Annotated in this window: 47 protein-coding genes and 1 pseudogene; 25 read left to right on the top strand and 23 right to left on the bottom strand. The window is 63.6% G+C overall.

What is annotated here, in order from left to right; all coding sequences use genetic code 11:
* Window positions 1–17: 17 nt before the first annotated feature.
* The 4 genes from ACZYOF_RS12810 to ACZYOF_RS12825 form a co-directional block, all read right to left on the bottom strand.
* Complete coding sequence (locus tag ACZYOF_RS12810; protein WP_463715963.1) at window positions 18–1,724, bottom strand: acetyl-CoA carboxylase biotin carboxylase subunit; 1,707 nt, start codon at window positions 1,722–1,724, stop codon at window positions 18–20.
* The gene (locus ACZYOF_RS12815) at window positions 1,721–3,337 is read right to left on the bottom strand and encodes an acyl-CoA carboxylase subunit beta (RefSeq protein ID WP_463715964.1); all 1,617 of its coding nucleotides are present in this window, start codon (window positions 3,335–3,337) and stop codon (window positions 1,721–1,723) included. Before ACZYOF_RS12815 ends, ACZYOF_RS12810 begins: the two co-directional genes overlap by 4 nt.
* Window positions 3,338–3,477: 140 nt before the next feature.
* Entirely contained in the window at window positions 3,478–5,082 is a 1,605-nt protein-coding gene (locus tag ACZYOF_RS12820) for an AMP-binding protein (RefSeq protein WP_463715965.1), read from the bottom strand.
* Window positions 5,083–5,223: 141 nt separating this feature from the next.
* Complete coding sequence (locus ACZYOF_RS12825; protein ID WP_463715966.1) at window positions 5,224–6,090, bottom strand: beta-keto acid cleavage family enzyme; 867 nt, start codon at window positions 6,088–6,090, stop codon at window positions 5,224–5,226.
* Window positions 6,091–6,287: 197 nt separating this feature from the next.
* On the opposite strand from ACZYOF_RS12825, the gene ACZYOF_RS12830 reads away from it, so the two are divergent.
* A complete protein-coding gene (locus tag ACZYOF_RS12830; RefSeq protein WP_463715967.1) occupies window positions 6,288–7,130 on the top strand; it encodes a universal stress protein in 843 nt (280 codons plus the stop codon).
* 139 nt (window positions 7,131–7,269) lie between these two features.
* Here the strand turns inward: ACZYOF_RS12830 and ACZYOF_RS12835 are convergent, their stop codons facing one another.
* From ACZYOF_RS12835 to ACZYOF_RS12850, 4 genes are all read right to left on the bottom strand, one after another.
* Window positions 7,270–8,076: a helix-turn-helix domain-containing protein gene (locus tag ACZYOF_RS12835; RefSeq protein WP_463715968.1), complete on the bottom strand. Its 807-nt coding sequence runs from the start codon at window positions 8,074–8,076 to the stop codon at window positions 7,270–7,272.
* A 240-nt stretch (window positions 8,077–8,316) separates the two neighbouring features.
* Entirely contained in the window at window positions 8,317–8,973 is a 657-nt protein-coding gene (locus ACZYOF_RS12840; RefSeq protein ID WP_130581967.1) for a glutathione S-transferase family protein, read from the bottom strand.
* Window position 8,974: 1 nt separating this feature from the next.
* On the bottom strand, window positions 8,975–10,138 hold the full coding sequence (locus tag ACZYOF_RS12845; protein WP_282528135.1) for an acyl-CoA dehydrogenase family protein: 1,164 nt from the start codon (window positions 10,136–10,138) through the stop codon (window positions 8,975–8,977).
* 140 nt (window positions 10,139–10,278) lie between these two features.
* Complete coding sequence (locus ACZYOF_RS12850; protein ID WP_463715969.1) at window positions 10,279–11,415, bottom strand: acyl-CoA dehydrogenase family protein; 1,137 nt, start codon at window positions 11,413–11,415, stop codon at window positions 10,279–10,281.
* Between the two features lie 210 nt (window positions 11,416–11,625).
* Here ACZYOF_RS12850 and ACZYOF_RS12855 point away from each other — a divergent pair, with 210 nt between their 5' ends.
* Together ACZYOF_RS12855 and ACZYOF_RS12860 are read left to right on the top strand one after the other, a co-directional pair.
* A complete protein-coding gene (locus ACZYOF_RS12855; RefSeq protein WP_463715970.1) occupies window positions 11,626–13,173 on the top strand; it encodes an acyl-CoA synthetase in 1,548 nt (515 codons plus the stop codon).
* A gap of 219 nt (window positions 13,174–13,392) precedes the next feature.
* On the top strand, window positions 13,393–14,103 hold the full coding sequence (locus ACZYOF_RS12860) for a DUF1614 domain-containing protein (RefSeq protein ID WP_463715971.1): 711 nt from the start codon (window positions 13,393–13,395) through the stop codon (window positions 14,101–14,103).
* A gap of 11 nt (window positions 14,104–14,114) precedes the next feature.
* Here the strand turns inward: ACZYOF_RS12860 and ACZYOF_RS12865 are convergent, their stop codons facing one another.
* Complete coding sequence (locus ACZYOF_RS12865; protein WP_463715999.1) at window positions 14,115–14,876, bottom strand: helix-turn-helix domain-containing protein; 762 nt, start codon at window positions 14,874–14,876, stop codon at window positions 14,115–14,117.
* Window positions 14,877–15,062: 186 nt separating this feature from the next.
* Here ACZYOF_RS12865 and ACZYOF_RS12870 point away from each other — a divergent pair, with 186 nt between their 5' ends.
* The 3 genes from ACZYOF_RS12870 to ACZYOF_RS12880 all read left to right on the top strand — a co-directional run bounded on the left by ACZYOF_RS12870 (window position 15,063) and on the right by ACZYOF_RS12880 (window position 20,478).
* Window positions 15,063–17,330 (top strand): marine proteobacterial sortase target protein, encoded by a 2,268-nt coding sequence (locus ACZYOF_RS12870; protein ID WP_463715972.1) that lies wholly within the window; start codon window positions 15,063–15,065, stop codon window positions 17,328–17,330.
* Window positions 17,331–17,518: 188 nt separating this feature from the next.
* Window positions 17,519–18,106: a class GN sortase gene (locus ACZYOF_RS12875; protein ID WP_130583760.1), complete on the top strand. Its 588-nt coding sequence runs from the start codon at window positions 17,519–17,521 to the stop codon at window positions 18,104–18,106.
* Window positions 18,107–18,255: 149 nt separating this feature from the next.
* The gene (locus ACZYOF_RS12880) at window positions 18,256–20,478 is read left to right on the top strand and encodes an acetate--CoA ligase family protein (protein WP_463715973.1); all 2,223 of its coding nucleotides are present in this window, start codon (window positions 18,256–18,258) and stop codon (window positions 20,476–20,478) included.
* 194 nt (window positions 20,479–20,672) lie between these two features.
* Here ACZYOF_RS12880 and ACZYOF_RS12885 read toward each other — a convergent pair whose 3' ends face one another.
* A complete protein-coding gene (locus ACZYOF_RS12885) occupies window positions 20,673–21,434 on the bottom strand; it encodes a S1 family peptidase (protein WP_463715974.1) in 762 nt (253 codons plus the stop codon).
* A gap of 114 nt (window positions 21,435–21,548) precedes the next feature.
* Here ACZYOF_RS12885 and ACZYOF_RS12890 point away from each other — a divergent pair, with 114 nt between their 5' ends.
* The 3 genes from ACZYOF_RS12890 to ACZYOF_RS12900 all read left to right on the top strand — a co-directional run bounded on the left by ACZYOF_RS12890 (window position 21,549) and on the right by ACZYOF_RS12900 (window position 24,810).
* Window positions 21,549–22,181: an HAD-IA family hydrolase gene (locus ACZYOF_RS12890; RefSeq protein ID WP_463715975.1), complete on the top strand. Its 633-nt coding sequence runs from the start codon at window positions 21,549–21,551 to the stop codon at window positions 22,179–22,181.
* Between the two features lie 299 nt (window positions 22,182–22,480).
* Window positions 22,481–23,428 carry an AAA family ATPase gene (locus ACZYOF_RS12895; protein ID WP_463715976.1) on the top strand — a complete coding sequence of 316 codons (948 nt, stop codon included), beginning with the start codon at window positions 22,481–22,483 and terminating at the stop codon, window positions 23,426–23,428.
* Between the two features lie 5 nt (window positions 23,429–23,433).
* Window positions 23,434–24,810 carry a vWA domain-containing protein gene (locus tag ACZYOF_RS12900; RefSeq protein WP_463715977.1) on the top strand — a complete coding sequence of 459 codons (1,377 nt, stop codon included), beginning with the start codon at window positions 23,434–23,436 and terminating at the stop codon, window positions 24,808–24,810.
* A gap of 134 nt (window positions 24,811–24,944) precedes the next feature.
* On the opposite strand, the gene ACZYOF_RS12905 is transcribed toward ACZYOF_RS12900, so the two are convergent.
* From ACZYOF_RS12905 to ACZYOF_RS12915, 3 genes are read right to left on the bottom strand one after another with little or no spacing between them, the layout of a single operon-like run.
* Window positions 24,945–27,173 carry a xanthine dehydrogenase family protein molybdopterin-binding subunit gene (locus ACZYOF_RS12905; RefSeq protein ID WP_463715978.1) on the bottom strand — a complete coding sequence of 743 codons (2,229 nt, stop codon included), beginning with the start codon at window positions 27,171–27,173 and terminating at the stop codon, window positions 24,945–24,947.
* On the bottom strand, window positions 27,170–27,664 hold the full coding sequence (locus ACZYOF_RS12910; RefSeq protein ID WP_463715979.1) for a (2Fe-2S)-binding protein: 495 nt from the start codon (window positions 27,662–27,664) through the stop codon (window positions 27,170–27,172). Before ACZYOF_RS12910 ends, ACZYOF_RS12905 begins: the two co-directional genes overlap by 4 nt.
* On the bottom strand, window positions 27,661–29,010 hold the full coding sequence (locus tag ACZYOF_RS12915) for a c-type cytochrome (protein WP_463715980.1): 1,350 nt from the start codon (window positions 29,008–29,010) through the stop codon (window positions 27,661–27,663). Before ACZYOF_RS12915 ends, ACZYOF_RS12910 begins: the two co-directional genes overlap by 4 nt.
* A 107-nt stretch (window positions 29,011–29,117) precedes the next feature.
* Between ACZYOF_RS12915 and recQ the strand changes: the two genes are divergently transcribed.
* Together recQ and ACZYOF_RS12925 are read left to right on the top strand one after the other, a co-directional pair.
* Complete coding sequence (gene recQ, locus ACZYOF_RS12920) at window positions 29,118–30,980, top strand: DNA helicase RecQ (RefSeq protein ID WP_463715981.1); 1,863 nt, start codon at window positions 29,118–29,120, stop codon at window positions 30,978–30,980.
* 53 nt (window positions 30,981–31,033) lie between these two features.
* On the top strand, window positions 31,034–31,975 hold the full coding sequence (locus ACZYOF_RS12925) for a metallophosphoesterase (protein ID WP_463715982.1): 942 nt from the start codon (window positions 31,034–31,036) through the stop codon (window positions 31,973–31,975).
* A gap of 25 nt (window positions 31,976–32,000) precedes the next feature.
* Here the strand turns inward: ACZYOF_RS12925 and ACZYOF_RS12930 are convergent, their stop codons facing one another.
* The gene (locus ACZYOF_RS12930; protein WP_463715983.1) at window positions 32,001–33,275 is read right to left on the bottom strand and encodes a S1C family serine protease; all 1,275 of its coding nucleotides are present in this window, start codon (window positions 33,273–33,275) and stop codon (window positions 32,001–32,003) included.
* Between the two features lie 388 nt (window positions 33,276–33,663).
* Entirely contained in the window at window positions 33,664–34,677 is a 1,014-nt protein-coding gene (locus tag ACZYOF_RS12935; protein WP_463715984.1) for a 1-aminocyclopropane-1-carboxylate deaminase, read from the bottom strand.
* A gap of 160 nt (window positions 34,678–34,837) precedes the next feature.
* Here ACZYOF_RS12935 and ACZYOF_RS12940 point away from each other — a divergent pair, with 160 nt between their 5' ends.
* From ACZYOF_RS12940 to ACZYOF_RS12950, 3 genes are all read left to right on the top strand, one after another.
* Window positions 34,838–35,302 carry an Lrp/AsnC family transcriptional regulator gene (locus tag ACZYOF_RS12940; protein ID WP_130577428.1) on the top strand — a complete coding sequence of 155 codons (465 nt, stop codon included), beginning with the start codon at window positions 34,838–34,840 and terminating at the stop codon, window positions 35,300–35,302.
* A gap of 150 nt (window positions 35,303–35,452) precedes the next feature.
* Complete coding sequence (locus ACZYOF_RS12945; protein WP_282528155.1) at window positions 35,453–36,169, top strand: metallophosphoesterase family protein; 717 nt, start codon at window positions 35,453–35,455, stop codon at window positions 36,167–36,169.
* Between the two features lie 142 nt (window positions 36,170–36,311).
* Window positions 36,312–36,872 carry a carboxymuconolactone decarboxylase family protein gene (locus ACZYOF_RS12950; protein WP_282528156.1) on the top strand — a complete coding sequence of 187 codons (561 nt, stop codon included), beginning with the start codon at window positions 36,312–36,314 and terminating at the stop codon, window positions 36,870–36,872.
* 14 nt (window positions 36,873–36,886) lie between these two features.
* Here ACZYOF_RS12950 and ACZYOF_RS12955 read toward each other — a convergent pair whose 3' ends face one another.
* Both ACZYOF_RS12955 and ACZYOF_RS12960 read right to left on the bottom strand, forming a co-directional pair.
* Entirely contained in the window at window positions 36,887–40,051 is a 3,165-nt protein-coding gene (locus ACZYOF_RS12955) for an ABC transporter substrate-binding protein (RefSeq protein WP_463715985.1), read from the bottom strand.
* Window positions 40,052–40,252: 201 nt separating this feature from the next.
* A complete protein-coding gene (locus ACZYOF_RS12960; RefSeq protein WP_463716002.1) occupies window positions 40,253–40,492 on the bottom strand; it encodes a hypothetical protein in 240 nt (79 codons plus the stop codon).
* Between ACZYOF_RS12960 and ACZYOF_RS12965 the strand changes: the two are divergent.
* Window positions 40,446–40,863, top strand: a pseudogene (locus tag ACZYOF_RS12965) (DUF899 family protein); the annotation flags it as partial. The gene ACZYOF_RS12960 and the pseudogene ACZYOF_RS12965 overlap by 47 nt on opposite strands.
* A 15-nt stretch (window positions 40,864–40,878) precedes the next feature.
* Here ACZYOF_RS12965 and ACZYOF_RS12970 read toward each other — a convergent pair.
* A complete protein-coding gene (locus tag ACZYOF_RS12970; RefSeq protein ID WP_463715986.1) occupies window positions 40,879–41,259 on the bottom strand; it encodes a hypothetical protein in 381 nt (126 codons plus the stop codon).
* Between the two features lie 228 nt (window positions 41,260–41,487).
* On the opposite strand from ACZYOF_RS12970, the gene ACZYOF_RS12975 reads away from it, so the two are divergent.
* Together ACZYOF_RS12975 and ACZYOF_RS12980 are read left to right on the top strand one after the other, a co-directional pair.
* Entirely contained in the window at window positions 41,488–43,707 is a 2,220-nt protein-coding gene (locus ACZYOF_RS12975; RefSeq protein WP_463715987.1) for a PQQ-dependent dehydrogenase, methanol/ethanol family, read from the top strand.
* Between the two features lie 197 nt (window positions 43,708–43,904).
* Entirely contained in the window at window positions 43,905–44,699 is a 795-nt protein-coding gene (locus tag ACZYOF_RS12980; RefSeq protein ID WP_463716000.1) for a DUF899 domain-containing protein, read from the top strand.
* Window positions 44,700–44,715: 16 nt separating this feature from the next.
* On the opposite strand, the gene ACZYOF_RS12985 is transcribed toward ACZYOF_RS12980, so the two are convergent.
* Complete coding sequence (locus ACZYOF_RS12985; RefSeq protein WP_463715988.1) at window positions 44,716–45,246, bottom strand: DUF992 domain-containing protein; 531 nt, start codon at window positions 45,244–45,246, stop codon at window positions 44,716–44,718.
* A gap of 212 nt (window positions 45,247–45,458) precedes the next feature.
* Between ACZYOF_RS12985 and ACZYOF_RS12990 the strand changes: the two genes are divergently transcribed.
* Window positions 45,459–45,719 (top strand): hypothetical protein, encoded by a 261-nt coding sequence (locus tag ACZYOF_RS12990; RefSeq protein WP_349017004.1) that lies wholly within the window; start codon window positions 45,459–45,461, stop codon window positions 45,717–45,719.
* Window positions 45,720–45,882: 163 nt separating this feature from the next.
* Here ACZYOF_RS12990 and ACZYOF_RS12995 read toward each other — a convergent pair whose 3' ends face one another.
* A complete protein-coding gene (locus ACZYOF_RS12995) occupies window positions 45,883–47,433 on the bottom strand; it encodes a serine hydrolase domain-containing protein (RefSeq protein ID WP_463715989.1) in 1,551 nt (516 codons plus the stop codon).
* Between the two features lie 453 nt (window positions 47,434–47,886).
* Between ACZYOF_RS12995 and ACZYOF_RS13000 the strand changes: the two genes are divergently transcribed.
* The 3 genes from ACZYOF_RS13000 (at window position 47,887) to ACZYOF_RS13010 (ending at window position 51,285) form a co-directional block, all read left to right on the top strand.
* Complete coding sequence (locus tag ACZYOF_RS13000; RefSeq protein WP_463715990.1) at window positions 47,887–49,293, top strand: selenium-binding protein SBP56-related protein; 1,407 nt, start codon at window positions 47,887–47,889, stop codon at window positions 49,291–49,293.
* Window positions 49,290–49,964: a hypothetical protein gene (locus tag ACZYOF_RS13005; RefSeq protein WP_463715991.1), complete on the top strand. Its 675-nt coding sequence runs from the start codon at window positions 49,290–49,292 to the stop codon at window positions 49,962–49,964. The genes ACZYOF_RS13000 and ACZYOF_RS13005 overlap by 4 nt, the downstream gene beginning before the upstream one ends.
* Before the next feature lie 151 nt (window positions 49,965–50,115).
* On the top strand, window positions 50,116–51,285 hold the full coding sequence (locus ACZYOF_RS13010; protein ID WP_245475710.1) for a LysM peptidoglycan-binding domain-containing protein: 1,170 nt from the start codon (window positions 50,116–50,118) through the stop codon (window positions 51,283–51,285).
* 43 nt (window positions 51,286–51,328) lie between these two features.
* Here the strand turns inward: ACZYOF_RS13010 and ACZYOF_RS13015 are convergent, their stop codons facing one another.
* From ACZYOF_RS13015 to ACZYOF_RS13025, 3 genes are all read right to left on the bottom strand, one after another.
* Window positions 51,329–52,294 carry an alpha/beta hydrolase gene (locus ACZYOF_RS13015; protein ID WP_463715992.1) on the bottom strand — a complete coding sequence of 322 codons (966 nt, stop codon included), beginning with the start codon at window positions 52,292–52,294 and terminating at the stop codon, window positions 51,329–51,331.
* 385 nt (window positions 52,295–52,679) lie between these two features.
* Window positions 52,680–53,000 carry a c-type cytochrome gene (locus ACZYOF_RS13020; protein WP_463715993.1) on the bottom strand — a complete coding sequence of 107 codons (321 nt, stop codon included), beginning with the start codon at window positions 52,998–53,000 and terminating at the stop codon, window positions 52,680–52,682.
* Window positions 53,001–53,293: 293 nt separating this feature from the next.
* Window positions 53,294–53,461, bottom strand: a complete 168-nt coding sequence (locus tag ACZYOF_RS13025) for a hypothetical protein (RefSeq protein ID WP_165420992.1) — start codon at window positions 53,459–53,461, stop codon at window positions 53,294–53,296.
* A gap of 257 nt (window positions 53,462–53,718) precedes the next feature.
* Here ACZYOF_RS13025 and ACZYOF_RS13030 point away from each other — a divergent pair, with 257 nt between their 5' ends.
* From ACZYOF_RS13030 to ACZYOF_RS13045, 4 genes are all read left to right on the top strand, one after another.
* Window positions 53,719–54,405, top strand: coding sequence for a cyclase family protein (locus ACZYOF_RS13030; protein ID WP_463715994.1), 687 nt, complete (start codon window positions 53,719–53,721; stop codon window positions 54,403–54,405).
* A 51-nt stretch (window positions 54,406–54,456) separates the two neighbouring features.
* The gene (locus ACZYOF_RS13035) at window positions 54,457–55,467 is read left to right on the top strand and encodes a Bug family tripartite tricarboxylate transporter substrate binding protein (RefSeq protein ID WP_463715995.1); all 1,011 of its coding nucleotides are present in this window, start codon (window positions 54,457–54,459) and stop codon (window positions 55,465–55,467) included.
* A gap of 114 nt (window positions 55,468–55,581) precedes the next feature.
* A complete protein-coding gene (locus tag ACZYOF_RS13040; RefSeq protein ID WP_463715996.1) occupies window positions 55,582–56,457 on the top strand; it encodes a GNAT family N-acetyltransferase in 876 nt (291 codons plus the stop codon).
* A gap of 114 nt (window positions 56,458–56,571) precedes the next feature.
* Entirely contained in the window at window positions 56,572–57,663 is a 1,092-nt protein-coding gene (locus ACZYOF_RS13045) for an amidohydrolase family protein (RefSeq protein WP_463715997.1), read from the top strand.
* Window positions 57,664–57,671 lie beyond the last annotated feature (8 nt).

Raw genomic sequence — 57,671 nt, forward strand, 5'->3', positions numbered from 1 at the left:
AACGGCTTCATTCGCCGTCAGCCCGGCGTTCCCCGAAGCATCGAGATTCTCCTGCCACCCGAAAACTTGCCGATCCTCGAATGGCTCGGTATCAAAACGTCAAAATCACTGTGATGAACCACTAGGCCGAGTTCGTCGATCTCGAAACGATGCTTGTGTCCCGCGACATCGGCGACATAAGAGCCGTCGCGCTCGCGCACGATCTCGACTTCGCGAAGGCCGCGGCCGAGATCGATGCGCAATCCGAGCGGAAACGTCGCGGCAAGCGAGCGGCCGCTCCGCCACGGCGGCGCGTGCGGATTGGTGACGTAGAGAAGCAGCGCCGCGAGCGCCGCCTCCGCGCCCTCGTTCGCGCGCGGCGCCAGCAGCTCATTGCGATGCGCGGCGATGAATGACGTCGTCGCCTCACCCTTAGCAAAGGCTGAATGGCGCAGGCAGGAGATCAAAAATCCCTGGTTGGTGGTGACGCCGAAGGCCTCGACCTGCTCCAGCGCGACGATCAGCTTGCTGCGCGCTCCGCGCCGGTCGGCGCCATGGCTGATGATCTTGGCGATCATGGAGTCGTAGAACGGCGGGATTTCGGAACCCGATTGCAGCGCATGCTCGACGCGAACGCGTTCCGGCATCTGCCAGCGCGCCATCCGGCCCGATTGCGGCATGAAATCATGGTCCGCATCCTCCGAGCACAGCCGTACCTCGATCGCGTGGCCGGAGAACGTGATGTCTTCCTGCTCCACGCCGAGCGGCTCGCCGCGGGCGACGCGCAACTGCAGTTCGACCAGATCGAGCCTGGTGATCGCCTCGGTGACGGGATGCTCGACCTGCAGGCGCGTGTTCATTTCCATGAAGTAGAAATCGCCATTGCCGTCGAGCAGGAATTCCAGCGTGCCTGCGCCCTCATATCGGAGCGCCTTCACTGCCTGGACCGCGACCGCGCCCATCCGCGCCCGCAACTCGGGCGACACCGCTGGCGACGGCGCCTCCTCGATCAGCTTCTGGTGCCGCCGCTGCACCGAGCAGTCGCGCTCGCCGAGATGGATCGCATTGCCATGGCGGTCGCCGAACACCTGGATCTCGATATGACGGGGATCGACGATCGCGCGCTCGAGAATAACCGTTGCATCGCCGAATGCACCCAGCGCCTCCGAGCGAGCGCTGCGCAGCGCATCCGGGAACGACGCCACGTCTGTGACCTGCCGCATGCCGCGCCCGCCGCCGCCGGCGACCGCCTTGATCATCACGGGAAAGCCGATGCGCCTCGCTTCCGCCAGCATGATCTCGTCGCTCTGGTCGGCGCCCTGGTAGCCGGGCACGCAGGGCACGCCGGCCTTTTGCATGATCTCCTTGGCGCCGGCCTTGTTGCCCATCGCACGGATCGCCTCTGGCGACGGGCCGATGAAGACAAGCCCGGCGTCGCGGCAGGCCCGCGCGAACTCCTCATTCTCGGCGAGGAAGCCGTAGCCGGGATGCACAGCGCCGGCTCCGCTGGCCTTGGCGGCGGCAATGATCGCATCGATCTTGAGATAGGATTGCGACGGCAGCGCCTCGCCGATACGCACCGCGTGATCGGCCTCACGTACATGCAGTGCATCGCGGTCGGCGTCGGAATAAACCGCGACCACTCCGTAGCCGAGCTGCCGCGCGGTGCGCATGATCCGCAGCGCGATCTCGCCCCGATTGGCAATCAGGATCCTGTAGAACATCCCGCCCCCTTCACGACTCATGGCCGCGCCACCGAGAACTGCATACGCTGAGGATTGCGCGCTTCCGCCTCGCGGCATATCGCAAGCACCTCGGCGAGCACGCTGCGGGTGTCGCGCGGATCGATCACGCCGTCGTCGAGCACGCGCGCGCTGGTGGAGAACACGTCCATCTGGCCGTCGAACACGCCGATGATCTCGGCCTTCATCGCGTCCAGTCTCTCCTTCGGGACCGGCTTGCCGCGGCGGGCGGCAGCGGCTTCGGTGACGATCGCCATGGTCTCGGCGGCCTGCTCGCCGCCCATCACGGCGGTCTTGGCGTTGGGCCAGGAGAAGCAGAAGCGCGGATGGAATCCGCGGCCGCACATGCCGTAATTGCCGGCACCGAACGAGGCGCCGCAATAGATCGTGATCTGCGGCACCGTCGCCGAGGTCACCGCCTGGATCATCTTGGAGCCGTGCTTGATCATGCCGGCCTCCTCATAGGCCTTGCCGACCATGTAGCCGGTGGTGTTGTTCAGATAGAGCAGCGGCGTGCGCGACTGGCAGCAGGCCTGGATGAAATGCGTCGCCTTGTTGGCACCGGGCACATCGAGCGGGCCGTTATTGGTGATGATGCCGATCGCCTGCCCTTCGATGCGGGCATGGCCGCAGATCGTGGCCGGACCATAATTGGCGCCGAACTCGGTGAAATCGGAGTCGTCGATGAAACGGGCAATGGCCTGGCGCATGTCGACGGGACGCTTGTGGTCCATCGGCATGATGCCGAGCAATTCTTCCGCATCATGGCGCGGCGGCTTGAACGACGCGCTCGCGGGCTTCGGCCGGTCCCATTCGAGACCCGACATGATGTCGCGCGCGATCCGGATCGCATCGCGGTCGTCCTCTGCCAGATAATCGCCAAGGCCGGAGATCGAGGTGTGCATCTCGGCGCCGCCAAGCTCCTCCTCGGTCGCGATCTCGCCGGTTGCGGCTTTGAGGAGCGGCGGCCCGGCGAGGAAGGCGCGGGTGCGGCCGCGCACCATCACGATGTAATCGGAGAGCCCGGTCTGATAGGCGCCGCCCGCGGTGGACGATCCATGCGTCACCGTGACCACCGGCAAGCCGGCCGCCGACAGCCGCGCGAGGTTGCGGAAGATGTTGCCGCCTCTGACAAAGTCCTCGACGCGGTAGCGCAGGAGATTGGCACCGGCGCTTTCGACGAGCTGCACATAGGGCAGCTTGTTCTCCAGCGCGAGTTCCTGCACCCGCAGCGTCTTGTCGAGGCCATAGGGCTGCAGCGCGCCGGCATCGATGCCGGCATCATTGGCGCTGACCATGCAGCGGATGCCGGAGACGAAACCGATGCCTGCGATCAGCCCGCCGCCGGGCACGCTTTTCTCAGCGTCCGCGACGTCGAACATGTAGCCGGCGAGCGTCGAGAGTTCGAGGAAGGGTGAGCCTGGATCGAGCACCAGCGCCACGCGTTCGCGCGGCAAGAGCTGCCCGCGCTTGTGGAAGCGTTCCTTTGCGGCCGCGGATGCGGCGCGGGTGCGCTCCTCCAGCGCCCGCATCCGGGAGATCAGCGCCAGCATGCCGTCGCGATTGGCCTGAAACGCGGCGCTGAAGGGCGAGATGGTGTTTTCGATGATGGCCATGGATCAACTCACGCCGTCATTCCGGGGCGCCCCTCTTGGGGCGAGCCCGGAATCCATCGGGCCGCAGACGCTTGTGGAGAAATGGATTCCGGGCTCGCGCTTCGCGCGCCCCGGAATGACAGGGATGTTCCTGGTAAGCATCATGCGCTTTTCGCTTCCGAGAAATATTCACCATACGCCTGCCGCAGCTCGACCTTGCGCAGCTTGCCGGTCGCCGTCATCGGCATCTCGTCAAGGATACGCACCAGTTTCGGCACCTGGAAGCCGCCGAGATGCTTTCGGCAATGCTCGATGATGTCAGCTTCGTCAGCCACGGCGTTCGGCTTCAGCTTGACGAAGGCGGAAACGGCTTCGCCCCATTGCGGGTGCGGCAGGCCGACCACCGCGGCGTTCTGCACGGCGGGGTGCGCGAGCAGCGTCTCCTCGATCTTCACGGACGCGACGTTCTCGCCGCCGGACTTGATCATGTCCTTCTTGCGGTCGAGGAACAGCACCTCGCCATTCTCGTCGATCAGCGCGAGGTCGCCGGTGTGATGCCAGCCGAACTTGCGCGCCTCTTCGGTCGCCTTCGGATCCCTGTAATAGCCCATCATCACGTTCGGCCCGCGATGCACGAGCTCGCCGATCTCGCCGCGCGGCAAGAGATTGCCATTGTCGTCCATGATCGCGGTCTCGTTGACAACAAGCGACTCGCCCCAGTAATTGCCAAAACGATTAAGCTGCACTTCCGGCCGCGACATCGTGGTCGCCGGATACATTTCGGTCTGGCCGCTGGAAAGCACGAAGTTCGGGCAGAGGTCGGCGATGGCGCGTTCGAGCAGCGGCTTGCCCATCGGCGCCATGGTGTAGATGCAGCAGCGCAAGCCGGAAAGATCGAACTCCCGCCGCCGCGGATGGTCGAGGATCGCCTGGTACATCAGCGACAGCCCAACAAAGACGGTGAGCTTGTCACGGACGATCGCCTCCATGCAGACCACAGGATCGAAGCCGCGCATCAGCGCCATCCGGCCGCCGACCGAGAGATAGCTGAGCAGCAGTACATGGCCGGCACAGTGGAACAGCGGAAACTGGCCGGTGATGCCGTCATCGCGCGAGAGCTGCATCTCGACGCAATTGCTCATCACCGCCATCACCACCGCGAGATGGCAGTGCATCGCGCCCTTCGGCCGCGAGGTCGTGCCGGAGGTGTAGATGATCATGGCGAGATCGCGGTCGTTGATCTCGATCTCGGGCTCGGTGTTGGACTGGCCCTCGATGAGATCGTTGAAATTCTCGAGGCCGGTCGCCGCGACTTTTCCGGCAAGATCGATCGCGACCATCTCGATGCCGCGCTGTTCCAGCGCCGCACGGCGTTCGGCTTGGGCATGCAGATTGTCGTCGATCAGCGCGAAGCGGACTTCGGCATGGCCGAGGATGTAATCCATGTCCGATGGCCCGAGCATGGTGTTGATCGGGACCCAGACCAGGCCGGCGCGATGGATGCCGAACAGCGCTTTGACGAATTCGACTGAATTGTTGCAGATCGTCGAGATCTTTTCGCCCGGCTTCAGGCCACGCTGCACGAGGTAGTTGGCAAAGCGGTTGGCGTCACGCTCGAGCTCGGTGAAGGTGACCTGACGCGCGCCGTCGGTGAGTGCGACGCGATCCGGGAAGCGCCGCGCCGCACGCTTAAGGAGATCGCCGATCGCCACCCGGCCGATCTGCCCCGGACCCGGCACGCCGCCGGTTGCTGCGAGATTGTCCATTTGGTTCCCTCCCCTCGACCAGCCGTCATTCCGGGGCAGCCCGCAGGGCTGAGCCCGGAATCCATTGGACCGCATGCGCTTGCGGCGAAATGGATTCGGGGCTCATCGCTTTGCGATGCCCCGGAATGACGGCGTGGCGGCTCAGTGCCTCACCCCGAACATCTGCCGCGCCTCGGCCGGGCTGGCGATCTCGCGCCCGGCCTTCCGCGCGCAGGCTGTGATCGCCTCGATCAACTGGCCGTTCGAGGTCACCTTGGTGCCATCAGCCAGATAGAAGGTGTCTTCCAGACCGGTGCGCAGGTGCCCGCCGAGATCGGCGGCGCGCTGGTGCAGTGGCCAGATCTCACCGCGGCCGATCGCGGTGACCTGCCAATGCGCGTCCGGCGCCTTCAGCTTCAACAGGATCGGCAGCAATTCCGGATCGGCCGGCATGCCCGAGGCGACGCCCATCACGAAATTATATTCGAGCGGGCCGGAATACATGCCGGTCTGCCGGTACATGCCGACGCAGCGCACGATGCCGACGTCGAAACATTCGAATTCGGGAATCGTGCCGGCGTCCTTCATGACGTCGAGATAGTCCTGCACCTTCTCGACAGCATTGTCGAACAGCATCGGCGGCCAGGCCCAGGTGTTGTCGGCTTTGACCTTGAGATAGTTCAGCGAGCCGGCGTTGCAGGCGGCGATCTCTGGCTTCGTTTCGCGCACGCAATCGAGCGCGCCCTGATAGTTCGGACCCGAGGTGCCCGTGGTGTGGTTGATGATGACACCCGGGCAGGCTTCGCGGATCGCCTGCTGGATCTCCTTGCTGACGCCGACCTCCCAGGACGGCAGATGGCCCTTGCTAGGTGCCTGCTGGCGCAGATGGATATGCATGATGCTGGCGCCTGCATTGAAGGCCGCCCTGGCCTCGCGCGCCATCTGTTCCGGCGTCACCGGCACGTTGTGCTGTTTTGGATCGGTCAGCACGCCGTTCAGCGCGCAGGTGATAACGGCCTTGTCGCTCATGCATCCCGTCCAAGGTGTTTGAATGGCTCAGTTTTTTGCATGATGCGGGATTTGGCCGGGCCCCTCTTGCGTTGACTGGCTATTGCCGCGGCGACTGGCCGTTCGCTGTGGCAATACCGCGCACGGACCTTTGCTCTGAATCAAATCCTGACGCCTCGGCGGGGCTATGAGCTTCCTTAAATCCCGGGAGACACGACATGGCCTACAAAGACCTCCTCTTGACGCTCGCGAGCTACCCCGAAACGGCTCCGCCATCGGCGATCGATCTTGCGAGCGATTTCGCCGCCGCGATCGGCGCCAAGATTTCCGCGATCGCCTGTAAGATCCGCGTCGCCGTGCCCGGCAGCTTCCTGAGCCCAGCGCTGCTCGACGTTCCCGGAATGGCTGCAACCGATGAAGAGAAATCTCGCCTTCAGGCTGAGGCTTCGCTCGCCGCGTTCCAGGCCGCCGCGGAAAAGCGCGGCGTCTTCGAGGAGCGCATCCTGGAGCGCTGCCTGACGTCCGAGCAGCGCGAACTGTTGGTCGAGTATGCGCGCCTTCGCGACCTCACCATCATTCCGGTCCAGGACAATGCCCTGTTCGGCGCGTGGAACGCGGAGCCGATTATTTTCGAATCCGGGCACCCCGTCCTGCTGCTACCGCAAACCAGCCGCAAGCCGTTCGCCCTGAATACGGCGACGGTGGCCTGGGACTTCAGCCGTCCGGCTGCGCGCGCGGTCGCGGACGCGCTGCCGCTGCTTAAGCAGGCCAAGCGCGTCCACATCGTGACAGTGACCAACGAAAAGCGCATCGACACCAAGCGGTCCGGTCCGGAACTTGCGAAGCATCTCGCCCGCCACGGCGTCGAGGTGATCCTTGACACCGTCGATGCCGCGGGCCGCACAGTCGCGCACGCGCTGGAGGCGGCGCTGACGAGCCATGACAGCGACCTTCTGGTCATGGGCGCCTTCGGCCACTCCCGCTTCCGGCAATTCGTGCTCGGCGGCGCCACGCTCAGCATGATGTCGCACCCGCCGCTGCCCGTGCTGCTTTCGCACTGACGGTAGCATGTCGTCCCGGCGCAGGCCGGGACCCATACCGCGTAATCCATCGATAGGGTGGTGGCCGGCGTTTTCAGCCAACGACAAACATTTGTGGTTATGGGTCCCGGCCTTCGCCGGGACGACCCGGTGTGGCGGCTCAGGTGTGCGCTATTTCGGGCTCTGCCTGCCTGCTCCGATAGATCGCCAGATCGCGCGAGCCGGAGAAGATCGCGCGCGGCTTCAGGCCGTAGAAGCGGCGGATCGAGTGGCTGAAATGGGTGGAGTCGGGGTAGCCGATGTCCTGCGCGAGATGGGCGAGGTTGATGTCCTGATTGGCGAAATGCAAGAGATGCCGCGCCCGCTTCCAGGCGCGGAAGGAGCGGAACGAGATCCCGGTCTCCTCCTTGAACAGATGCAGGAAGCGCGAGGGTGACAGCGAGGCATCCGCCGCGCAATCCGCCGCCGTCACCGGTTCGCCGGAGAATTTGCCGATGCGCGCGATCGCCCGCACCACGCGCGGGTCGAGCCTACGCTGCGGCAACGCCTGGCCGAAGCACATGATGTCGAACTCGGCGTTCGAGAGGTGGTCGCTATATTGCCGCCGTCCCAGCGCAGCATAGGCGGCGCGGATGCGGTCGGCGAAGACTTGGCTTTCCGGGCCCATCAACTGCCGGGCAAACGACTCGAGCGCGCCGACGCGGATGCTTTCGGGCTCGATGGCAACGCAAATCGCCGAGCGATAGTCGCTCGCGATCGTATGCCGCAGGTTCGGCATGGTCACGACGAGGTCGCCATAGGATTCCCGGCCGTCGCTGGTCGCAAGGCGCAGGCCGCCCTTGATCGCGACATAGACATGGAATGCGCCCGGACAGCGCTCGCGCGGGCGGCCGAGCAGTCCGGCATAGAACACGCGCTCCGGCGTGATCAGCATCAAATGGCCTACTTCACGGGCCTGGTCGTCCATGGTGGTTCCTCCTCGCACGGCTCTTCCCGGCCGCTGCGGCGCCAACCATAGCCGAAATCCGGCTGAAGTCACCGTTACAAATGGGGCAAGGAAACGGCTCTCGCCGTCATTGCGAGCCACCGGGTCGGCGCGTAGCGCCGCCCGATGACAGGCTCCGCGAAGCAATCCATGCCACCACGAGTGGAGAGATGGATTGCTTCGTCGCTGTCGCTCCTCGCAATGACGGTTGGGGCGGGCGCGTTACCCACGCACCCGCGGCGCGACGTTTTGCTCCGCGCCGGCCTTGCGTTCCGCCGCGACCGCCCGCTGGTATGCCTCGCGCTGCTGCAACGTTGCCCAATAGGCTGCGACATTGGGACCGAAATCCTTGGCGAGCCCGATATTGTCGGCGAGCCGCAGCGCATAGCCGATGGCGATGTCGGCGGCGGTGAAACGGCCGGCGCACAGCGTCTCGGCCTTGCCGGTCGCCGCCTCAACGGCGCGCAGGCGGCCGAAGAACCATTTGGCGTAGTCGCCGACGACCTGCGGATTGCGCCGCTCCTCCGGCTCGAGCTGGCCGTAGCGAAGCACCAGGGTCTGCGGAAAGGTCAGCGTCGCGTCGGAAAAATACATCCAGTTCAGGAAGGCGCCATAGGCCGGCTCGTCGGGTCCGACGATCAGCGGTGTCGGGCCATATTTGGTACCAAGGTAATGGCAGATGCCGGACGACTCCGTCATCCGCGTCTCGCCATCGATCAGGAAGGGAATCGTGCCGAGCGGATTGAGCGCGAGATAGTCCTTCGCGAACACGCGCGGCGGGAACGGAAGCATCTTGAGCTCGTAGGGCAATCCCATTTCCTCGAGCATCCAGAGCGGCCGGAACGAACGCGCGGCTTCGCAGTGATAGAGCGTGACCATCTCAGGCGTTTCCTTTTGTAGCCGGCAGCGTACCCATCATCTTGCATAGCACCATCAGCATCACTTCGTCAGCGCCGCCGCCGATCGAGGTCAGGCGGCTGTCGCGATAGGCGCGACTCACCGGGGTTTCGTTCATGAAGCCCATGCCGCCCCAATATTGCAGGCAGGCGTCGGTGAGTTCGCGCCCGAGCCGGCCCGCCTTCAGCTTCGCCATGGTGGCGAGCCGGGTGACGTCCTCGCCCGCGACCAGCGCCTCGCCGGCACGATAGATCAGCGAGCGCAACAGCTCGACCTCGGTCTGCATCTCTGCGAGCTTGAAATGCACCACCTGGTTGTCCAGGATCGAGCCGCCGAACGCTTTCCGATTGCGGGTATATTCAATGGTTTCGTTGATCATGAACTCATGCGCCTTCAGGCAGGCGGCGGCGCCCCACAGCCGCTCCTCCTGGAACTGGATCATCTGGTAGGTGAAACCCTTGCCTTCCTCGCCGATCCGGTTGCGCTTGGGCACCCGGACGTTATCGAAGAAAATCTGCGCGGTGTCGGAGGAGCGCATGCCCATCTTGTCGAGCTTTCGCGCGATGGTGACGCCCTTGCTCTTCATCGGCACGCAGATCAGCGACTTGTTGCGATGGACCTGGCCGTCGCTGGTGTTGGCGAGCAGGCAGATCCAGTCTGCTTGCGTGCCGTTGGTGATCCACATCTTGCCGCCATTGATGACATAGTCGTCGCCGTCGGAGCGCGCATTGGTCTTGATCGAGGCGACATCGGAGCCGGCACCGGGCTCGGAGACGCCGATGCAGGCGACCTGATCGCCCGAGATCGCCGGCACCAAGAACTCGCGCCGCACCTCGTCGGAGCCGAACCGCGCCAGCGCCGGTGTCGCCATGTCCGTCTGCACCCCGATCGCCATCGGCACCCCGCCGCATCTGATGGCCCCTAACTCTTCCGCCATCATCAGCGCATAGCTGTAGTCGAGCCCCTGGCCGCCGAATTCGACGGGCTTGTTGAGGCCGAGGAAACCGAGACTGCCGAGCTTCTTGAACAGCTCATGCGCGGGGAAGATGCCGGCGTCTTCCCAGTCGTCGACATAGGGGTTGATCTCGGCGGCGATGAATTTCTGCAAGGCGCGGCGGGGTTCGTCGTGGTCGGCGGTGAAGATCATGCTGGTTCAGGCTCCAATCGGTGTTCTTGGTCGGCCGTCATGGCCGGGCTTGTCCCGGCCATCCACGCCTATCCGGTCACGCGGGACCAAAGACGTGGATGCCCGGGACAAGCCCGGGCATGACGGTGGTGTGTTCCTCGTCACAATCCCATCTGGCGGCTGGCGAGATCCTTCATGATTTCCTCGGTGCCGCCGCCGATGGCGTTGACCTTGACCTCGCGGTAGATGCGCTCGACCTTGATGCCGCGCATGAAGCCGGCGCCGCCGAAGATCTGCACCGCCTCCGAGGCGCAGAACGCCATGGTCTGGGTCGCCTGGTTCTTCATCATGCAGATCTCGGCGACCGGGTTTTCGCCCTGCTCCAGCCGCCAGGCCAGCATCTCCAGCATCGCTTGCGACGCTGCGACCTTCTGCGCCATGTCGACGATCTTGTGGCGGATCACCTGGTGCTGGGCAATCGGCTTGCCGAAGGTCTTGCGTTCCTTGGCATAAGCGATCGCCTCCTCGACGCAGACGCGGGCGTAAGCCGTGCAGCTCGCCGCCATGCCCATGCGCTCGCTGTTGAAATTCTGCATGATGATCTTGAAGCCCTGGCCTTCGTCGCCGATCAGATTCTCGGCCGGCACCCGGCACTCGTCGAAGTGCAATGTCGCCGTATCGGAGGCCCACCAGCCCATCTTCTTCAGCTTGGTCCGCGACAGGCCGGGCGTATCGCCCTCGATCAGAAGCAGGCTGACGCCGCCGGCGCCCTCGCCGCCGGTGCGGACGGCGACCGTGAGATAATCGGCGCGCACGCCCGAGGTGATGAACGTTTTCTCGCCGCTGACGACATAATGATCGCCGTCCCGGCGCGCCTTGGTGCGGAGGCTGGCGACATCGGAGCCGCCGCTCGGCTCGGTGATCGCGAGCGCGGAAATCTTCTCGCCCCGCAGCACTTCCGGCAGCACGCGCGCCTTGACCTCGGGACGGGCGGCCCGCGCGATCGGCGGCGAGCCGATGGTGTGGCTCATCAGGCTCGCACTGACGCCACCGGCTCCGGCCCGCGCCAGTTCCTGCGAGGCCACGATCTTCATGAACTGGTCGGCGGGAACGCCGCCATATTCCTCGGGAAAGCCCAGCCCCAATAGACCGATCTCGGAGGCCTTGCGATAGAGCTCGCGCGGAAACTCGCCCGCCTCGTCCCACTCATGGGCGTGGGGCTCGATCTCCTTCTGCACGAAACGGCGCACCGCCTCGCGAAAGGCCTCGTGCTCGCTGGTGTAGAATGGGCTCGCCATTCTTCTGCTCCGTCGATTCTCTATGGCCGGAACGATGTCCGGAAATCGCCAACCTAACTTGCGTCGAGTGGCTGCCGGCGGCGAATGGGCGCCGATCCTACCCCCGGTCCAGCCACTAAACGCAAGACAGATTCCGGCCCCGGCCCGTCCACTGGTGCCCTTGCGGATCATGATCAGGCGGCGCCAGACCGCCCACCGTGGGAGGGAAATTTGCCGGTTCGTTACTACGACTGGATCGCCCATTACGGCCGGAGGACGCCTGACAAGGTCGCGATGGTCGACCTCGGCAGCGGCCGCCGCTTCAGCTATGCGCAATCTGACATCAGGATCTCGAGGTTGGCTGCGCACCTGCGCGATCAGCTCAAGGTCGCGCGCGGTGACCGGGTCGCGGTGCTGGCGCTGAACACATCAGACACGCTGGAAGTGCAGTTCGCCTGCGGACGGCTCGGTGCCCTATTCCTGCCGCTCAACACTCGCCTCACGGTCCCGGAACTGCAGTTCATCGTCGGCGATGCCTCGCCGAAAGTCATGATCCATGATGGCGATCTCGCCGAGACCGCGCTCAGCGTCGCCAGGCTCTCCAACGTGTCGTCGACACTGCAGCTCGGCCCTGATGGCTCCTATGAAGCAGGCATCGCAGCGGCGCCGCCGATCGAGACATTCGAGAATGTCACGCTCGATGACATCTCGACCATCATGTACACCTCGGGCACGACAGGCCAGCCGAAGGGCGCGATCATCACCCACGGCATGACGTTCTTCAATTGCGTCAATCTCGGCGGCCTCGCTTACATCTCGCCATCCTCGGTATTCCTTTGCGTGCTGCCGCTGTTCCACACCGGCGGACTGAATTGCTACACCAACCCGGTGCTGCATGCCGGCGGCACCGTCTTGATCATGCGCAACTTCGATCCCGGCGAGGCTTTGCGGCTGATCAGCGATCCCGCTGAGCGCATCAACGTCTTCTTCGGCGTGCCCGCGATCTACCAGTTCATGGCGCAGCATCCGTCGTTTGCGAGCGCCGATTTCAGCCGGCTGCTGATCGGCGGCGTCGGCGGCGCGCCGATGCCGGTGCCACTACTCAAGGTGTGGGAAGCGCGCGGCGTGGCGCTGCAGCAGGGCTATGGCATGACCGAGACATCGCCCGCGGTGATGGCGCTCGACCGCGAGGATGCCGCGCGCAAGGCCGGCTCCGCCGGCAAGCCGGTGCTGCACACGGAAGTGCGGATCGTGCGTCCCGACGGCACCGACGCCGCCGTGGGCGAGCTCGGCGAGCTCTGGGTCAGGGGCCCGAACATCACGCCGGGATACTGGAACCGGCCCGACGCCAACGCGTCCTCCTTCACCGACGGCTGGCTGCATACGGGTGATGCGACGCGCATCGACGAGGAAGGCTTCTACTACATCGTCGATCGCTGGAAGGACATGTACATCTCCGGCGGCGAGAACGTCTATCCGGCCGAAGTCGAGAATGTGCTGCACCAGATTCCGGCGGTCGCCGAAGCCGCGGTGATCGGCATTCCCGATGAGCAATGGGGAGAGGTCGGCATGGCGATCGTCGCCGTGAAGCCGGGACAAACGCTGACGCCGGCGGATATCCACGCGCATTGCGCGGCGAACCTCGCGCGCTTCAAATGCCCGCGCACAATCGAATTCGTCGACGCGCTGCCGCGCAATGCGACCGGCAAGATCCACAAGCCGACGCTGCGCAAGCAGTTCGCCGAGCAGAAGCCGACCGATCTGGCGCAAGCTTCGTGATGTGCCCCTCCGACGCCAACACCGTTTACGGCTAGACCGCGGTGCAGGCCAATCGACGGTTCGTAGTTCGTAGCCCGGGTGGAGCGCAGCGCAACCCGGGGGATGCTCGCCGAACGGCTCGACCGGTCCCGGATTGCGGGCTACGGGCACTGTCATCCTTGAGATCGCGCGGACGGCTCCCCACTTCAACGAGTGGCCCAACAACGCGAGCCGCCGATCGTGGAAAGCCAGATGCACTATCTGCCGATGACGCCGGGATCGTTTTCGATCCTGGTGTTCCTGGCATTGGTGCTGGTGATCCTGATCCAGCTCCGCATCCTCCGATATGCCTATCTGAGCCTCGGCGTCAGTCCGGGAGCCGCGTTCCTGCTGCTGTTCGGTTCGCTGGTCGGCAGCTATCTCAATATTCCGATCACGGAATTGTCCGGACCGCCGGTGAGATCCGGCGAGATCGTCGACTTCTTCGGCATGCGCTATGTCGTGCCGCTGGTGACCGCGCCCAGCACGATCCTGGCCGTGAATGTCGGCGGCGCGGTGATTCCGACGTTCATGTCGATCTATCTGATCGTCAGATACGAGCTCTGGGTCAGGGCCGCGATCGGCACCGCCATCATCGCCTTCATCGTCCATTCGCTGGCGACGCCGGTGCCGGGAATCGGCATCGCGGTACCCGTGTTCGTGCCCGTCGTCAGCGTCGCGATCATCGCGCTTCTGCTCTCGCGTATATATGCCGCGCCGCTCGCCTATATCGCAGGTTCAGTCGGAACACTGATCGGCGCCGATATTCTCAACCTGGACAAGATCGGCAGCCTGGGGGCGCCGATCGCCTCGATCGGCGGCGCCGGCACGTTTGACGGCGTTTTCCTGACCGGCATCCTCGCCGTGCTGCTCGCCTCCGTCGTTTCGCCATCGCCGCTGCGGCGTGCCTGATCGGCGCGACGCTAACCCGGCAGAAAAATCGCGAACGGCTCGTCGATGGTGCGGCAGAGGTGCTCGCGGTAGAGCGCGTAGTTTTCATCGTCCGGTGACACCCGCCCGACCGAGGGATTGGCGATATTCTTGATCGGCACGAATGCGATTGGTGCAGCGATCGGCGTCAGCAGCGAGCCTCGGCCGGCGAGCAGTGTCGTGATGATGCCGTACATCTCGCCGGTGTTGCGCGGCCTGGACACCGTGATCAGGCGATGCTGGCCGTGCCGGTTGGTGACGAGATAGACGAAGCCGGATTGGTTGGGCACGGCGACTTCGCCGAACTGGGTGTAGGCGGCATCCAGCCGTTCGCCCTCGCGAAAAATCAGCGACGAGACGGCGTCGTCCCAGGCGATCTCGGTGCGATAGGCATAGACCGCGTCCTTGGCCCCGAAGGAGGGCCTGACCGTAAGATAGGTGCCCTCGATCCACTGCACCGCCCGCCGCGAATACGCCCCTAACCCGTCGGGCGCGACTTCGCCATTGGCCACCGGAATCGCCGGCGCCGGCTGGACCTTGCGCAAGGAGACGCCGAGCGCCTGTTCCAGCCGCACCGTGGTCTGCAGCGTGAACGGGCGGCGTCCGCCCAGTACCTTCTCCAATGTCGAGAGGCTGAGCTTGGCCTGCTCGGCCAGCGCCTGCCGCGAGATACGCCGGCGCGCCAGTTCCTCGCGGATCAGCTCCGCGATCTGCCGGCTTTGTTCTTCGGAGAGCTGCTTGTCCGGCGTCGGCATCGTCACCCCATGCTGATTCACGCCGACTCTACCAGACCGCACATTTCAGCACAAAACCGCACAAAGCCGCCGACAGCGCGGCGTGCGGCGCCCGGCGGCGGCTGAACAATGCCGATCATTCTGCTCGCGCCTCGAGGCACTTTCCCGAAGATTTTGCACGTCCAAGACGTTCCTCGGGAGAAGGAAATGACGACGTACGATTGTATCGTGACCAGCCGCCCGCGCCTGTCGCGCAAGATGCGGATAGCGCTGTTTTTCGTGGTGGAAGGCGTTGCCGCGCTCATCATCGGGTTCGCGGCATTGTTTGTGAACTTCGCGCCGGCGTGGTCGGTAGAGATCAAGCCGCCGGCAGCGTTCATCAAGCCGGGCGACGCCCGTTCCGGCTCGCTGCTGCTGAAGACCGACGAGGGATATGACGATGCCGTCAGGCTCGGCACCGATGTCGACCTCACGGTGTCAGGCCCGACCGTCCGCGCCCGCGTCACGCAGATCTTCCGCAACCCGACCAAGGACTGGGTTGAAGCGGTTTACGTCTATCCGCTGCCGGCAGGCGGCGCGGTCGACACGCTGAAGATGGTGGTCGGCGATCGCATCGTGGTCGGCGATATCAAGGAGCGCAAGCAGGCGCGCATCATCTATGAGCAGGCCAAGCAGAACGGCCAGAAGGCCGCGCTGACCGAACAGGAGCGACCCAACATCTTCACCAACTCGGTTGCCAATATCGGCCCGGGCGAGACCGTGCTGGTGCAGATCGAATACCAGGAGCCAGTGCAGCAGTCCGGCAACGAATTCTCCCTGCGCGTGCCGATGGTGGTGGCGCCGCGCTACAATCCCGCGCCGATCGTGCAGAGCGTCGACCTCCGTCCCGATGGCGGCGGCTGGGGTGCGACGAAGGCTGATCCCGTTCCGGATCGCGACCGCATCACGCCGCCGGTGCTCGACCCGGCCGAGCATGCGCCCGTCAATCCGACCAAGGTCACCGTGCGCCTGCAGGCCGGCTTCCCGCTCGGCGAGGTGAAGAGCCATCATCACACCGTCAACCTCGAGAGCATTGACGACGCGACGCGGATCATCAAGCTCGCCGATGGTCCGGTGCCTGCGGACCGCGATTTCGAGCTGACCTGGAAGCCTGCCGCCGAGAAGGCTCCGTCGGTCGGGCTGTTCCGCGAGCATGTCGGCGACGCCGACTATCTGCTCGCGTTCGTTACCCCGCCTGCCGTCGAGCAGGCCGAGCAGAAGCCACGGCCGCGCGAAGTGATCTTCGTGATCGACAATTCCGGCTCCATGGGCGGCACCTCGATCGTGCAGGCGAAAGCGAGCCTGACTTACGCGCTCGGCCGGCTGCAGCCGAACGATCGTTTCAACGTGATCCGTTTCGACAACACCATGGACGTGCTGTTCCCATCGGCGGTGCCGGCGGACAGCGAGCATCTCGGCCGCGCCACCGCCTTCGTGAGCGCGCTGCAGGCCAATGGCGGCACCGAGATGGTGCCGGCGATGCGGGCGGCGCTGACGGATCGCTCGAACAGCGATTCCGATCATGTCCGCCAGGTGGTGTTCCTGACCGATGGCGCCATCGGCAACGAACAGCAATTGTTCGAGACGATCACGGCGATGCGCGGCCGCTCCCGCATCTTCATGGTCGGCATCGGCTCGGCGCCCAACACCTATCTGATGACGCGCGCCGCCGAGCTCGGCCGCGGCGCCTTCACCCATATCGGCTCCACCGACCAGGTCGAGGAGCGCATGCGCTCGCTGTTCGCGAAGCTCGAGAATCCCGCGGTGACCAGTCTCTCCGCCAAATTCTCCGACGCACATGCCGAGGTTACGCCGGCGATCCTTCCCGACCTCTATCGCGGCGAGCCGCTGGTGCTGGCGGCCAAACTCGACAAGCTCGCGGGCTCCGTCGAGATCAAGGGCCGCATCGGCGACCGCCCCTGGCTCGTGACGCTGCCGCTGGCGAACGCCGCCGAAGGCAAGGGCCTGTCGAAGCTGTGGGCGCGGCGCAAGATCGACGACGCCGAGGTTGCGCGCACCACGCGGCAGGCGAGTCCTGAGGACGCCGACAAAACCATCCTAGCGCTGGCGCTCGAGCATCAGCTCGTGACGCGGCTGACCAGCCTGGTTGCGGTCGACAAGACCCCAAGCCGGCCCGACGGCGAGCCGCTGAAAGTGAGTGAACTGCCGCTCAACCTGCCCGCGGGCTGGGATTTCGCGAAAGTCTTCGGCGAGCGCCCGCAATTGCCGGCGGCACCGACCGAGCGGCGCGTGGAAGGCGATGGACGGGTGCAGGTCGCAGCCCTGAAGCGCCCGGCGGTGGTGCAGGCGCCCGACGCGATCAAGCTGCCGAAGACCGCGACCGACGCCGAACTGAAGATGATCGCCGGCGCGATCCTGCTCACGCTGAGCCTGCTCCTGTTCGCATTCATCCGGCGTCGGAACTTCGCCCGCTGATGCCGAATGAAAAGAGGAGGCGCCCCCACCTCCTCTTGGCGCGCGCGGCCTCCCGTCCCCGAGGGCCGCGCGCGACTCTTTCCACACGCGTCATTGCGAGCGCAGCGAAGCAATCCATGTCACCGCTTGTGGAGAGATGGGTTGCTTCGTCGCTGCGCTCCTCGCAATGACGTCGGAGTATCGGTCAAATGCCGCGTTTCCTTGCCCCTCTCCTCCTCGCCCTCCTCGGCCTAATCCTGTTCGGCCAAGGCGCCTACATCCACGCCAAAGCCCTCCTCGCGCAGGTGCTGCTCGAACGTGCCTTCACCCAAACCATCGCCACCGGGCATCCGACAAAACCGTGGTCATGGGCCGACACCTGGCCGGTCGCGCGCATCGAGGTGAAGCGGCTCAATGCCAGTGCCATCGTGCTCGCGGGGTCGAGCGGCCAGGCGCTCGCGTTCGGCCCGGGCCAAGTCGAGCTCACACCCGAGGCCGGCGAACGCGGCGTTGCCGTCTATTCCGCGCATCGCGACACCCATTTCCGCTTCCTGAAGGACGTCGTGATCGGCGACGAGATCGACGTCACCCGCAGCGATGGCAAGACCTTCCGCTATCGCGCCGACGCCAGCTCGGTGGTGCGCTTCGATGCCTCCGGCATCGATCCATTGTCGAGCGGATATGAGCTGGTGCTCTCGACCTGCTGGCCATTCGACGCGCTGACATCGGGGCCGGAACGCTATCTGCTGCGCGCGACGATGATCGAATCCGGCCCCTCGCGGATGACAACACCGTGAATATTGTCCGTGCGGTGGGATATCGCATCAACGCGTAGCGGCATGCAGCCAGTGTGAGTTGCCACGCTCGGCAAGCCCCAATAGAAATAACAAAAAACATGGCGCACGGTGTTCGCTGCAGCGCCGCAGGAAACGACAAGGCGAGGTCCATGGAAGCACAGTTCAGCCCCGCATCCGCTCCGACAGAGAAATGGTCGCCGTCGCGTGATGCCAGCGACGTGGTCAAGCGGATCCATGCGATGCTGCACCCGCGCAACATCGTGCTGGTTGGCGCCACGGACAAGCCCGGTAATTACGCCGAGCGGATCTGGAACAACCTGATCAAATACGGATATCGCGGCGGGCTTTATCCCGTAAACACCAAGCGCGAGACGATCTGGGGCGTCACCTGCTACAAGGATTTTGCGAGCCTCCCCGACAAGCCTGATCATGTGCTGGTGCTGGTGCCGGCGCGCTTTGCGGTGCAGGTGATCCGCGATGCGGCCGCCGCCGGCGCGCGCTCCGCCACCATCGTCACCTCTGGCTTCAGCGAGTTGCAGGACGAAGAAAGCCAACGGCTCGCGGTGGAATTGAAACAGGCGGTGCAGGAGACCGGGCTTGCGGTGACTGGACCCAATTGCCTGGGAAACTTGAGCGCCGGCGAAAACCTCTTCACCAATATCGACGACCGCATCGTCACCATGGAAGCCGGACCGGTGGCGATCGCCGGCCAATCCGGTGCGATCGTGATGGCGATCCGCCAGACGCTGGAGGATCGCGGCGTCGGTGTCGGCTACATGGTGACGACCGGCAATGAGAGCGGGCTGACCACACCCGACCTGATGAACTATTTCGCCGCCGATCCGAGCGTTCGCATCATCGTGGTCTACCTGGAAGGCGTGCGAAACACGAAGGCGTTCCGCGATGCCTGCAAGGCCGCTCGCGCCGCCGGCAAGCCGGTGATCGCGCTGAAGCTCGGCGCCTCCGAAGGCGGCCGCGCCGCGGCGATGGCGCATACCGGCGCGCTCGCCGGCTCGATCGAGACCTTTGACGCGATCTCGACCCGCGAGGGCGTGATCCGCGTCCGCGGCCTGGATGAATTGATCGAGACCACCGAATGCTTCGTGCATGCCGATCTGCCGAAGGGCAACCGGCTCGCCGCGGTGTCGCTGTCCGGCGGCAAGCGCGGGCTGCTGATCGACGCGTTCTATTCGGCCGGACTGAATTTCGCGCCGCTCAGCCCGAACGCGACCGAACAGCTCGCGAAGATGCTTGGCCCCGGCAGCATTGTCGGCAATCCGCTGGACGCCGGCTTTGCCGCCGTGGTCGATCCCTCCGTCTACATGAAGTCGATCAAGATCATGATCGACGATCCCGACACCGATATCGTGATCATCGATGCCGAACTGCCGAAGGCGCCGCATGAACTGCGCGAGCGCAATCTTCGCATCGTCAACGAGATGGCCGGCCAGGCCGGCAAGCCCGTGATTTATATCAGCGCGATGTCGATCGGCTTCACCGAGCACACCAAGGCGCTGCGCAAGACGTTGCCTGACATCGCCGTGCTGCAGGGGCTCGACCGCGCGGTCGGTGCGATCAAGGCGCTGATCGAATACGCGCAGCTCCGCAAGGAAGTGCCTGACATCGTCTCGAGCTCGACGGCATCCGCGCGCGCGATGCTGGAGAAGGCGCTGAACGGCGCCAACGGCGCCGCGGCGCTCGACGAGGTCGCCTCGAAAAAGCTGCTCAAGGCTTACGGCATTCCGATCTCGAAGGAGGAGCTCGCGCAGACGGCGACGGAGGCGGCGACCATTGCCCGGAAGATCGGCTTTCCCGTGGTCGCGAAGGTGGTCAGCCCTGATATCCTGCACAAGTCCGATATCGGCGGCGTGGTGCTGAACCTCAACAGCGCGGCAGAGGTGAAGAAGGCGTTCAATGAGATCACGGCGCGGGTTAAAAAGCTCAAGAACAAACCGAAGCTCGAGGGCATCCTGATCGCCCAGCAGGTCAACGCCGATCTTGAGCTCGTGGTCGGCGCCTCGCTCGATGCCGAGATGGGGCCGGTGGTGCTGTTCGGCACCGGCGGCGTCGATATCGAATTATTGAAGGACGTCGCACTCGCCGGTGCACCGATCGATGCGGAAGAGGCAAAGCAGCTCATCGCGAAGACAAAAGCCGGCATCAAGCTGAAGGGCTATCGCGGCAAGCCGGCACTGCACGAGGCCTCCGCGGTGAAGGCCCTGGTCGGGCTCTCCAACCTGATCGCCGACGCCGGCAACCGCATCGCCTCGATCGACATCAATCCGTTCCTGATCAACACGAAGCTCGGCATCGCCGTGGATGCGCTGATCGTGCTGAACAACGCCGCTGCGAACAAGGCGGCGGGGCATTGATCGCCTCTCGTCATGCGCGGGCTTGACCCGCGCATCCATCAAGAAATGAGTCTTGCGGGGGAGGATGGATTGCCGCGTCAAGCCCGGCAATGATGGCCGGGTTGTAGGGTGGGCAAGGCGAAGCGTGCCCACCTTTACTTGCACCGACCGTGAATGGTGGGCACGCTGCGCTTTGCCCACCCTACGAAGTCGCATCAAAACGCCGCGCCCCATTGCCGCGCGGTCTGCAAGATCCAATCGCGATACAGCGTCAGTGGCGTCACGCCGGTGATGCCGCCGCAACCGGCGGAATTGTTCGGCCCCGTTGACCAGCTAATGACGCCGACGATCGCCGGGCCCGTTTGCTTGTCCTCGAACACCGGCCCGCCGGAATCGCCGGTGCAGGCGCCAAGCCCGTCGCGCGCGCCCTGACTGAGCGGATCGACCAGGCGGATCTGCAGCGTGCCCGGCTGGCCGGTCGCAATCAGCCCGGCGACGCGGACCATGCCGCCGCTTTTGCCGTCGCCGCGCACGGTGACGCCGATGCCCGCGATGGTGAAGCGGCTGCCGACGACGACCGGAATGTTGGGCGCGCCGAGCGCCGCAGGCGCCTTGCCGGCAGCGGGCGCTGCAAGCTGCAGCAGCGCCACGTCGGCAGTGGCGCGATGGGAGGTCATGGCGTCCATCCTGAACGTGGGATGGATCGCGATGCTCTTGACGTCCTTCAATTGCGGCTGCCGGTCCGGGCCATATTCGACGATCTTGTAGTCCGCGCCGGGCTGCACGCAATGCGCCGCCGTGAGCACCACCTTCGGTGCGATCAGTGCGCCGGTGCAGAAATTGCCGCGCGAGCCGACGATGGTGACGATGGAGCGGCCGACGCCTTCGGCGGACGGAACGCCGCCGCCGACAATGGCGGAGGCCGGCGTGGAAGCAAGCAGCGCGAGCGCTGCTGATATCGCGTGCAAGGCTTTCATGAGCACAGCAATAGCTTGCGTCGCGCGCGTCGCCAAGCCGCCGGTTTCAGGCTGGCTCCCCGGATCGATCCGTGTTAGCCGCTCGTCAACAAACATAACGGCAGGCAGCAGGAAATGATCGAGGCAGTGATCTGGGATTTCGGCGGCGTCTTGACCACCTCGCCGTTCGAGGCGTTCACCCGATTCGAGACCGAGCGCGGCCTGCCCGCCGACATCATCCGCCGCACCAACGCCGCCAACCACCTGGAAAACGCCTGGGCCAAGTTCGAGCGCGCCGAGGTCGACATCGAGACCTTCGATGCGCTGTTCGCCGCCGAATCGCTCGCGCTCGGCGCCGAGGTGCGCGGCCGGGACGTGCTGCCGCTGCTGCAGGGCGACCTGCGCCCGGACATGGTGGAAGCGCTGAAGCGCATCAAGGCCCAATTCAAGACCGGCTGCATCACCAACAACCTGCCGGCGAACGCGATCGGGAGCAGAAGCGGCCGCACGCTCTATGTCGCGGAGGTGATGGCGCTGTTCGATCACGTGATCGAATCCGCCAAGATCGGCCTGCGCAAGCCGGATCCGCGCATTTACAAGCTGATGGTGGAAACGCTGAAGGTCGATCCGAACAATTGCGTCTATCTCGACGATCTCGGCGTCAACCTGAAGCCGGCCCGCGAGATGGGCATGACCACGATCAAGGTCGTGAGCGCGGACCAGGCGATTTCAGAGCTGGAGGCGGCAACCGGACTGGTATTGCGCTAGGCACGGACTCTCCCTCTCCCCGCCCTTCGCGGGGAGAGGGTTGGGGTGAGGGGCTGTCTCCGCGATCACAGTGACAGATGGACTCGCGGAGAGTCCCCCTCACCCGGATCGCATCTGCGATGCGATCCGACCTCTCCCCGCAGGCGGGGCGAGGTGAGTTCGCTCCCCGATCGAGAACAAATATCGCTAGGCGGAAAATGCCGGAACCGGGCCTGCCCTCACGCAAACGAGCCTTGTGCTTTGCGGCCAAGGCAGGCAGAACAATCTGATGCACCAAGGCAAATCCGGAGCTTACATCGGTGGCTGACAATCGGCCTGCGGCCTCGATCGAGGCCGTCGAAAGCGGTCTCGCCGCGCAAGGCTATATCGCGAGCCGGCAAATCGCGACCGCGGTTTATCTGTCGCAAGAGATCGAGAAACCGATCCTGGTCGAAGGCCCCGCGGGCGTCGGCAAGACTGAGCTGGCGAAGGCGATCGCCGCCTGGCGCGGCATGAAGATGATCCGCCTGCAGTGCTACGAGGGGCTCGATGAGGCCAAGGCGCTGTATGAGTGGAAGTATGCAAAACAGCTCCTCTATACGCAGATCTTGAAGGACAAGCTCGGTGAGGTGCTGGGCGGCGCGCAGACGCTGCATCAGGCGCTCGACCAGCTCCACGCCTTCGGCGATGTGTTCTTCTCCAAGGAATTCGTCGAGCCGCGGCCGCTGTTGCAAGCATTGGAGCAGCCGGCGGGCTGCGTGCTGCTGATCGACGAGATCGACAAATCGGACGCCGAGTTCGAGTCGCTGCTCCTCGAAATCCTCAGCGATTTCCAGGTCACCATTCCCGAGCTCGGTACGGTTTCGGCGATCGCGCCGCCGACCGTGATCCTGACCTCCAACAGCGAGCGCGATCTCGGCGACGCCCTGAAGCGGCGCTGCCTGCATCTGCATATCGGTTTCCCCGAACAGAAGCTGGAAGAGCGCATCGTCGAGAGCCGCGTGCCTGGCATCTCGCAGACGCTGCGCCGACAGATGGTCGGCTTCATCCACGAGATCCGCACCCTCGACCTGAAGAAATTGCCGTCGGTGAGCGAGGCCATTGATTGGGCGCGCGTGCTGGTGCTGCTGCAGGCGACCGAGCTCGACCACGAGATCGTCAGGGATACGCTGAACGTCCTGCTCAAATACGAGGCCGACATCGAGGCCGCGAAGCCGCAACTCACCACCTTCATCGCCAAGGCGTCGCGGCAGGGCGTGTTCGGGTAGACGCTATGCGCGAGAACCTGCATCGGTTCCTTCGTGCCGCGCGCGGAGCCGGGGTCCGGGTCTCGCCCGCCGAAAGTATCGATGCGATGCGCGCGGTCTCAAAGGTCGGCTTTGCCGATCGCGGCGTCCTGCGCGACACCTTCCTGCTGACGCTCGCCAAGTCGCAGGACGAGAAGCGCGCGCTCGGCGAATGTTTTGATCTGTTCTTCAGCCAGCCCGAGCCGGCGCAGGATACGGCGGAAGAGAACAAGGCAGACAATTCGGAACAGGCGGATTCCGACGCCGGCTCCGATTCTTCAAGCGAAAGCGGCGGCGGCGAGCAAGCCGAGAATCTAGGCCCCCTCGCGCAGATGCTGCTGTCGCAGGATCGCAACGCGATATCGGCGGCGATCGCCAATGCCTCGGGCGCGGCCTCGCTTTCCAACATCCGATACTTCACCCAGCGCGGCATCTTCTCGGGCCGTATCCTGGACGCCATGGGCATCCAGCGTCTGCGCGACGATCTCGACAATCTGACCGCGACCAACCCGGCGCTGGCCGAACGGCTGCAGGCGGCGCTTGACGGATTGCGCGGCACCGTCCGCGACACGGTCTCGCAGGCGCTGCTGCTCTATGGCCGCGAGGAGACCGAGAACCTGCGCAACGAGATCCTGCGCAATGCGCCGCTCGCCCGGATCGAGCCGCGCCAGGTCGAGCAGATGCGCGCACTGATCCGCCAGATCGCGCGCCGCCTGCGCGAACGCTACTCCAAACCACGCAAGCGCCAGCGCCGCGGCCATCTCGACGTCCGCCGCACGCTGCGGCGAAACGCGGCCTGGGGCGGCGTGCCTTTCCTCACCGCCTGGAAGCGCAAGCACCGCGACCGGCCGAAGATCGTCGCGCTCTGCGACGTCTCCGGCTCGGTCGCGCGGGTGTCCGATTTCTTCCTGCTGTTGATCCACTCGCTGCACGAAGTGGTCGACGACGTCCGCTCTTTTGCCTTCTCCGGCCATCTGATCGAGGTGAGCGACATATTGGAGGAGAAATCGCCTGAGGCGGCGATGGCCGAGATCATGTCCAAGGTCGGCTTCGGCTCCTCCGACTACGGCAATTCGCTTGCCGATTTCGAGAAGGGCTGGATGGACACGATCACGCCGCAGACCACCGTGATCGTGCTCGGCGATGCCCGCAGCAACAATCTCGATCCGCGCGCCGACATCCTGCGCCGCATCGCCGAGCGCTCGAAACGCCTGGTCTGGCTCAACCCCGAGGGACGCATGACCTGGGGCTTCGGCGATTCCGAGATGCCGCGTTACGCGACCTTCTGCAGCGTGGTACGCCAATGCGCCACCGCCCAACAGCTCGAACGCGCGGTGTCCGATATCGTCGCGACGTATCAGTAGATCGGGCCTTGTAGCCCGGATGAAGCGAAGCGCAATCCGGGACCGCTCGTGCCGGCCGGCAAAGACCCCGGATTGCGCTTCGCTCCATCCGGGCTACGGGCTGGCTGCACATGTGAGGCGAAGCCGGAGCAGCCTCACGCGTCGATCGCGTCCTTGATGCGCTTGCGGGTCAGAGGCAGGTTGCGCAGGCGTTTGCCGGTGGCGTGGGCAATGGCGTTGGCGATCGAGGCTGCGGCGGGGCCCTGGCCGGTCTCGCCGCTGCCGAGGAACGGCTGGCCGGGGCGGTTGATGATGTAGACGTCGATGCGGTCAGGCACCGCGTCGAAGCGCAGGATCGGATAGGTCTGCCAATCGATGCTGGTGATCCTGGTGTCGTCGAAGCTCACGCTCTCATACAGCGTCCAGCTCATCGATTGCATGATCGCGCCCTCGATCTGGTTGGTCAGCCCGTCCGGATTGACGACCTGCCCGGAATCGACAGCGGCGACCGCGCGCAACAGCCGCGCGCGCCCGGTCTCGCTGACCACCTCGACTTCGGTTGCGATGGCACAATAGGCCGCAAGGTTCTTGTAACGGGCGAAGGCAAAGCCGTAGCCGCGACCGGCTTGCGGTTTCTGATCCCGCCTCCAGCCAAATTCCTGCGCGGCCTTTTCGATGACATCGCGTCCGCGCCGATCCTCGAGATGCCGCAGGCGAAACTCGACCGGATCGGCGTCGGCGAGCCCCGCAAGCTCGTCCATGAAACTCTCGATCGAGAACACGTTGTGATAGGCGCCGAGCCCGCGCATCGCCGAAATCCGCAGCGGCATCGCCGGAATGAAATGATGCACCACGTGCGCGTTGGCAAAGGTATAGAGCGGGATCGCATTGCGGTCGCCGCCGCCTTCCGGCAATGGCAACGGCTTTGGCGGCGGAACGGCAAAGGCCTGCGCCATGTGCTGCGCGGCGAGCAGCGTGCCGGCGCCACCCGGCCGCATCGAATGGGTGTTGCTCCACACCGCGAAATTCCAGTCGGCGATGCGGCCATCGGCGTCGAGCGAGGCCTTCAGCTTCGTCACCATCGCCGGCCCGAACGGCTCCCAGGCGTGTTCCTGCTCGCGCATCCATTGCACGCGCACGGGCCGGTCCGGCAGCGCACGCGCGATCAAGGCGGCGTCGGCCGCGACATCGTCGGCGCCGTTATGGCCGTAGCAGCCGGAGCCCTCGACATGGATCAGGCGGACGCTCCCAGGCGGCATGCGCAGCATCTCCGCAATCGCCTGGCGGTCGGGGTACACGCCTTGGGTGTGCGTCCAGACCGTCATCGCGCCGCCAACGAAATGCGCCACGGCGCAGGATGGCCCGATCGAGCCGTGCGACTGATAGGGGCGCGTGTAAGTGGCTTCGAGGGTCTTTTGGCCGGAGACGGAGGGATCGCTGCGATTGAGGATCGTGGAATTCTGGGACGGCAGGCTGGTGAGCACATTGAGCAAATCATCCTGCTTCGGCAGGCTCGGGCTTTCCTTCCATTTCGTGACGGCGGCGAGCGCGTTCATCGCCTTGATCGCCTGAAATTCCTTGGCCGCGACGACGGCGAGGAAATTGCCATCGCGCACGACCTTGACGACACTGGGCAGTTTCTCGACGGCCGAGGTATCGCATTCGACGAGCTGCGCGCCATAGCTCGGCGGCCGCACCACGCGCGCATGCACCATGCCGGGCAGTCGCATGTCCTGCACATAGGCCTCACCGCCCGTGACCTTCGCCGGGATGTCCACGCGCGGCACCGGATGGCCCATGATCTTGAAGGTCGCGGGATCCTTCAGTTTCGATTGCGGCTGCGCCTGCACATGGAGCATATCGGCGGCGACCAGTTCACCGTAAGTGATCCGCCTGCCGTCCGGCGCGACCACCGCGCCGTTATCGGTCTTCAAGCTCTCGCCGGCGAGACCGAGCCGCCTCGCCGCCTCCGCGATCAGGAGTTCGCGCACCTGCGCGGCGGCGTTCAGGATCGCGGTGCCGGAATCGTGCATCGAGTGACTGCCTGCGGTATAGCCCTCATTGGCCGTGAGTTGCGTGTCCGCGGTGACGACGTGGATCGTCTCAAAAGGCACGTCGAGCTGTTCGGCGGCGATCTGCTGGAACGCCGTCTTGAATCCCTGCCCCAGCTCGGCCTTGCCGGTGAAGGCGGTGATGCGGCCATCGGCGTCGACGCGGAGCCACGAATCAAGATAGGGCGCGGTCGCGAGGCTGCCCGGACGCGTTGGTCCCGCAGCCGCCGGCGCCCCTTCTTCCGCGAACGCACGGCTTAGCGAGAAGCTGACGATGAGGGCGCCGCCCCCCTGCAGCACGCGGCGTCGGTCGAGGATGACAGGCGCATTCATTGGCCGCTCCTCTCATTTGCGGATGCATCCGCCGTATCCATCAGTCGCGCCGCGCGGTGCACCGCGCGCAGGATCCGCATATGGGTGCCGCAACGGCAAAGATTCGGCTGCAGCTCGGCGCGAATCTGTGCATCGGTCGGCTTTGGATTTCTGAGCAGCAGCGCCTGCGCCCGCATCATCATGCCGGCGATGCAATAGCCGCATTGCGCGGCCTGCTCCTCCATGAAGGCGCGCTGGATCGGCGCCGGCGCGGACACGGTGCCGAGACCTTCCAGCGTCGTCACCTGCTTGCCTTCGAGCAGCACCAGCGGCGTCACGCAGGACAGCACCGCCTTGCCATCGACGATGACGGTGCACGAGCCGCATTGGCCGAGCCCGCAGCCGAACTTGGCCGCATTGAGCTTCAGATCGTCGCGCAGCACGCAGAGCAGCGGCGTATCGGGATCGGCATCGATGTGATTTTCCTGGCCGTTGACCTTCAATGTCATCATGGCTGGTCTCGCTGCGAAGGGTCGGCCGGCGCATTGCGCGGGCCGGCGGACGTCTGGAGAAGCGCGGTCTGGGTGCGGCGCGCATCCGCGACGGTCTTTTCAACGTCGGCCCACGGCTGTTCCTTGCTGAAACGCGCGCGCAGGTAATTGAGGAGCGAAGCGACCTGCGCGTCGGTCATGCTGGCGGCGAACCCCGGCATGATCGGACTGCGTTCGCCCGCCACCGCCGGAACGCCGGCCAAAACGATATTGGCGAGGTTGCGGGCATCGGGGCTCGTGACCGCGGTGCTCAGCGCAAGGTTGACGCCGCCATAGGGCAGCGGCCGGCCGGATTCATGGCAGGCAGCGCAGGCCGCAGCGTAGATCGCCCCACCCGTCGGGTCTCCTTGTGCAGGTGCCGATTCGGCTTGCGCGAGCACAGCAACGCGATCGCGTTCCGGCTTCGCCGCGCCGGAAACGTCGGCCATATAGATGGCGATGGCGCGCACGTCGCTGTCGGGCACCGTGGAAAGGTTGCTCACGACCTCCGCCATCGGCCCGCGTGCGGTGCCATGATCGGGATGCCAGCCGTTGCGCAAATAGGCGTAAAGCGACTCCGCATTCCACGGCGCCGGCGCATGCGCGCGGTCGTTAAGCGCGTAAGCGTGCCAATTGTCAGCCTCGCCCCCGGCAAACAGCGCGCTGACGCGCTCGGCGCCCAGCGCATTGCGCGGCGTGTGACAGGCGCCGCAATGGGCGAGGCCGTCGACCAGATAGGCGCCGCGGTTCCATTCGGCGCCCTTTGCCGGATCCGGCTGGAACGTCTCGCGGCGCAGGAACAGCAGTTTCCACCCCGCGATGATCGGCCGCTGGTCCAGCGGAAAGATGAGTTCGTTCCGCGGCGCCACGGCATGCACCGGCGGCCGTGTCATCAGGAACGCATACAGCGCCCGGTCGTCCTCGTCGGTGACATTGGTGAAGTGGTCATAAGGAAAGGTCGGATAGAGATGCTGGCCCTCGCGGTTGACGCCGGTGCTCATGGCACGGCCGAACGCAGCTTCCGACCATCGGCCGATGCCGGTCTGCGGATCCGGCGTGATGTTGGAGGAAAAGACCACGCCGAACGGGGTCGGCACCGGCAGGCCGCCGGCAAAATCCTGGCCGTCCCGCCGGGTGTGGCAGTTGTTGCAATTGCCGAGCGCGGCGAGTTCGCGGCCGCGCTTGACCACGGCCGGATCGAAGGATGCCGGTGACGGCGGCGCGATCGCGGCAATTGCCCGCCGCCACACGATCGCAAAGGCCGCCGCCGCGCCCACAACCAGCGCGACAGCGACAATGCCTGCGATGATCCGTGGCGATCTCGCCATGCCGGCCATTTGAGTTTGTGGTTGGACCGTGTTTTAACACGGATATCCCGGCATCGTTCGCCGGCGGGGCCCCCGATCACCGCTTCTTGACTGCGTTTGAAACCGACATGGATTCTGTCCTCAACCGAGCGTCCGGCGACATCAGGGATGCGCTTGCCGTGCTCAATTCCGTGTTCGGCCTCACTGCGTTCCGGGGCGCGCAGGAAGAGATCGTCCGGCATGTGACCGATGGCGGCAATTGCCTGGTGCTGATGCCGACCGGCGGCGGCAAATCGCTCTGCTACCAGTTGCCGTCGCTGCTGCGCGAGGGCTGCGGCATCGTGGTCTCGCCGCTGATCGCGCTGATGCGCGACCAGGTCGCGGGCCTCACCGAGGCCGGCGTCAACGCGGCCGTGCTGAACTCGACGCTGTCGCCGCAGGAGGCAGGCGAAGTCGAACGCCGCCTGATCGCAGGCGATCTCGACCTGCTCTATGTCGCGCCGGAGCGGCTGGTGACGCCGCGCTGCCTCGGCCTGCTCGCGCAGGCCAAGATCGCACTGTTTGCGATCGACGAGGCACATTGCGTCTCGCAATGGGGCCATGATTTCCGGCCCGAATATATCGGCCTTTCCGTGATCGCTGAGCGCTTTCCCGACGTGCCGCGGATGGCGCTCACCGCGACCGCCGACGAACTGACGCGCGAGGAGATCGCAGAGCGGCTTTCGCTTGGCGACGCACCGCGCTTCGTCTCGAGCTTCGACCGGCCGAACATCCGCTACGAGATCATCGACAAGGTGAATTCGATGACGCAGTTGAAGGCGTTCATCACCGAGCGCCATGCGGGCGAAGCCGGCGTGGTCTATTGCCTGTCGCGCGCCAAGGTGGAAGACGTCGCGGCCTCGCTCAGCGCGGCCGGCATCCCGGCGCTGCCTTATCACGCCGGGCTGGAGCCCAGCGTGCGCGCACGCAACCAGGATCGCTTCATCAACGAGGACGGCATCGTCATCGTCGCCACGGTTGCTTTCGGCATGGGCATCGACAAGCCGGACGTGCGCTTCGTCGCCCATCTCGATCTGCCCAAGAGCATCGAAGCCTATTACCAGGAGACCGGCCGCGCGGGACGGGACGGCAAGGCATCAAGCGCGTGGATGGCTTATGGCCTCTCCGACATCGTGCAGCAGCGCCGCATGATCGATGAATCCACCGGCTCGGATGCCTATAAGCGCGTCTCGATCGGCAAGCTTGATTCGCTGGTGGCACTGGCGGAAACCGTGGGCTGCCGCAGGCGGCGCCTGCTGGCCTATTTCGGCGAGATGCTGACGGAAGAGAATTGCGGCAATTGCGACAATTGCCTGTCGCCGCCGCGCGTGCGCGACGGCAAGATCCTGGCGCAGAAGATGCTGTCCTGCGTCTATCGCACCGGCCAGCGCTTCGGCGCCATGCACCTGATCGACGTGCTGGTCGGCCGCCTCACCGACCGCGTCAAGCAGTTCGGGCACGACCAGCTCTCGGTATTCGGCGTCGGCCGCGAGCTCAACGAGAAGCAGTGGCGCGCGGTGCTGCGCCAGCTCGTCGCCATGGGGCATCTTTGGGCCGACAGCGAGGCTTTCGGCGCGCTGAAACTGACGGAGAGCGCGCGCGGCGTCCTCAAGGGCGAGACTGAGGTGCTCCTGCGCGAGCAGGCGGAAGGCGCGCGCAACCGCGCCATCCGTTCCAAGTCGCGGCGCGGCGAGCTTGCGCCTGTGGCGGCCGGCCAGGGCAAGGCCGCCAATCCCACGCTTCACGCCGCGCTGCGCGCCTGGCGTTCCGAGGTGGCGCGGCAGCGCAGCGTGCCGGCCTATGTCGTGCTGCACGATTCCACCATCGACGGCATCGCCGCCGTGCGCCCGACGACGCTCGACCAGCTTCGCGGCATCGCCGGGATCGGCGACAAGAAGCTCGAGCATTACGGCGACGAGCTGGTCGCGCTGGTGCGGTCGACCGAAGGGTGAGCGCTCGATCTCTGCATTAGGCGGCGACATTCCCGTTTGCTATGGTGACAGCCATGCACGAATTGGGCCTTCAGGACTTGATCAAGCGGATCGGCGCCGAGCACGTCAGGCGGCGGCTCAACGACGAGACCGAGCATGAGGCGCAACTGTTCGGCCAGGGCACGCTGTTCTTCAACCTGGAGAACTCGTTGCTTGCGCCGGGCGTCATCGCAACGGCGCTGAAAATTGCGGGGCTATACGGCCGTGCGCGGCAGAACGCAGACCGCGTGTGCCTCAGGCGGAACGAGCTTGCCTCGACCGTGTTGCCCAAGAGCTTTGACGGTTTCACCATGCTGCATCTCAGCGACCTGCACGCCGACATGAGCGCCGGCGCCATGCGGCGGCTGCCCGGCATGGTCGCAAACCTCGCCTACGACATTTGCGTCCTGACCGGCGACTATCGCGGCCAGACCTTTGGTCCCTTCGACAAGAGCCTCGACTATCTAGCGCCGGTGATCGCGGCGCTGAAGCCGCCGGTGTACGGCATCCTTGGCAATCACGACACGATCCGAATGACGCCGGCGTTGGAAGCGATGGGAATCCGGATGCTGTTCAACGAGTGCGAGGTGATCCGGCGCGGCGATCAAGCGATCTATCTCGCCGGCGTCGACGATGCGCATTTCTATCGCGCCGACGACATCGGCAAGGCCGCCGCGCCGATTCCCGGCGACGCCTTCTCGATCCTGCTTTCGCATACGCCGGAAGTGTACCGGGCGGCGGCGGCCGCAAGCTTCGACCTGATGCTGAGCGGGCATACCCATGGCGGCCAGCTCTGCCTGCCCGGCGGCATCGCGATCAAGCTGGAAGCAAGGCTGCCGCGTGCCTTCGGCGCCGGCGCCTGGAGTTACGGCAAGATGGCCGGCTACACCTCGGTCGGCGCCGGCACCAGCCTGCTGCCGGTTCGCCTCAACTGCCCGCCGGAGATCACGCTGCACACGCTGCGACGCGTGGCATGACGCGCCATAGGCGGGCGTGCCTGCGTCAACGAGCCGCCTTCTTCGCCCTCGCGCTCTCGCTCGCGGTGCAGGAGATCAGGAGCGTGTAGCCGCGGGCGGCTTTCGCGATCTCGGCGGTTTCCTTGTTCGGGTCACGTTGTGTGGTGACACGATACGCCACCGCGCTGTTGTCGAGGAAATCCTTGAGGGCACCGGTCTTGATGGCGAAGTTGATGTTCTCGGGAATGTTGCCGGTTGCCTGCGCCACCTTGATCGCGTCGAGCTTGCCCGAGACTACGCCGACCAGGGCGCCGGTGAAGTCGAGCAGCGGACCGCCGCTGTTTCCCGGCTGCACCGCGGCGCTGATCTGCAGAAAGCGGGTGTCGTTGAACATGCCGCTCATCGAACTGACGATACCGGTGGTGACGGTGAAATCCGACGTCAGCAGCCCGTGATACGGATAGCCGATCGCAATCACGCCGTCTCCGGTTTGCACCGAATACTCCCGGATGGTCGCGACTTCCTTGAACGGGCTGGGCGCCTGCAGCAGCGCCAGATCGTTGGTTTCGTCGCTCGAGACCAGCCGCAGCTTGATCGGCGCTTCACCGCCGAGATTGCCGTTGATCTCGTCGCAGCCACTGATGACGTGGTTGTTGGTGACGATGTGTCCGTTGCCGCTGACCACAAAGCCGGTGCCGGTCTTGTTGACGGGCTTGGCCTGCTTCGGCGGCGCGCCACTGGGCTGCGCCGGCGCAGCCGTCGACGGTGCGGCGGCCTGCTTCGGCGGTGCGACCGCGAACTCACCGGCATTGGCGAGCCCGTTCTTCCTGACGCTTTCGACGCAAGTGACCAGCGCGGGCAATAGCTGCGCGGTCTGGTTCAGGTTGAACTGGAAGAGCTGGCCCTCGGCGAGCGCGCTCATCGTCCGCGCCTTGCGGAATTGATTGATCAGCGACGAATTGAGCGGCATGTCGACCGCCACGAGCTGTGCCCCAAGCGGCCGCCCATACACGTTGAAGGGCTGCTCGCCGTCGAAGGTCAGCGTCATCGGAAAGGATTCGCCGGCCGTCAACCGCCAGCCCTGATGGGAAAATCCCAGGCGCCAATTGCCGCGGGCGTCGATCAGGACCAGAAAATAGATACCGCTCTGGTAGGAGGCACCGGCGGCGCAATGAGTGAAGTTGCCGCTGTTGTCGTCGGTATAGGCGCCGCCCTGCCAGTTGCCTATCGTGATCGAGCCATACGGCCCGCGCGCATGCGACGACGTCACGGACAAAACAACGCACGCGGCCGCGACGACCGCGCTGATCGCAAATCTCATACTTCACTCCCCAGCCAGGGCCCCACCATAGGAAGCTTCGGAACTCATCCGCAAGCTGCACGCGAACGTCGACTGTCAGGCGGCGCAGCCACGCTTAATGTTCCCATTTTGTTCTTAGTGCAAAATCTCGTCAACCACAAAGTGAGGAGCCGTAGGGTGGGCAAAGGCGCACTTGCGCCGTGCCCACCATCAACACTCCGCTCGAAATGGTGGGCACGCTTCGCTTTGCCCACCCTACGGCTCTCCGTCGCGTCACCCCCGTAGCCCGGATGAAGCGAAGCGCAATCCGGGACAGACCATCCGCGGATGCGGTGCCCCGGGTTGCGCGGAGCCTGTCATCGGGTGCGCATTCGCGCGACCCGTTGGCTCCACCCGGGCTACGGTGACCTCACCCATTTCGGAACGTGTACGCATAACCGTTGATCGCCGGCGCGCCGCCGAGATGGGCGTAGAGCACTTTCGAGCCGGCCGGAAAGAAGCCCTTCTGCACGAGGTCGATCATGCCCTGCATGGATTTGCCCTCGTAGACGGGATCGGTGATCATGCCTTCCAGCCGCGCGCAGAGCCGGATCGCCTCTTTGGTCGCTTCCGACGGCACGCCGTAAGCCGGATAGGCGTAATCTTCGAGCAGCACCACATCGTCTTCGACGATATCACGGCCGAGCTCGACGAGATCGGCAGTGTTCCGCGCAATCGAAAGCACCTGCGCCTTCGTCTGCGCCGGCGTGAAGGAGGCATCGATGCCGATCACGTTTCGCGCGCGGCCGTCGGCGGCGAAGCCGACCAGCATGCCGGCATGGGTCGAGCCGGTCACGGTGCAGACCACGATATAGTCGAAGCTGAAGCCGAGCTCCTTCTCCTGCGCCCGCACCTCCTCGGCGAAGCCGACATAGCCGAGCCCGCCATATTTGTGCACGGAGGCGCCGGCCGGGATCGCATAGGGCTTGCCGCCCTTGGCCTTCACCTCCTCGATCGCCTGCTCCCAGCTCTTGCGGATGCCAATGTCAAAGCCGTCGTCGACCAGGCGCACATCGGCGCCCATCACGCGGCTGAGCAGGATGTTGCCGACGCGGTCATAGACCGCATCCTCGTGCGGCACCCAGCTTTCCTGCACCAGGCGGCACTTCATGCCGATCTTGGCGGCGACGGCCGCAACCATGCGGGTGTGGTTCGACTGCACGCCGCCGATCGACACCAGCGTGTCGGCGTTCGACGCGATCGCATCGGGGATGATGTATTCGAGTTTGCGCAATTTGTTGCCGCCGAAGGCGAGCCCCGAATTGCAGTCCTCGCGCTTGGCAAAGATCTCGACCTTGCCGCCGAGATGTTTCGAAAGCCGCTCCAGCTTCTCGATATGCGTCGGCCCGAAGGTGAGCGGATAGCGCGCGAATTTTTCCGGCATCGTGGTCCCCGTTGATGGCATGGTCTCGATGCGGATTCCTAGCACCGGCTAGCCGAAAGGTGCTCTCTATTTCGATTGGGCACTTTATGCTCTATTACGCCAAACCTGCGCTAGTGCCCCAGTTCTCTCACGAATATGCGCAATAATGAAAGAATCTTCCATGACTGCCGGGCTCGATCGCATCGACCTCAAGATCCTGCGATTGCTGCAGAAGAACGGACGGTTGAGCAACGCCGAACTGGCTGACAAGGCCGGCGTCAGCCCCGCCACCTGTCACCGCCGCACCCAGCGCCTGTTCGAGGAAGGTTTCGTGAGGGAAGTCCGCGCGATTGTCGCCCCGCGCAAGGTGGACAAGGGCGCGCTCGTCATGGTCGGCGTCGTGCTCGACCGCTCCACGCCTGAAAGCTTTGCTTCCTTCGAGCAGGCGATCGCGAAACTCAAATTCGTTCTCGACTGTCACCTCGTCGCCGGCGACTTCGACTACTTCCTGAAGATCCGCGTCGGCGACATGGAAGATTTCAACCGCATCCACGGCGAGCAATTGATCGCGCTGCCGGGCGTCCGGCAGACGCGAACATTCTTCGTGATGAAGGAGGTGGTGGACAATGCACCGCTCGAGTTTTGACCGTCTACGACGTTGGGCTTGGCTGTAGAACTTAAGCCATTCGCTCGAGGCCCTAAGAAATCTACACGTTATGGAACATTCCCAAGAAATATTTGCATGGCGAGTGCCGGTCCGTGGTGCCATGTATTAGACGTTTGATGGAGATTCAGCATGCCTAAGCGTCTCACCTTCGCGATTGGAGACGTCCACGGGTGTTTCGACGAGCTGAGATCGCTGATCCGCTTCTGCAGCAAATGCGCTGAAGATGCCGACCACGACTTTGTGCTGCTGGGCGACTATGTCGACCGAGGTCCGGCGTCGCGGGAGGTGATCGCCTATCTGATGCGCGAGCAGGCCGCCGCGCCGTCCAGATTTCGCTGCCTGCGCGGAAATCACGACGACATGCTTGCGATGGCGGCCAAGCGCGACCGCTCGGACACCGAGCTGATTCAATGGTGGTCGAACGGGGGTGAGGCCACGCTGGCGGCTTACGGCGTCGACGATCCCTGCGATATCCCGCCGGACCATCTCGCCTGGATCAAGGCGCTGCCCCTCTCTTTTCACGACCATGATCGGTTCTTCGTTCATGCCGGCGTGCGCCCGGACGTCCCGCTCGACGCGCAATCCGAGCGCGACATGCTCTGGATCCGGGGACCGTTCCTGTCCTCGGAGGATTGGCACGGCGCGTTCGTGGTCCATGGCCACACGCCGACCGACACCAGCAGGCCGGATCTTCGCAGCAATCGCGTCAATCTCGACACCGGAGCCTGCTTCGGCGGTCCGCTCACTGCGGCAGCTTTCGATCCGCACAACATGCGGCCGCTCTATTTCCTGGCCAGCGACGGCTTGCGGTTCACACTGACGCCGCGTCGCGGCGGTCAGACTTAAGGCAAATCGCCGACAAATTTGGAAGCCGAATCGGCCGCATCTCGCCCGATCGCATGTCACGGCAACTTCACTTGCTTCGTGCCGCCACGCAGGCCACGCTCAAATCTTCTTTTGGATTTTCATCAGAGAGAGGGGCTTTACCGTGCGCCTTCCCATCCTCGATCCGACCGAGCTGACCGACGAGCAGAAGCCGCTCTATGACGACATGCGCAAGGGCATCGAACGCCATTTCAAGGGCTTCGTGAACATGCGCGCCGACGGCGCGCTGCTCGGCCCCTGGAATCCCTGGCTGCGCGAGCCGAGGTTCGGCAAACCGGTGTGGGATCTGGTGAAGGCCGTCGCCTCGAACCCGCTGCTGCCGGCACCGGTGCGCGAGGTCGCGATCCTCGTCACCGGATCGCATTTCCGCTCGGGCTATGAGCTCTATGCCCACGTGCTGGTCGCCGAGGCGCGCGGCCTCTCCGACGAGAAGCTCGCCACCATCGTCGCCGGCCAGCGCCCGCTCGACCTGACGCGGCAGGAGGCGGTCGCCTATGACATGGCCTCGGCGCTGGTGAACGGTGGCGTGCTGCCGGAATTGACCTATCGCGCTGCCCTGCAGGAGTTCGGCGAGCACGGTGCAGCCGAGCTGTCCTATCTCGTCGGCATCTACTGCATGGTCTCCGTCACGCTGAACACGTTCGACGTGCCGGTGCCGGACTAGGACGCGCGCCTGGGCTAAGCCGATGCCTTTGCCGAGCACATTGCAAGCAGCGACTTTGCAACTGGATCATCGGGGAAGGCAGTCAAGATATCTTCGTAGCGGCGGGCGGCTTGATCGAATTCACTTCGCTCGAAATGTAACGAGGCTTCCCATGTCAAATCGCACAGTCTGGTTGCATTGTCCCGCGCCTTGAGCTCCGGATCGTCGCTGGCCCTGATGCCCAGAAGCTCATAGATCATGAACTCCCGCTTGCGACCCTTGACCTGAACCTTTCTGATCGGCCTTGCCACGATTTCCGGCCCGACGGCCTCGACCACGCTGTCGCTGATGCAGATCGTGGTCCCGAAATTCTTGTTGATGCCCTCCAGTCGTGCGGCAACGTTCACCCCATCTCCCATGACCGTGTAGCTGAGCCGCTCGCTTGAACCGACATTGCCGACGAGCACCTCAGCGCAATGCAGCCCGACCCGAAGATGCAATGACGGTCGCCCCTGCTTACTCCAGTCCGCATTGAGCTGTTCCATTCGCCTCGTCGCCCGCATCGCGCCGCAGCAGCCACGCAACACATCGTCGTCGCGATGGACCGGAGCGCCCCAGAACGCCATGATGCCGTCACCGATGAACTTATCGACCGTGCCGGACTCCTCCGCTATCGCCTGCGAGACGACTTCAAAATAGTGCGAAAGTTGCGCGAGTAGATCATTCGGCGCCATTTGCTCCGACAGGGTGGAAAAGTCCTTCAAGTCGGTGAAAAGCACCGTCATGAAACGCTGTTCGACACCGAGCGTCAGCGGGGTTCCCGTCTTGATCAGATTCCTGACTATGCCCATCGGCACGAACGAAGAGAAGGAGCGCAGCGACGTCTCGAACAACTTGACGGCGGCTTGGAGTTCCTTGATCTCCTTGATCTTTGATGGCGTCGCGACCCCGTATGAGAACGTCAGGTCCTCGACTGACCGCAAGTCCCGCGACACGCATTCGATCGGCCGTGACAATCTGCGGGAGAAGAAATAGATCAGCAGCAACTCGATGCCGGTGAGAGCAACGATCAGGGCGACCATCTGCTTGTTCGTTCGCTTGAGGGTTCCGATGAAATCATCGGTCGGCGTCAGGGTGATGACCTCCCATGGTTTGCCGAAACTTCCAGGAACGCGGGCAAATGAGGCGCTGATTTCTTCGCCGCCCTGCGGGGAGCGGAAGAGGAAGTCGTCGCGATTGGTATCGCTCTGTAGCCGATGGGCTTCACGTACGTTGCCGTCGTCAATCGTATCCAGCCTGGCCATTTCCAGGCGGTCGTTCTCCAGTCTCACGCCTTTCTTCGGGTCGGGATAGGCGATGATCGTGCCCTCGGTCGGATTGGCGATCACAGTGGTGCTGTGGGGGCTGGCGCGGTGGCTGGTGAGAAACTGCGACAGCACGTTGAGCGTGATATTTGCGGAAGCACAGCCGACGAACGCATCGTCCTTGACAACAGGCACTCTCAGAATGATGACCGGAAAGCCGGTGTCTGGATTCGGCCGAGGCCCCTCGATGATCAGTGCGCGGCTATCCTTCGCCGCTTGGTAGCCCGCGAGGGTCCTGATGTCCTCGATTGTCGGAAGGTCATAATTCCCTACGACGTGAGGCCACGTATCGTAGAACGTGCGGTGCCGGACCCGTCGCGGTGAGCCGGAGAAGCTGTCGATATAGGCGGAATGCCAGTTCGCTGTCGCTGGTATCTTGGGATCGGAGCGCCGGCGGTCATCGTCGATCCGGGTCACAACGCGATGATAGCCATCCTCCAAGCTGACATAGACCGCGTCGATCTGCGGCGCCGACGTGAGCGCTTTGAAGAGCAACTCGCGGCTCTCCTCCTTCTTGAAGGCCTCGGGATCCTCCGCGGCGAAGGAGGCGAGCAACTCGAGCGTGGCCGCGACCGGATTGATCAGGCTTCGCGCGTCATCCATGCTAGCCCGCCTGGTCTTGGCCACGACGTCGTTCAGCGTCGCATTGATCGTGGCCGAGTTTTGCCAGTAGTTGTAGGCCAGGATGAATATCAGCGCGGGGATGCTGAGGAGGACGAACAATCCCGACATTGCCGCGCTCAGTCGCAGCGCACCGATTGCGCGCGCAATCCGGCGATAAAGGATCCGGCCCAGCAGGATGGCAATGATCACCGCAAGGAAGGCCCACAGTCTCGGATCTCGCATCTGCGATCGCCATGATTCATCGTCAGACGCATAGATCAGCCCGTCCGCGAGTTTCGCTTCACTCAACATGCCGAGATCGACATAAGCGCGAGCGATGGCGTTCCAGCGCGCGGTACTCTGATGACCGATTGCCGTGAGATGCGGCTCGATCAGCAGCTCGGTCCGTGTTGCCTCGAACAGGAGCGCCTTCTGACTTTTTTGCGCGGAGTACTTGCGTCGTATCAGATCGGCGATCTCCTCCTTGTGGGCGAGCGCATAGGCCCACCCCTTCAAGCTTGCCGCGCGAAACGCTGCTGCGCGCTCGGGATGTTCTACAATCTGGCGCCTTGAGGTGCAGAGGTTGTCACCGTAAAAGTCGAACCCGTAGGCGCGCGGCGAGAAGGCCATATAAGGCGTGCCGTACTCTTCGAACAGGTACGGCTCATTGGTGCTGTAGGCAACCATCGCATCGGCCCTGCCGCTGAGCAGATCACGCGGATTCCCGGAGTGGGCGATGCGGGGCAGGTCCGCGTAGCCGACCCCCTCGTGCTTCAGCATCGCCGCGATATCATCGCTGCCGGGGGCATCCATCAAAGCGTGGCCCTTCAACTCGGACACTGCATGGATGCCGGCGCGGTGCAGCACCAGGATGATGGCCGCGGAGTGCTGAAAGATCACGGCGAGGACGACATTGTTGGCGCGTTCGGCGCTATTGACGAGCACGCTGGTCGTGCACACGCCGAAGTCGGCAGCGCCTTTGGCCACTTCGAGGCCCGCATCGATGCCAGGGCCGCCCTCGCGAACCGAGACATCGAGGCCATTGTCGCGATAGAATCCCTGCTCGACCGCGGCGTAATACCCGGCGAACTGGTACTGATGTTTCCACTTCAGTTGCAGCGACACCTGTTCGAGCGCGAGGGCGGGCGTGACCTGACCGAAAACAAGTCCTGCCATGAGGCACAGCGCGAACAACACGTCGCGCCCATGACGCAACATTTGCGGTGCGGACATGTCGAGCCCTGCGCTCATATGTCAGCCTCGCAGGCAATGCCTGCCCTTCAGTCGCGAATTTGCCTCATATAGGCAAGTCTTGAGACAGCAAAGTCTGCATCAAGCCATGCGGCACATCAAGCAAAGCGAGCTGGTGAGGCCGACCCAACACCTTATGGCAGCGCACCAATAATGCGTCAGTGATACTTCTGCTTCTGGGCCCTAAGCCACATTCGAATTGACGCCAGAAATGCCTGCCTCGCGCATGGCGGCTGCAATCAGCGACTCGAACCGAGTAGCGCCACACTTGTAACTCTCACCGTTCGATTTCCGCTGCCAAGCCTGCGGCGAATGGAAACGCGCCTCGCGCCACGAGGCGCCCGAATTCGCCCAAATCCAGGAGGTTTCAGGAGCCATGAACACATCGACAGAAAGCGGACGGAAAGGCGGCCAGTCGGCCATGCACATACCACCGGTCGTGTTGCCGCACGAGTGGGAAGCGGCGCGCAAGCAGTTGCTTGTAAAGGAGAAGGCGCAGACGCGCGCCCGTGACGCGCTCGCCGCCCGAGCGCCGGCGCATGCCGTGGATGGCCGTGGAAAAGGCGTATGCGTTCGAGGGGCCCGCGGGCAAGGCCACTCTGCTCGACCTGTTCGGCGGCCGGCGTCAGCGCATCGTCTATCGCGCCTTCTTCGAGCAGGGCGTGTTCGGCTGGCCCGACCACGCCTGCCGGGGCTGCTCCATGGTGGCCGACCAGGTTGCCCACCTCGCCCATCTGACCGCCCGTGATACCACTCTCGTCTTTGTCTCACGCGCGCCGCAGGCAAACACCGCGACCGCGGGCCCGTCTTCAACATAGCCGTTCGACAGATAAAATCGGCGGGCGGTCTCGGTGCTGACAACTTGCACCGATCGTTGCCTCGTTCAGCGGCTCGCGCCTCCAGTGCGCGCAACAGGGCGCGGCTAACTCCCCGAAACCGTGCATCAGGCGATACGTAGTTAAGGCGATCCTTCCCACATCGGTTACTGAACCGACCGCGAGAATGTCGCCATGTTCGATGGCCACCAGCAATGAATTGTCGGCTTGCTTGACCCAAGCGCAGAAGTTCTCGCGGGTCTTGTTGCTCAACCATCCCGCCAGGATGGAGGGGTCATTTCGATGGTCAGCTTCGCAAAGCTCCGCTATCGACCACTTCAACACGATACAGCCGGCAATCGCGTCCTCTGGCAAGGCGTCTCGTATTTGCATTCGGCAACTTTGGCATTGAGCCAACACCCCGGCAATAGGTTGCCACTGGCCCGCTTCGGACCGCGCGGTCCAAGTCCCCTTCCGCCACGTGTTGGCCGCTCGCCTACAACTGCAACCTTTTTTGGGAGACTGAAATCGTGCAGTAGCGGGAGACAGTTTGAATGCGCCCTATCGACCAACGCAAGCCGTGGGCGCGGGCATCGCTTCTCGGTGAGCGCGCAAGCACTCGTAAGCCAGGGACCACACATGGCGCTATCAAACGTAGAGAGTGAATCGCTGGAGACGACGCCGGGATATCGGTTCAAGATCCAGAGCTCCTCCAGTAACATAAAAGTTGTTCTTGCAGCTCTCCTTGGTCTTTCCCTCCCTTTCAACGCGTCGGCGCAGAGCGTCACCAACGCGACGCTCGACCGCATCAAGGCGAGTACCTCGGCGGTCGACAGCAACTTTATCAAGGCAAACGCGACAACATCCAAGGATTGGCCAACCATCGGCCTGGACTACGCGGAAACGCGGTTCAGCAAGCTCGATCAGATCAACACCGACAACGTGAAGAACCTTGGCTTGGTCTGGAGCTACAATCTCGAATCGTCGCGGGGCATCGAAGCAACGCCCGTCGTAGTCGACGGCATCATGTATCAGTCAGCGTCTTGGAGCGTGGTCCATGCCATTGACGCGCGGACCGGGAAAAAACTCTGGTCGTTCGATCCAGGTGTCGACCGGTCAAAGGGCTATAGGGGCTGCTGCGACGTGGTCAACCGTGGCGTCGCCATTTACAAGGGCAAGGTATTCGTGGGGGCCTATGACGGGCGCCTGTTCGCGCTCGATGCCGCGACCGGCGCGAAGGTCTGGGAAAAGGACACGCTGATCGACCACGAGCACTCCTACACCATCACGGGCGCTCCACGCGCGTTCAACGGCAAAGTCGTGATCGGCCAAAGCGGCGCCGAGTACGGTGCGCGCGGCTATGTCACGGCGTACGACACCGAGACGGGTAATCAACTCTGGCGCTGGTTCACTGTGCCCGGGGATCCATCGAAGCCGTTTGAGGACGCTTCGATGGAAGCCGCGGCCAAGACGTGGGACCCGGCAGGCAAATACTGGCTCAATGGTGGCGGCGGCACTCCGTGGGACACGATCACGTTCGATCCCGACCTGAACATGGTCTATGTCGGCACTGGAAACGGCGGTCCCTGGAATCGCAAAATCCGTAGTCCGTCGGGCGGCGACAATCTCTACCTCGCCTCGCTTGTCGCGCTCAACGCCGACACAGGCCAATATATCTGGCATTACCAGGAGACGCCCGGCGACAATTGGGACTACACGTCAACCCAGCCGATGATCCTCGCTGACATTGTGATCGACGGCGTACTGCGTAAGGTGATCTTGCACGCGCCGAAGAATGGTTTCTTCTTCGTCGTCGATCGTACCAACGGCAAGTTTATCTCGGCGAAGAACTTCGTCGATGTGAATTGGGCGACGGGATACGACGCCAACGGGCGGCCCATCGAGCTACCGGCTGCGCGCGGTGACGATCCATACGACTCCATTCCCGGGCCAGACGGAGCTCACAATTGGCACCCAATGTCGTTCAATCCCCAGACCGGCCTCGTCTACATTCCAGCGCAGCACCTACCGCTTAGTCTGACGCCGGAAAAGTCATTTGTGCAGAATGCAGCTACGCCGGGAAAGCTTGGCTCCATATTGGGTGGGAATGTCGGCGTCGTTTTCAACAGCACGCCTCCGAAGTCGTCTGCATTTGGACGACTGCTCGCTTGGGATCCGGTGCATCAAAGGGAAGTCTGGCGAGTCGAGCACGTGTCGCCGTGGAACGGCGGTACGCTGACCACCGCGGGCAACCTGGTTTTCCAGGGGACAGCGGATGGCCGCTTCGTCGCCTATGACGCAGCAACGGGAACCAAGCTGTGGGAAACTCCGACCGGCACCGGCGTGGTCGCGGCTGCCGCAACTTACATGATCGATAACACACAGTATGTTTCGATTGCGGTCGGCTGGGGCGGCGTTTTCGGCATTGCTCACCGAGTGACCGAGTACCAGAACCCGGGAACGGTCTATACATTTGCGCTGGGCGGCAAGGCGAAGCTGCCGGAGTTCGTGAAGTATCAGACCGAGGGTCTCCTGCAGGGAGTGAAGTACGATCCGAAGGATGTGAAGGAAGGCGGTGACATCTATGTCGCGGCCTGTGCAGGCTGCCATGGTGTGCCTGGTGTCGACCGCGGCGGCAACATAAGAAATCTCGGCTACGTTCGCGCCGAAGAGATCGCCAATCTGAAGGACATCGTCTTCCACGGCCCGTTCCGCGACAAAGGCATGCCTGATTTCACCGGCAAGCTGACGGAAGCGGACGTTGTGAAAATCCAGGCCTTCATACAGGGTACTGCGGACACCGTCAGGCCGAAGCGCAATTAACTGAGCTGAATAACGCTCAAGCCATGGTGCGTCCGCTGTCAGCTCGAACCAAATAGCGCCACACTTGTTACTCCCACCGTTCGATCTCCGGTGCCAAGCTGGCTCATGACCAACGACGAGCCATGAGCGGCGAATGGAAACGCGCCTCGCGCCACGAGGCGCGCGAATTCGGCCAAATCCAGGAGGTTTCAGGAGCCATGAACACATCGACAGAGTACGGACGGAAAGGCGGCCAGCCCGCCATGCAGGCACCACCGGTCGTATCGCCGCAGGAGTGGGAAGCGGCCCGCCAGCAGTTGCTCGCGAAGGAGAAAGCACAGACCCGCGCCCGTGACGCGCTCGCCGCCGAGCGCCGGCGCATGCCGTGGATGGCCGTGGAAAAGGCGTATGCGTTCCAGGGGCCCGCGGGCAAGGCCAGCCTGCTCGACCTGTTCGACGGCCGGCGTCAGCTCATCGTCTATCGCGCCTTCTTCGAGCCAGGCGTGTTCGGCTGGCCCGACCACGCCTGCCGGGGCTGCTCCATGGTGGCCGACCAGGTCGCCCACCTCGCCCACCTGAACGCCCGTGACACCACCCTCGTCTTTGTCTCACGCGCGCCGCAGGCGGACATCACGCGGCTGAAGGCGCGGATGGGATGGCAGATGCCATGGTTCACCATCACGGACAGCTTCGACGCCGACTTCGGCGTGAACGAGTGGCACGGCACCAACGTGTTCTACCGCGACGATGACCGCGTGTTCCGCACCTACTTCATCAACAACCGCGGCGACGAGCAGATGGGAGGCACCTGGAACTACCTCGACATCACGCCGCTGGGCCGGCAGGAGGTCTGGGAGGACTCGCCCGAAGGCTATCCCCAGACCCCCACCTACAAGTGGTGGAACTGGCACGACAACTACGTCGCCGACGGCGCGCCCGACAAGAAGTGGGTCGAAGTGTCCGATGCCGGAGAGAAGGCATTCCGGAACACGGACGCCGGCACGAAGCCATGAGCCGGGCCTATACCAGTCACTGAGCCCTGCGCGGGGCAGGCGGCGCAGCGGCCGGCCGCAGCTCCATGTTCGAGACGCCCGCGGCAATGTTCAGGCCGGTCTGCGCCTGCACGGACACCGGCTGCAAGGTGACCGTGCGGTCCGAGCCTCCGACCAGGACGTTGGCGCCCACGCCGGCGCCAACTGTGCCGCCGGCGGTCGCACCCACATAGGTTCCCGCCAACGCGCCGCGGCGCAGTGTTGTCGGCGCAAAAACCGCCCATGTCAGTTGGCCGCCGGACGTGGCGCCAATGTCGATTCCGAGCGTGCTGACGGTGCCATCATAAGGCTCGCGTGCCCTGCCCTTCGCCGACGTAAGGATGCAGCTCAGTTGCCGCTGCCCCCCGACGATCATTCCAACCCCAGGCGATATGCTGCAGGTGAGCGTGCCGACCTTCGTTCGCCCGGCCTCCTGAGCCGTGGCCGGGACGATGCCGAGCGCGAGCCCCAGGACGCATGCGGTTGCGAAACCGTTCAGCATTGTTCTGTTCAGCGTTGCTTTGTTCATAAGCGGCCTTCCATTGACGCATTCCGATGGCCCTCAACGCGGCCAATATCGGGATGTTCCCGCTCCGCGCAAAGTCGAGATGCAAGTGCGTTCGGAAATCGCTGCGTGAGACATCGCAGCCGTGATTGACTTCATTTGCTTGCCCGCGACTGCAAGCTCACGATGAACAGGTGTTCATGAGCGTGACCAAATGGTCACGGAAGTTTCGTTGAATGGCCTTGCCGATCGCCTACGTTTCTTTCGAAACGGGAGGACTTTCCATGAAGCAGTCGCAGCATCTTTTGGATAACGCGGTGATCTGTTCAAAGCTTGCAAAGCGCACAACTGACAAACAGACGAAAACTTACTTCAAGCGCTTGGAAGATTCCTGGAGGGCCTTGGCGCGCGAGCAAGACTGGCTCGATGGAGAAATCACTCCGGTCGAAATATCCAGGCTTGGCCGCCGGACCGGCGTCGCGCAGTCCCTGTCGTGACGCTGAACGGACCGAATCGGCTCCTTGGTCGGCGAGATAGTCATGACCGTCTCGTCGACCAAACCGACGCGAATACCCACTTCCGATATTCGACGGACACATCGCGCGGCTTGGGGCGCTCCATCTGTTGCAGGATCGGGCCCGCCCTCGCAGCGGGCTGCATTTACTCGGTGCTCTCGCCTTGCAGCTCCGCCTTGAAGCCATCGGTGTTTTCGAAATTCACCTTCACTTTGTCGCCGTCGAAGGTCAGCGCCCAGGTCTGGATTTCGCCATGGCCCAGGATCCGGCGCTCCATCACAAACGTATCTTCGCTGGTCCAGCGTCCTCTTGCGGCATTGATCCCATACTGCGCCGGAGGGCTCTTGCGATAGAATCCATCCAGGCCGACCAATCCTGTAAACCGGCCGTTTCCCTTGTCGGTATAGGTCGTGATGACCCATGAGGAATCCGACTCGTAGAAATTCAGCGTGAAGCTTTTCAACCGCAGCCTGTTGTCGAAGAAATGATACACCTTTCCCGAAACCGCCTTGGCCAGCTCTGGCGTGCCGCCGATGGCGTATGGTTTGTCCGTCGCGGCTCGACGTATCGCTTCAGTCAACAACGCCTTGGCGATGGGATCCTCGGGCAGCGGCTTATCGGATTTGACCGCGTTTGAAATGTCGTCGATCAGCCCGGAGGCCGAATAGAATTCGGTGTCCCGCAGGGCTCCGGTCATAACGACGATAACATCGAGCCTCGGTATGATGAGGATCAATTGCGAATGCCGGCCGCGCGCCATGTAGGCGCCCTTTTCGGGATACGACCACCACAGGTTTCCGTAGCGGAATCCAAACGTCGCGGCCACGGGCCCGGACTTCGCCCTCTCGACCCATGAAGCCGGGATAAGCTGTTTTCCTTCCCACTGCCCGTTGTGAAGATACAGGTATCCGATCCTGGCCATATCGTGAGGCGCGAGATACAGGCCCGCTTCGCCGTCCGACACACCCTGCGCATCCACATTTCCCCATCGGGCGCTGTGGATGCCAAGCGGTTCGAACAGCTCCTTCTTTGCAAAATCAAGGGCGCTCTGCCCGGACTTCCTGTTGATGAGCGCGGACAGCAGATACGGGTTGCCACCATTGTAGTTGAAACTGGCGCCGGGCGCGCCAGCCATCGGCTGGTTCAGCACGAAGGCTGTCCGATCGGGGCTCTCGTACATCTTCATGATTGTCTCGCCGGGGCGATAGGCCTTCTCCAGCCATTCGATGCCCGATGTCATGTCGAGAAGGCTTTGCACCGTCATCGCCTTTTTCCGGTCATCGACGTCCTGGATTTGCTTGTCTGAAAACAGATCGATGACCGGGTGATCAACGCTATCAAGGTCGCCCTTTTGCAGCTCAATAGCGGTCAGCGTGCCGACGACGCTCTTGGTCACTGATCTCAAATCGTGGCTGACCCCGGCGATGTACGGAGCGTAGTAGACATCAGCTACGATCTTTCCGTGGCGAATGATCATCAGGCTGTCCTGCTGATAACTGCCGACGTGCTCTATCAGCCGGACAAGACTCGCCGAGTCCATCCCCTGTTCTTCGGGGCTCGACGTCTGCCAGGATTTTGTCGGCCAGAGGACTTCCCGGGGACCTTCATCGTCAGTTGCCGCAGCGGGCCGGTTGAATGCGCCAAAGGACTGCAAGCTCGCGACTAACGCGACAAGCGTCAGCATTTTGAAACGCATTGGACCCTCCCGGTTCACGCCTGTCGCCGAACTCTGCTTTTATCAATCATAGATTGAAATCCGGGTGAGATCGAGCCCGAATGAACGCAGGCTTGGCTCTTAGCAACCAACCTTCGAATTGACGACGGAAATGGCTTAGGGATTATCAATTTCGAGCCTCGTAGCCCGGGTGGAGCGCCAGCGTAACCCGGGTGTTTGCATCAGCGTGTGCAAGTGGCCCCGGGTTACGCTGCGCTTCACCCGGGCTACGATATTACGATACTACCCGTCTCCATTCACGGCAGAATGTCGCGAGTGTGCCCGCAAGCATATTCCTAGCGGGCGCGCGATGCCGTAAGCTGGCTTAGCCAACCCTCGCCCGCGGAGTCCTGATCGCAAGTCCCAACGCAAGCTGCCACCCTCGCTCCGCGCGTCCGAGCCGTTGGCGCAAGCCGACATAACCCGGAGGAAGTCATGACGATGAGACCGGACCCCACGTTCCATGCGTCGCCAAAGCTTGCCATGGAAGCGCCGCCGGAGGATTTTGCCTACACGCTGCTGCTCAGTCCCGATTTCTCGAAGCCCGACGCGCTCGCGGTGATCGACGTCAAGCCGGGCTCAAAGACCTACAGCCAGATCGTCCATACCGTGACGATGCCGAACAAGGGCGATGAATTCCATCATTTCGGCTGGAACGCCTGCTCCTCCGCGCTGTCGCCGCTCACGGGACACGCCTTTGTCGAACGCCGCTATCTCATCATCCCGGGACTACGGTCCTCGCGGATCTATATCGTCGATACGAAGCCAGATCCGACGAAGGCGAAGCTGCACAAGATCATCGAGCCCGAGGAAGTGTTCGACAAGACCGGCTACTCGCGGCCGCACACGATCCATTGCGGGCCGGACGGCATTTATGTCTCGACGCTCGGCGGTAGCGGCAAGGATGGCACCAAGGGGCCTCCCGGCATCTTCATCATGGACTGCGAGAGCTTCGACGTGCTCGGGCGCTGGGAGATCGATCGCGGTCCGCAGACGCTGCATTATGACTTCTGGTGGAATCTGCCGCGCGACTACATGGTGAGCAGCGAGTGGGGGCTGCCGCCACAATTCGAGAACGGCATCGTCCCGGAAGATCTGCTGTCGAACAAGTACGGCCACAGGCTGCATTTCTGGGACCTTCGCGCCCGCCGCAACGTGCAGACCATCGATCTCGGCGCCAACCACCAGATGGCGCTTGAGGTACGTCCTGCGCATGATCCGGTCAGGGAATATGGCTTCGCCGGCGTCGTCGTCGACACCACCAATCTCGAAGGCTCGATCTGGACCTGGTGGCGCGAGGGCGGCAAGTTCCATATCGAGAAGACGGCGACGATCCCGGCCGAGCCCGCGGCGAAGGAAAAACTGCCGCCGCTGTTGCAGGGCTTTGGCGCGGTGCCGCCGCTGGTGACCGATATCGATCTGTCGATGGACGATCGCTTTCTCTACGTCGCCTGCTGGGGCACCGGCGAGATGCGCCAATACGACGTCAGCGATCCCAGGAAGCCGAAGCTTGCCGGCTCCGTGCATGTCGGCGGCATCGCGCGCCGCACGCCTCATCCCAACGGAAAAGCCTTCGCCGGCGGTCCGCAGATGGTCGAGATCAGCCGCGACGGCAAGCGGGTGTACTGGACCAACTCGCTCTACTCGAGCTGGGATGACCAGTTCTATCCCGACGGCGTGCCGGGCGCGAAGGTGATGGCCAATGTCGGGCCGCAGGGCGGACTGGAGCTCGCCCGCGATTACTTCGTGAGCTTCCCCGATGGCTACCGCGCGCATCAGATCCGCCTTGAAGGCGGCGACTGCTCGACGGACTCCTTCTGCTATCCGTCGGTCTGGAATTGAGCGAAGCAGGTTCGCCCATCCTCTGGCTCTGGCTTGGCATCGTCGCGAGCGGCCTCTATCACGGGATCAATCCCGGCATGGGCTGGCCGCTCGCGGTCGCCGCGGGCCTGATGGAGAAATCCCCGCGCGCACTCGTCAGTGCGCTGTTGCCGCTGTCGGTCGGTCACCTCTTGGCGATGCTGCTGGTGCTGCTGCCGTTCGCGCTCCTGATCGCGCTGGTCGAGTGGCAGCGCCCGATCCAGGCCGGCGCCAGCCTGCTCGTCATCGCCTTCGGCGTCGCGCGACTGCTCAGGCCTCGCCATCCCCGCGCGCTAGCACGGATACCGCCGACGCAACTCGGCCTGTGGTCGTTCGCGGTCGCAATCGCTCATGGCGCCGGGCTGATGATCGTGCCGCTTTATCTCGGGCTCTGCCTGCCCTCCGGCATCCATGATGGCCATGAGGCGGCGGCAGGCGTCGTCAACCAGAACCTCGCGATGGCGCTGCTGGTCGCCCTGGTCCACACCGCAGCCATGATCAGCGCCGGCGGATGCCTGGCGTGGCTGGTGTATCGTTATCTCGGCGTGAGGTACGTGGCGAAGAGCTGGTTCAATCTGGAGACGGTCTGGGCGGTGAGCCTGGTCCTGGTGGGGGCTATCGCGCTCGCGATCAATCTGGCGGATTGGCACTGAGGAAGCGCCGATTAGGTCAGCCCGGCTGACCAATCCGCAACGCTACTTAACGCTACTTGAAGGCTACTTGATGGACCGAACAGATGGGAGCACTGTTCCCGCCATGCTGCGCCTCGCGCCATCAAGCGATTCGGCCAAACGGATGAACATCATGAGCGCCACGTCGATAAGCCGAATGGTCGTGCCGATGCTGGCATTTGCCATTGCCGGCGTCGTCGCGCTGTTCTTCCTCATTCCTCCCGCGCGGCAAACGCCACCGGTCGACACCAGCTCTGCCACGACTTCTGCGCCTGCAGCGCAGGATTCGGCATCGGGCAAGCGCGATCAGGCACCATCGGCTCTGTCGGCCCTGCAATCGGAGGCTGCGAACCTCGCAACGGCGCTTACCGGCCTGCCTCCCGCGCCGGGTAGCAGCGAGGGCACGCCGGAGTTCGACGTCGTCCGCATCGAACCAACAGGCGAAGCCGTGATCGCGGGCCGCGCGACGCCGGGTGCGACGGTGGAGCTGCTCCGCAACGGCGAACTGCACGATCGCATCGTCGCCGATCAATCGGGACAATTCGCAATGATCCCGCGCCCGCTGCCGCCGGGGAATTACGATCTAACCCTGCGCGTCAAGCAGCCCGACGGCAAGGAGACCGCGTCCAAGCAGAGCGTCGCGGTGGCGCTCGAGCCCGCCGGGAAGGAGCAGCCGATCGTGGCGCTGATAGCGCCGGATAAACCTGTGAAGGTCCTCTCGCAGGATCCCGCCCCGACGCCGGGAGCGGAGCGCGCGATCGTCGTGGAAGCGGTCGAGACCGAGCCGGGCGGAAAGCTCCGTGTCAGCGGTCGCACACACCCCGGCGCCGCGGTGAGGCTCTATCTCAACGACAGCTTTGTCACCGCCGTGACGTCGGACGACAACGGACGTCTCTCGGTCGCGATCAATGCCGGCGTAGCGGCGGGCAATTACCGGATCAGGCTGGACGAGGTGGAGGCTGCTTCCGGCGCCGTCCGCGCGCGTGCCGAGGTGCCGTTCAACGTTCCGGGCACGCTGACGACCGCCTCCTTGCCGGCGCAGGCCAAGCCCTCGGAAGCCGCCGCGACCAAGCTGGCCGCTGCCCAGACGACCGCTCCGTCCGACAAGGGCTCACCCTCCGCCGTGGTGGTGCAGAAGATCACGACCGCCACCGTCTCCCGCGGTGACAGCCTCTGGCGCATCAGCCAGCGCGCGTTCGGCGCAGGGCAGCGCTATGCTGTCATCTACCGGGCGAACAAGGAGCAGATCCGCAATCCCAACCGGATCTATCCCGGCCAGATCTTCGTCGTGCCGACGCACTGAAACCGATCGAGCATGATCCGATTGGACGGAATCGGATCATGCTCTAGCGATGAAAAGCGGACCGAAGGCCGTCGGACACGCGCTGAACTAGCACCGTCCCCGCATCGAGCACGCCTGCGACCAACAGCAGCCCGTGAATCATCCCTGGCCAGCAATAGTGGTCGATCGGAACCCCGGCGTCGCGGAGCCTGGCGGCGTACGCGTTTCCCTCGTCACGCAACGGATCGAATTCGGCAGTGATGATCAATGCCGGCGCCAACCCCGCGAGATCAGTCGCGTAGGCAGGTGAAACCCGTGGATCGGTGCGATCGATGCCTGGCGGGAGATAAGCATCATACCAATCGAGCATATCGTCTCGCCGCAATCCGCACGTGCCGGTCCCAAGTTCTTGCCAGGATTTGCTCGATACCGTCGTATCCAGGTTGGGATAGAGCAGAACCTGCATGCTCAAGGGCAACCCTTCGGTTCTTGCCTTCTGTGCGACCCATGCCGCGAGCAATCCACCCGCACTGTCGCCTCCCACTGCGATGCGTCGCGGATCGACATTGATTTCAGTTGTACGGCTCAACCACTGTAGCGCAGCCCAGACATCCTCATTCGCCGCCGGGTAGGGATGCTCCGGAGCTAACCGGTAGGCCACCGACACGACCAGGCAAGCGGCGCGGTTTGCCAGCGCAGCAAGAGCGGTATCGTAGTTGTCCAGACTTCCAGCGACAAAGCCGCCGCCGTGACAGTACAGCAGCGCTGGCGCAGGAAGCGCGAGTTCTCGCTGGGGTATATAGACACGTGTCATCAGCTTACCGGGAGCACCGGGAATGAAAGCTTCCCTCATCCCGATTGGCTCGGGCGGGAACCCGAGTTGAGCGATGCTGGTCATTCTCGTGCGCACAGCGGCGATCTTTTCGTCAGCGGAAAGGGTCGTCCCCAATGTTAGCGTCCCAGCGGCGTGCAATTTCGCCAGAAGCTCCGCGACTTGTGGATCGAGAGTGGCATGCGTATTACCGTTCACTCGCGCTTCCTTCATATGGTGGTGAATGCTCCGCGCGGTACGCCACGCAGTGAGGCGACGATAATCCAAGGCTCAAAGGATTGTGCGCGAAAAAGCGTTACCGCTGTAGCGCGTTCCGGATCATGATCCGATCAATCGGATCATGATTTCATCGCTTTGCCCGCGCATGATCTCCGCGCTAACGCTTCGGACTTCTCGCTAGAGCATGATCCGGAACAGTGGAGACCGGTTTTCCCTCGCGACAAACGCGAAGCGTTTGCGCGGAGATCATGCTCAAACAAAGAGCTAGAGCGGGATGACGCTTCGAAGAAAAGTCATCACCTCTAGGCGAAACCGGTTTCCACTTTTCCGGAGCATGCTTGTCGTGCCGGGAAAGTGGCGCGGCTCATTGGCTCGATGACTTCAGGAAGGCAATTATCTTCGCCTTGTCCTCGGCAGAACGGACTCCAGTATAGGGCGTCATGCCGTTGCCCGGCACCAGGGCATCCGGATTTTCGATGAAGCGTCCGAGCTTGTCTTCGTCCCACACGAAATCAGCAGATTGCATCGCCTCGGAATAGCGATAGTTCGGCAATGAGCCGGCCTTGCGGCCGACGATGTTGTGCAGATGCGGACCGAAGCGATTGTCACCCTCTTTCGTGGTGTGGCAGGTCCGGCAGGAATTGTTGAACAATTGCTGTCCCGATGCGTCCGCGCCCTGCGCCATCGGTTGCCCGGAAGCAAATGACGCGAGTAGCAACGTCGTCCCGCCGAGCGATGATGAACTGCCGCTTCATTCGTGTGACCTCGCGGTGAGACAATGGCGCCACCATCACCGGGATGGTCTGCCGTCAACGCCCGAACGCTCCGACAGGTCCGCGCCACCGTTGCTCAACAGAGACCCGCGTCGGCGCAACGTGAGAGCCGGCTCTTTCTCACAACAAGGGCAAGCATTTGCGCAGAACTCATGTGCGAGCGAAAGGCAGCGCGTGCTGACGATATGAGAGGACGTCCGTGCGCTCACGCCTTGATATCGACGGCAACAGCGTCGCGTTCGACCTTGTTCTTGGCCGCGAAAACGTCAAGGACGGCTTCGTTGATGATACGAGGCGGGGCCTTTTCCATCTGATGGGCGAGAAGCTGAACCCTCGCCTTCGTCACTTCGACAGGTACGGGGTAGATGAGCATGCTGCACCTCCACCGCAAAAGCTGCGCTTGCAGGTGTTTACGGATTGTAAATGGATGAGGTTAACGCGTCGCAGGCTCGCCGATTCGTTCGCATTGTAATGACGCGTTGAGGGGAGCCTTCACCAAACGTAGGATGGCGGGACCAGGCACGCCGCCGAATGCGCATCGAGGACGTCCGACGCCAAAGGACAAGCTCATTCAGCCGGCCATGCACACATGCCGTTCGTCCGCAGTTCCCACCCAGGAAGGTGCACCTCATGAAGATCGTCGACCTCAGCCGCGAGCTCTATCATCGTACACCGAGCTATCCTGGCCATCCGCCGATCATACACGGCATGTGGAAGAACCATGAAGAAGCCTTGGCAGAGTCCGGAAATGTGTACGGACTGTCGTCGATGTTCATCTCGATGGCCGATCATGGCGGAACCCATATTGATGCACCGCGGCATTTCGGGCCACGAGGCATATCGATCGACCAGTACCCGCTGGAAAAATGCATCGTGCCGGGCATCTGCCTCGACCTGCGGCACATCGCGCCGCGCGCCGAAATCTCGCCCGCTGATCTTCAAACCGCCGTAAAGCAGTCCGGCGTCGGCGTGCCGAAAGGCGGCACGGTGCTGCTATGCACGGGTCATCACGAACGTACCTTTCCGCGCAGGGCCTATTCGACCGACAATCCCGGCGTGAACGTAGCCGCCACGGAGTGGCTCGCCAGCCAAGGCATCATGCATTTCGGCATCGATTCGATGCGGCCAGGACCTGACAGCGACGTCAATCTGCTGGTGCACAAGGCGTGTCTCGATCTGGACATCACCCACATCGAAAGCCTCTGCAATCTCGAAGCGCTGCTGGGCAAGGGACAATTCACCTTCATCGGCCTGCCGATGAAGTGGCGCGAAGGCACGGCGTCGCCGATCCGCGCGGTCGCGGTGTTCGACATGTAGGGCGTTGAAGAAAAGTCATCCCGCTTTAGGGACAGAACAGGAAAAAGAAAAATGCAGGAGAGGAAACACAAGAACCGGTCGCGCCGGGAGATCCTGCACGCCGGCGGAACGTTCATCGGTCTGGTAACAGGCGCAAGCCTCAGGCCAGGACCGGCCGCCGCAGGAAGCTATCCCGATCGCCCGATCAAGATCATCGTGCCATTCGCGCCGGCGGGGCCGACCGACATCATCGCACGCGTCCTCGCGACCCATCTCGGCCAGGCAATCGGCGGAACGGCGGTGATCGAGAACCGTCCCGGCGCGGGCGGCAATATCGGCATCGGGATTGCCGCGCATGCAGACGCTGACGGCTACACGCTGCTCGTCACCTCGAGCGCCTATGTCGTCAATCCCGGACTTTATGCCAAGATCCCATATGATCCGTACAAGGATTTTGCGCCCATCGCCGAACTCGGTACCTCGCCGAACGTGATTCTGGTATCCCCCGATCTCGGCGTGAATTCGATCGCCGATCTCGTCTCGCGTGCCAAGGCCGATCCGAACGAACTGAACTATGCGAGTCCCGGCGTCGGAACGACACCGGGACTGTCAGGCGAACTCTTCAAGATCGTCTGCGGGGCCAATATGACTCATGTGCCGTTCTCGGGCGCGGGGCCTGCGATCCAGGCGATCCTTGCCGGAACCACACAGGTCGCTTTTGCGGCGCTGCCACCGGCGCATCCACATATCAAATCAGGCGCGCTAAAGGCGCTGGCCGTGACCGGCGCGCATCGCTGGTTCGATCTGCCTGACGTTCCGACCATGGTCGAGCTTGGCTACAAGGATTTCATCTCGGACACGTTTCAGGGTTTTCTTGCGCCTGCGAAAACGCCGGCGGACATAATCGAATTGCTTTCGGCCAAGTCGATCGAGATCCTGAAGACGCCGAAGATCGCCGAGCAGTTGCGCAATGATGGCTTCGAGGTCATCGCCAACGGACCCGAGGGCATGAGAAAGCGCATCGAAGACGAAGTCCCGAAGTGGCGTGACGTCATTGCAAAGGCCGGCATAAAGCCGGTGTGACCGCGCCGGACGTGAGGACCGCGATTTCGGACCTGGATAGGACACCGCGCAGAACGTCATCGCAAATCGCCCATCCGGTTGACATGACGATTTATCTGACTAAAGTCAGATATCATGCCACTCGACCCCATCGCGCGTGTCCGCCGCTTCAACCGTGCCGTCACCTCCGAAGTGGGCGCCCTGGACACGTCCTTTCTCGGGCGCGGACGCCCGCTCGGCAGCGCCCGCGTGCTCAACGCGATTGGGCATGGGCAGTCGGATGTCGCGGCGATCCGCGACTATCTCGGGCTCGACTCTGGCCTGATGAGCCGCCTGCTGCGCGGCCTGGAAGACGAAGGCCTGATCGAGACCGTGCCGCATCCCGAGGATGCGCGGCGCCGCGTCGCCCGGCTGACCAAGGCCGGCCGTTCCGAATTCCGCGCTTATGAAGCGCTCTCCAACGCCCAAGCCAAAGACTTCCTGGCCCGCCACGCGCGGCAGGAAGAACTTCTGCGCGCGATGGACCTTGTCGCTTCCGCGCTGGGGCGCGGCCGCATCGTGCTCGAGGAAATGGACCCGAGGCGCGACGACGCCAGATATTGCCTCGGCGAATATTATGCCGAACTCGCGCGCCGCTTCGAGAAAGGCTTCGACGTCTCGCTGTCTCGCGATCCGGAGGCCGTGAATTTGATCCGCCCGCGCGGCGCATTCCTCGTCGCGATGTCGGACGGCTTGCCGATCGGCTGCGTCGGACTGAAGGGCGGTGGCGGCGAGATCGCGGAAATCAAGCGGCTGTGGGTCGCGCCATCAGCACGCGGCCTTGGGCTCGCACGTCGTCTCATGGAGGCGGCCGAGAACATCGCCCGCGAGTTGTCCATCAAGGTCCTGCGTCTCGATACGAACAGCGCGCTGCCCGAGGCGCAGCAGCTTTACCGCAACAGCGGCTGGAACGAGATCGAGCGTTTCAACGACGATCCGTATCCGGACACGTTCTTCGAAAAGCACCTCTGAAAAGAGCGCTCTAACCGCGGTTGCATTTGTGCGCCGCGCACCGGCTGCCTTGCTGAGGCCGCTTTTTCTACCTTACCTTGCGGGCTTCAAAAAATAAAACTGGGAGGAACCCGCGTGACCACCCGTCGAAACTTCTTGAAGGGCGGCGCTGCCGCCAGCATCATGTTCTGCAGTTGCGGTCTGTTGCGGAGCGCGCACGCGCAGCAGCCGGCGCGCCAGACGCTGCCGGTCAGTGTCAACGGCAAGCGTGTGAAGACCATCGACGTTCACGCGCATTGCCAGATCCGGGAGGCCGGCGCACTGCTGGGCAACGATGCCGGCAAGATCCAGGTGCCTCCGGTGCGCGGCGCCGAGGAAGCTTTCATCAATCTCGATCAGCGGCTGGCGGCGATGGACGCGCAGGCGGTCGACATGGAAGTGCTGTCGATCAATCCGTTCTGGTACGGCCGCGATCGTGAGCTCGCGGGCTCGATCGTGCAGATGCAGAACGAAAAGCTCGCCGAGCTGTGTGCGTCCAAGCCGGATCGTTTTGCCGCCTTCGCGTCGCTGACGCTGCAGGCGCCCGATCTCGCGGTGAAGGAGCTGGAGACGGCGGTCAGGAAACAGGGGCTGAAAGGCGCAGCCATTGGCGGCATGGTCGAGGGCATGCCGTTTTCCGATCCCAAATTTCACCCGGTCTGGGCCAAGGCTGAAGAGCTTGGCGTCCCCTTGTTCATCCATCCGCAGGGCATCGCGGAATTGAACAAGCATCTCGCCGGTAACGGCTGGCTCTCCAACCTCGTTGCCTACCCGACCGAGACCAGCATTGCGCTGGCGCACCTGATCTTCGAAGGCACGTTCGACCGTTTCCCCGGCTTGAAGATCATCGCCGCGCATGGCGGCGGCTATCTGCCCTCTTACGCAGATCGTACGGATCACGCCTGCCTGGTCAGCCCGGCCAATTGCAATCCCGACATCAAGCTGAAGAAGCGGCCGACCGAATATCTCAAGCAGATCTATTTCGATTCGCTGGTGTTCTCGCCGGAGGCCATCCGGCATCTGGCCGCGCAGGTCGGCGCGTCCCAGCTCGTGCTGGGCAGCGACTATCCGTATCCGTGGCAGTTGCAGCCGGTCGACCACATCTTCGCATGCACGTCATTGAGCGATGAGGAGAAGGCCGACATCCTCGGCCTGACCGCGGCGAAGCTGATCAACGTCCAGGCGTGATCGTCAGC

This window comes from Bradyrhizobium sp. LeoA1Lang (assembly GCF_055413685.1).

Bases quoted from the DNA above. Each gene is read 5' to 3' on its own strand.
- ACZYOF_RS12900 (WP_463715977.1), top strand. From the start codon at position 23,434: ATGCGCGAGAACCTGCATCGGTTCCTTCGTGCCGCGCGCGGAGCCGGG.
- ACZYOF_RS12905 (WP_463715978.1), bottom strand. From the start codon at position 27,173: ATGAATGCGCCTGTCATCCTCGACCGACGCCGCGTGCTGCAGGGGGGC.
- ACZYOF_RS13035 (WP_463715995.1), top strand. From the start codon at position 54,457: ATGCAGGAGAGGAAACACAAGAACCGGTCGCGCCGGGAGATCCTGCAC.
- ACZYOF_RS12945 (WP_282528155.1), top strand. From the start codon at position 35,453: ATGCCTAAGCGTCTCACCTTCGCGATTGGAGACGTCCACGGGTGTTTC.
- ACZYOF_RS12955 (WP_463715985.1), bottom strand. From the start codon at position 40,051: ATGTCCGCACCGCAAATGTTGCGTCATGGGCGCGACGTGTTGTTCGCG.
- ACZYOF_RS12960 (WP_463716002.1), bottom strand. From the start codon at position 40,492: ATGGCCGACTGGCCGCCTTTCCGTCCGCTTTCTGTCGATGTGTTCATG.
- ACZYOF_RS13020 (WP_463715993.1), bottom strand. From the start codon at position 53,000: ATGGCGCAGGGCGCGGACGCATCGGGACAGCAATTGTTCAACAATTCC.
- ACZYOF_RS12835 (WP_463715968.1), bottom strand. From the start codon at position 8,076: ATGGACGACCAGGCCCGTGAAGTAGGCCATTTGATGCTGATCACGCCG.
- ACZYOF_RS12850 (WP_463715969.1), bottom strand. From the start codon at position 11,415: ATGGCGAGCCCATTCTACACCAGCGAGCACGAGGCCTTTCGCGAGGCG.
- ACZYOF_RS12840 (WP_130581967.1), bottom strand. From the start codon at position 8,973: ATGGTCACGCTCTATCACTGCGAAGCCGCGCGTTCGTTCCGGCCGCTC.
- ACZYOF_RS12815 (WP_463715964.1), bottom strand. From the start codon at position 3,337: ATGGCCATCATCGAAAACACCATCTCGCCCTTCAGCGCCGCGTTTCAG.
- ACZYOF_RS12995 (WP_463715989.1), bottom strand. From the start codon at position 47,433: ATGCGTTTCAAAATGCTGACGCTTGTCGCGTTAGTCGCGAGCTTGCAG.
- ACZYOF_RS12845 (WP_282528135.1), bottom strand. From the start codon at position 10,138: ATGATCTTCACCGCCGACCACGACGAACCCCGCCGCGCCTTGCAGAAA.
- ACZYOF_RS12820 (WP_463715965.1), bottom strand. From the start codon at position 5,082: ATGGACAATCTCGCAGCAACCGGCGGCGTGCCGGGTCCGGGGCAGATC.
- ACZYOF_RS12825 (WP_463715966.1), bottom strand. From the start codon at position 6,090: ATGAGCGACAAGGCCGTTATCACCTGCGCGCTGAACGGCGTGCTGACC.
- ACZYOF_RS13025 (WP_165420992.1), bottom strand. From the start codon at position 53,461: ATGCTCATCTACCCCGTACCTGTCGAAGTGACGAAGGCGAGGGTTCAG.
- ACZYOF_RS12985 (WP_463715988.1), bottom strand. From the start codon at position 45,246: ATGAACAAAGCAACGCTGAACAGAACAATGCTGAACGGTTTCGCAACC.
- ACZYOF_RS13030 (WP_463715994.1), top strand. From the start codon at position 53,719: ATGAAGATCGTCGACCTCAGCCGCGAGCTCTATCATCGTACACCGAGC.
- ACZYOF_RS12980 (WP_463716000.1), top strand. From the start codon at position 43,905: ATGAACACATCGACAGAGTACGGACGGAAAGGCGGCCAGCCCGCCATG.
- ACZYOF_RS12935 (WP_463715984.1), bottom strand. From the start codon at position 34,677: ATGCCGGAAAAATTCGCGCGCTATCCGCTCACCTTCGGGCCGACGCAT.
- ACZYOF_RS12810 (WP_463715963.1), bottom strand. From the start codon at position 1,724: ATGAGTCGTGAAGGGGGCGGGATGTTCTACAGGATCCTGATTGCCAAT.
- ACZYOF_RS12870 (WP_463715972.1), top strand. From the start codon at position 15,063: ATGACGACGTACGATTGTATCGTGACCAGCCGCCCGCGCCTGTCGCGC.
- ACZYOF_RS13000 (WP_463715990.1), top strand. From the start codon at position 47,887: ATGACGATGAGACCGGACCCCACGTTCCATGCGTCGCCAAAGCTTGCC.
- ACZYOF_RS13040 (WP_463715996.1), top strand. From the start codon at position 55,582: ATGCCACTCGACCCCATCGCGCGTGTCCGCCGCTTCAACCGTGCCGTC.
- ACZYOF_RS12990 (WP_349017004.1), top strand. From the start codon at position 45,459: ATGGCCTTGCCGATCGCCTACGTTTCTTTCGAAACGGGAGGACTTTCC.
- ACZYOF_RS12930 (WP_463715983.1), bottom strand. From the start codon at position 33,275: ATGAGATTTGCGATCAGCGCGGTCGTCGCGGCCGCGTGCGTTGTTTTG.
- ACZYOF_RS12890 (WP_463715975.1), top strand. From the start codon at position 21,549: ATGATCGAGGCAGTGATCTGGGATTTCGGCGGCGTCTTGACCACCTCG.
- ACZYOF_RS12910 (WP_463715979.1), bottom strand. From the start codon at position 27,664: ATGATGACATTGAAGGTCAACGGCCAGGAAAATCACATCGATGCCGAT.
- ACZYOF_RS12880 (WP_463715973.1), top strand. From the start codon at position 18,256: ATGGAAGCACAGTTCAGCCCCGCATCCGCTCCGACAGAGAAATGGTCG.
- ACZYOF_RS12885 (WP_463715974.1), bottom strand. From the start codon at position 21,434: ATGAAAGCCTTGCACGCGATATCAGCAGCGCTCGCGCTGCTTGCTTCC.
- ACZYOF_RS12830 (WP_463715967.1), top strand. From the start codon at position 6,288: ATGGCCTACAAAGACCTCCTCTTGACGCTCGCGAGCTACCCCGAAACG.
- ACZYOF_RS12865 (WP_463715999.1), bottom strand. From the start codon at position 14,876: ATGCCGACGCCGGACAAGCAGCTCTCCGAAGAACAAAGCCGGCAGATC.
- recQ (WP_463715981.1), top strand. From the start codon at position 29,118: ATGGATTCTGTCCTCAACCGAGCGTCCGGCGACATCAGGGATGCGCTT.
- ACZYOF_RS12940 (WP_130577428.1), top strand. From the start codon at position 34,838: ATGACTGCCGGGCTCGATCGCATCGACCTCAAGATCCTGCGATTGCTG.
- ACZYOF_RS12925 (WP_463715982.1), top strand. From the start codon at position 31,034: ATGCACGAATTGGGCCTTCAGGACTTGATCAAGCGGATCGGCGCCGAG.
- ACZYOF_RS12915 (WP_463715980.1), bottom strand. From the start codon at position 29,010: ATGGCGAGATCGCCACGGATCATCGCAGGCATTGTCGCTGTCGCGCTG.
- ACZYOF_RS12875 (WP_130583760.1), top strand. From the start codon at position 17,519: ATGCCGCGTTTCCTTGCCCCTCTCCTCCTCGCCCTCCTCGGCCTAATC.
- ACZYOF_RS13010 (WP_245475710.1), top strand. From the start codon at position 50,116: ATGAGCGCCACGTCGATAAGCCGAATGGTCGTGCCGATGCTGGCATTT.